The sequence below is a fragment of the Acidocella aminolytica 101 = DSM 11237 genome, from assembly GCF_900129125.1.
In the GTDB taxonomy this organism is placed as follows: Bacteria; Pseudomonadota; Alphaproteobacteria; order Acetobacterales; family Acetobacteraceae; genus Acidocella; species Acidocella aminolytica.
In genome coordinates, this window is sequence record NZ_FQVJ01000016.1 from 1 (window position 1) to 55148 (window position 55148).

A 55148-nucleotide genomic window follows, 5' to 3' on the forward strand; every position below is an offset into this window, starting at 1 on the left:
TCTGATGTTCGTTGTCCAGGGTTTTCGGCATGATGGCGCGCGCCCCAAAGCTTCTGGAGTTGTCCGAAATATGAATGTTGTGCAGCGCAGGAGGCAGAGCTGCTGAGACGACGGTTTGCAGACTCTGATGCGCGGGTTGGATACCGCATTTCCGTGTGTTCGTCCGGGGCTGCCTCGATCTGCCAGCGGGCATCGACAATGTCGGCCACACAATTCGTACGAGAGTTCCCCACCGGAGCCCTGCCTCCAGCGTTGCACAACAATGATGCTGGTTGGTCCTAACGGTTCTCCTGTACCGAGGTGGAATGAGGCGTTGGCGGATATAGTGGGCGATCAGGTTGCATGGGGTTCGACTTCTCGCCCGATTGCCCAAAGGAAGGCGGCCATTTCCCGGGCGATTGCCACCGTGACGACCGACTGTCGTTTACCGTGCGCCATGAGCTTGCGGTAGCGGCTGCACAGCCGGACCTGGGCTTTCCAGGCGATGTCGGTGACCGTTTTCGTCAAGCCGGTCTGCCGCTCCTGCAACAGGCGGCTCATACGGGCTGGGAAGCGATAGGTCCAGGCGCCCTCGATGAGCACGCGGCGGGCTCGGCTGTTGCCGGCTTTGGTGATGCTCCCGCGGCGAGTACGTTCGCCCGTGGAGTTTTCAGAGGGGACCAAGCCGAGATAGGCCATCAGCTGACGCGGATTGTCGAACCGGCGCACATCGCCGATTTCCGCGACAAAGGTGACTGCGGTCAGGAAAGCGACACCGCGCAACGCCTGGTAGGCAGCGATCACCGGCGCCATGGACCATGAGGCCGCTACTTCGGTGACCTGTTCGGTCAAGCGCTTGAGCCGAATCTCGGCATTCTCGATCGCCTGGCGATACTCCGCCAGCACGAGGTACTGGGCGGGATGCTCGAAGCTCTGCTCGCACAGCCATCTTGTATGCGCCCTGGTCCATACATCACGACCGGTGAAGACCCGGCCATGGCGGAGCAAAAAGGATTGCAAGTGCTGACGGGTGCGCCGCAGATCCTCCATTGCAGCCTCTCGGACGCGCACGAGTTCCCGGACGGCCTCGTGTCCCGGATCCGGCACCCAAACGGCGGTCAGCTCTCCCGCACGGTATAGTTTGGCCAGGGTCAGCGCATCGCGGCGGTTGGTCTTGACCCGTTCGCCGGGACGCTTCGGGATCAGTGAGGGCGCGACCACGATGCATTCGTGGCCGAGCCGCGTGATCTGCCGATGCAGACCGTAGCCGGTTGGTCCCGCCTCATAACAAAAAGCCAGTTCCCCATGCCGCTTGGCAAGCTTCGTCACAAGCCGCTCAACCACCTCAGGGGCGCTGTCGATATCGCCGATGAAGCGCACCTCGCCATCACGTCCCTCCTCGGCCACTGCCACCGAGATCTTCAGCTTCGATGTATCCAGTCCCACGTAGACTTTGCTATCCTGTCGCACGGCTCGTCCCCTATGCGAGAGGCTCGGCGTCGGCCCATCCGGCGCAACCCTCGCTCATCGCATATTGCGGGTGAGCCACCTCTCAGACAACGAACATACGGTCTTCTAGGGCCCAGCGTGGCGCTGAGTGCCGGGCTGCAGAGCCAAAGCCTATCCGTAGCGCAGAAGCAGAATTTTACTGGCTTGTCTGCCTCTCTCGCATGACCGTCAAGCCGCACCCCATGCCGGGCTGAGAGCCACAACCCTTACACCATTCTAAGAATGCCAATCCACAAACCATAACCACCCCATAAACAAACCCCGCCGAAAATTCGACGAGGTTTGTCTGCAGTCTGAGGGCTCCGCAAAGGGGCCTTTTTCTTTGGCGGTGATTGCTGCGTCTTACTTCTTGCGCAAACCGATGCCAGCGAACTTCTTGTTGAACTTGGCAACCTGACCACCCGTGTCCATCACGCGCTGCACCCCGGTCCAGGCCGGATGGGACTTCGGATCGATGTCCAGGCGCAAGGTCTCGCCTGCAGAGCCCATACAGGATTTGGTCTTGAATTCAGTCCCATCGGTCATGATGATGGTGACCTCGTGATAGTCCGGATGAATGTTGGCTTTCACCGTGTAAACTCCATGCAGAAAAAGCCGCCGATCCCGACCGGCAGCGAGGAAGGCCCGGATTTACGCCGCCGGGGCCATAGATGCAAGGGTTGCCTTGGCAAAATCCGCCGCTTCGGCCAGGGCTTGACGGGCTTCCGGTAGAAAAGACTGATTGATCTGCCAGACATGCGGAAGGTTGCGCCAGATGGATAGCTCCGCCTGGCCGTTTGCGGCTTGGATCTTTGCCGCGAGGCGGGTTGAGTCGTCTAGCAGAACCTCTCGATCGGAGACCTGTACCAGCACAGGGGGCAGGCCGGACAAATCACCGTAAAGGGGGGAGGCTTGTGGCGTGTCGGCCGGGACGCCGTTGAGATATAACGCCGCGACCTCGGGGATACGGCTGGCGATGAGGGTGCTGTCTCGTTTATCGTTGGTTTGGATGGACGCACCAGTGACTGCCAGATCTGTCCAGGGGGAAAACAGTACCAGTCCTGCGGGCATGGGAAGCTCCGCCTCGCGGGCCGCCAGAAGTAGCCCCAGCGCCAAGCCGCCCCCGGCGGAATCCCCCGCCACCACAAGTTTATGCGGGTCGTGGGACATGATGAGAGCGCGGTAGGCGGCCAAAGCGTCCTCAATTGCGGCTGGAAAAGGGTGTTCGGGCGCCAGGCGATAGTCCGGCGCGAAGACCTTCAGGCCGTGCCCAGCAAACCCGCCGGTAATGGGGCGGTGCGTGACCGGGGAGCAGGCGAAATAGCCGCCGCCATGCAGATACAGCATTAATCCGGCGGAAGCCCTACCGCTTTCCGCCCATTCGCCGGTGACGCCGCCCTCTTGCCCTGGGGAAAATGTGACTCCCGAGACGTTCACGGGCGGCTGCTGGTCAAAGGCCGCCCGTGCTTGGTCCGGTGTAAGAGACTTGGCCAGCTTGCGCTTGATGAAAAAGCGCAAAAACGGATGCACAACGTAGGACTGCCAGCTTGGCATAGGTTTGCGACCCTGAACGGTTTACGAGAACAGCTCCATTATGATCTGACATGGCGCCTTTATCGTGCTGTGCAAGAGTGTCGCGGGAGATTTGGCGTGGTCAGAGCGCTGACAATATTGGTTTTATACCAGCTTATCGGTACTGTTTTGCAACAAGGGACGGGGCTGCCCGTGCCGGGGGCGGTAATCGGGCTGGTCCTGGCGCTGGGTTGGTTTTTGAAATTCGGCCCGCCGGGGGATGATCTGCGGCTGACCGCCCAGGGGCTGCTGAAATATCTTGGGCTGTTGTTTGTACCCGCCGGGGTAGGGGTGGTGAATCAGCTGGGGATGTTGAGGCAGAACGCGGTTGCGATTCTGATTGCCATTGGGGTGTCCACCGCGCTTGGTTTGCTGGTGACGGGCGTGACAATGCAATGGTTCCTCTCCAAGCGGGAGGCGAAGGGTCATGCATAGTCTGTTGCCGCTGCCGTTTTTCCATATCTGGGTTTATTTGCGGACGCAGCCGCTGCTCGGGTTGGCCGCAACGCTCTGCGCCTGGGAAGTGGCTTGCATGATCGATCGGCGGGCGGGCCATAAGGCGTTGACCAACCCCACCGTGCTCGCGGTGCTGATGCTGGTAACAGCGCTGCTGGTCACAGGCACCAGCTATCAGACCTATTTCACCGGCGCGGTTTACATTCACTTCCTGCTAGGCCCGGCCACGGTGGCGCTGGCGGTACCGATGTATGCCAACTGGCCCGCGATTAAGCGTAATTTCGTGCCAATTCTGGTATCTTTGGGCGCTGGTTCCGTGGTGGCGGCAGTCTCGGCCATGGTGATTGCGCGGGCGCTGGGGGCGCCGCACGAGGTTGTGATGTCGCTGGGGCCCAAATCCGTTACTACGCCGATTGCGATGGGGGTGGCGCAGGAGTTGGGTGGGATTCCTGCCCTGACGGCGGTGTTTGTGATCATCACGGGCATGTTCGGTACTTTGATCTGCGTGCCCCTGTTTAAAGCAGCGCGGGTGAAGGACTGGCAGGCCCAAGGGTTGGCGGCGGGAACGGCGGCGCATGGAATTGCCACCAGCCATATGATCCGGCTGAATGAGACAGCGGGCGCGTTTGGCGGCTTGGCGATCGGGCTGAACGGCGTGGTCACGGCATTGATTTTGCCGGTTTTGGTGGCGATCTTCGGGCTGTAGCCGGCTCTGGCGGGAAAGTTAAATGCCGTTTCGGTTGTTGCTATGAAACGGTTGTAACGGCTGGATGATGTGTGCGGGAGGCTGGCTGCTTACGCCTTGCTCCGCCATGGCTTGCCACTCGCTCATGTGCCGGGTTCGGTTGAGGCGCTGTTCTCGCACGGCTAGGCGGTGGTGGAGTTGTTGTCTGCGCTCAGCGGGTTGGTGATTACGGGCTCGCGGCGCGGTAGATTGTCTCGCCGGGCTTACGACCGATACGTTCTACCGATCGTTTGGCAGCATCGGCTGGCGCATCTCACGCTGCTGTATGGGCTGATTCGGCAAAACCTGCCCCCTTATGGCTGGGTGATGCGACTAGGGCCGGTTCTGGCGCATCGGCTCGTTCGGTTCAGCCTTTGGTTTGTGCCGTTGTCGCCGCGTTTGTCTCTGGCCGCCGCCATGCTGCGGCCTCATGTGAGAGAGCGGTCCTTGGTGCAAAATAATAAGAAATTTTTATTTTCAGTTATTGCTCCCCCTGGCCGGCAATGAGAACATTCGGGCATGGATTTTATCTTCATGCTCACACGCCAGGACCGTACGGTGCCTGATTGTCTGGCGGTTCTTGAGGAAATCGTGCCGCTGGGGCTGCGCCATATCGGGTTCAAGGATGTAGGGGTAGATGCGCAGACGCTGCATCTGCTCAACCAGCGGATTAAGGCGCTGGGGGCTGTGAGCTATCTGGAAGTGGTGGCCACCTCGCCGGACACCGCGCTGCACTCCGCGCGCATCGGCAGGGAAATCGGGGTGGACAGGTTGCTGGGGGGGACCCAGGTGGCCGAGACGCTGGAGATTTTGGCGGGCAGCAAGGTCGATTATTACCCGTTTCCCGGTACGCCGACGGGGCACCCGACACAGCTTGGTGGGGATGAGTTGCAGGTGGAGGCGCATTGTGCGGCATTTATTGCCCAGGGCTGCGCGGGCGTGGATTTGCTGGCCTATCGTGCGTTTGAGGCTGATCCGCTGGCACTGGTGCGCGCTGCGCGGCGGGGGGTGCAAGGCAAGACGCTGATCTGTGCCGGCGGGGTGGACAGTCCCGCGCGTATCGCCGCTTTGCGAGAGGCGGGAGCGGATGGGTTTACCGTGGGCTCCGCAGCCTTTGACGGCACGTTCGCGCCGGGTGAAACTCTGACCGGGCAGTTGAAGGCGATTCTCTCATGCGTCTGACAGGCAAAAGGGTTTTCATCACCGGGGCCGGCAGCGGTATTGGTCAGGCCGCGGCACAGAAATGCGCTGCCGAGGGGGCGCGCGTGATCTGTGGGGATCTGAACGAGGCGTCGGCGGCGGCGAGCGTGGAGGCCATCCGCTCGGCTGGTGGCGAGGCGGTGGCCGTGATCGGGGATCTGACCGATGAGGCCGCTTGTGCCGCGATGTTCGCCAAGGGGGCCGAGGCTTTTGGTGGGCTGGATGCGTTGTTCAATAATGCCGGCATTTGCCGGGGAGATGATGCAGGTCCGGTGGAAACGTCTCTGGCAAGCTGGAATGCCACCATCGCTGCCAATCTCACCTCAGTGTTTTTGTGCTGCAAGGCGGGGATTCCGTATCTGCTGGAATCCGGTAAGGGCGTGATTATCAATAACGCCTCCATCGTAGCGATGGTTGGCTCGGCTTTTCCGCAAATCGCCTATACCGCTGCCAAAGGCGGGGTGCTGGCGATGACGCGGGAAATTGCCATTATGTATGCGCGCCGCAAGCTGCGGGCCGTGGCCATTTGCCCCGGCCCCACCGCCACGCCGCTGGTGAAGGCGTTTCTGGCGGATGAGGAAGCCTGGAAGCTGCGGCGGCGCTATCTGCCGATGGGACGGCTGGCGGACCCGGCGGAGATTGCCAATCTGGTCGCGTTTCTGGCGTCCGATGAGGCCAGCTTTATCACCGGTTCAGCCTATACGATCGATGGCGGTCTGACGGCCGCTTATGTGATCGATGATTCCGTGACTTAAGCTATGCCCGGCCTCTGCCGCGATTGTGATGCGCGGGTGGAGGGGCAAAGCTGCCCCCAATGCGGAGGGGTGCGGGTGGTGCGCCACCCTGAATTGTTCAGCCTGGCCATCGCGCATATCGATTGTGACGCGTTTTATGCGGCGGTGGAAAAGCGCGACCGCCCGGAATTGCGGGACAAGCCGGTGATTATCGGCGGTGGGGTGCGCGGGGTGGTTTCCACCTGCTGTTATATTGCCCGGATTTACGGCGTGCGCTCCGCTATGCCGATGTTCAAGGCCCGGAAGTTGTGTCCGCAGGCGGTGGTGATCAAGCCGGATATGACGAAATATGCTGCGGTTTCCCGCCAGATGCGGGAGATGATGGAGGCGCTGACCCCGCTGGTGCAGCCGCTTTCGATTGATGAGGCGGCGCTCGATCTCTCTGGTACCGCCACGCTGCATGGCGCGCCGCCCGCCATTGTTCTCACGCGCCTGGCGCGGCGGGTGGAGGCGGCGTTGGGCATTACCATCTCCATCGGACTGTCGCGGAACCGGATGCTGGCCAAGCTGGCCGCTGAGCGTGGCAAGCCGCGCGGATTTTTCGTTCTGGGCCGGGAGGCAGAGGACGTACTGGCGAATGAGCGGCTGGGGCTGCTGCCAGGCTTTGGCCCGGCGTTGGTGAAAAAGCTGGAAGCCAGGGGGATTGTGACCATCGCCCAGCTAGCGGCGCTGGACCGCCATGAGGCCGCGAAGCTGGGCCATGACGGGGCGGCCCTGGTGGCTCGGGCGCGCTTGCAGGATGACCGACCTATCCGCCCGGAGCGAGAGAGCAAATCCATCAGCGCGGAAACCACATTCGAGACCGATATCGCGGACCGTGCCGCGCTGGAAGCCGAGCTGTGGCCGCTTTGCGAGAAGCTGGGCCGCCGCCTGCACCGGGAAGATCAAGCCGCCGCTGGGCTGGTGCTGAAGCTGAAAAGTGCTGATTTTCAACAGCGTACGCGCAGCCAGCGTTTGCCTGCCCCCACCCGGCTGGCGGAAACTATATTTGAAGCTGCACAGCCCTTATTGGCGCGGGAGGCGGACGGCACCAAATTCAGGCTTATAGGTATTGGCGCTGCCCCTTTGGCGCCCGCCGCGCTGGCGGATCTTGGGGATTTGGCCGACACATCCACCCCGCGCCGCCGCGCCCGGCAAGAGGCGATCGACCAGTTAAGGGCGCGTTTTGGTGAAGGGGCCGTGCAGCGTGGCCGTGCCTTGCGGCCTGTTAAGGGGAAGGGTTAGGAGAGACCCACCGTTTGAGGGAGAGTGACAGATGACCGCCGTCATTGACCGTGCATTGTTTCGGGAAGCCATGGCGCGTATGGGGGCTGCGGTGAATGTCATCACCACCAAGGGGCCAGAAGGCGATGTGGGGATGACGGTGTCCGCCGCCTGCTCAGTGACCGACGACCCGGCGACCATGCTGGTCTGTATCAACCGGTCCAGCCATCATCATGAGATTTTCAAGCAGGCGGGGGTGATCTGCGTGAACGTGCTGACGCATGAGCATGAGAAACTCTCCCCCATTTTCGCGGGTCAGGGCCATTTGCCGATGGCGGAACGCTTTGCCCATGGACGCTGGATAAGGCTGGCAACTGGCGCGCCAGTGCTGGAAAGTGCCGCCGCCGGGTTGGATTGCAAAGTGAGCCAGAGCGTGGATGTGGGCACCCATACGGTATTTTTCTGCGAGGTGCAGGCGATTCACCTGGGCTCGTCCAGTTCCGGCCTTGTTTACCACGGACGGGCCTATCACCAGATTCTGCACAAGCTGGGCTGAGACGCCGGGGATTACCCGGCGCGGATGGCCTCGATTTTCTCCATAATGGCGGCGGCGAGGTTCAGATTATCGAACCGTGAAATCTGCTGCAGGCCGGTGGGGGAGGTCACGTTGATTTCGGTGAGGTAGTCGCCGATCACGTCGATGCCGGTGAACAGCAGCCCCTGCTCTTTCAAGGTTGGGCCGATGGCGGCGCAGATTTCCTGCTCGCGGGCGGTGAGTTTCGTTGGTTCCGCTTGACCGCCCGCATGCATGTTGGAGCGCGAGTCACCCTCGGCAGGGACGCGGTTGATGGCGCCCAGCGGCTCACCGTCGATCAGGATGATCCGTTTATCGCCCTTTCGCACGGCGGGCTCGTAACGCTGCACCATTAAGGGCTCGCGCGAGGCGGCGAAGAACATATCCAGCAGCGAGCCGAGATTTTCATCGTCGGGTTTGATGCGGAACACGCCGATTCCGCCATTGCCAAAGAGCGGTTTGACGATGATGTCTTTATGACGCGCGCGGAAATCCCGAATCGCCTGCCGGTCCCAGGAGACCAGGGTGGGGGGCATTAAATGCGGGAAGTGCATGACCAGCAGCTTTTCCGGTGCATTGCGTACGGAGACCGGGTTGTTAACCACCAGCGTTTTCGGATGGATATGCTCCAGCAGGTGCGTTGCGGTTATATAGGCCATGTCGAAGGGCGGGTCCTGGCGCATCAGCACCACATCCATGCTGCCGAGGTCGATCACGTCTTCCGGCCCGAAGGTAAAATGGTCCCCGGCGATATCCCGCACGGTGACAGGCTTCACGCGGGCTTTCAGCACCGCGCCATCCAGCCACATATGCGAGACCTCATAATGCCAGAGCTTGTGGCCGCGTGCCTGGGCTTCCAGCATCAGCGCGAAGGTCGAATCGCCGGTGATGTCGATGTTGTGCAGCGGGTCCATCTGCACGGCAATGTTCAGAGACGCCATTTTATCCTCATATCAAGCCGCTATAGGCTATCAGGAGGACGCGCTGCGCTCCAGTGCCGCCGCGGTGGTGGGGCGGGCCAGACTTTGCATGCAGCTCTGCGGATTAGCCCCATTGTCCGGTACCACCGCCGCGACACGAGGCACGCCATGTGAGTCCGGGTATAGAAACACGTTCAAACCACAGACCGGCGAATGGTAAAGCCAGACCTGGGCCGGGCCATCCACACGCCGGAGCATGGGCGGGCCAAAATCGGCCGCTAAAACTTGCGGGGTGGAGCCTTTAAGCGCCTGTTCAGACACGGGCAGGGAAGCAATTGAGTCCTGAGAGCCGGGGGCGGCACAGGCGCTGAGCAGAGCCATCCCTGCCAGACAAGATGAAATTCGAAAATACGCCCGCTTTGCCATACAGCCTCGGGAATTGGAGAAGCGGATGTCTCTTAACAAAGCAGCATTGGTTGGGACACTGGGTGATGCGGGGTTATCAACATTTTTTTTGCTGCGTCGCATAAAATAATTGCTGCATTGCGCCAAAAAATTTGTCACAATTTTTTCAATGCGATGCCTTATTCGCGCCTTTGTTACAAAGCATTGTTTCGGTTATGGACGTGTCGTCCGCATTAAAGAGGTCGAGAAGTCAAATCATGTCTGCGAATATGCTCAAAATTGAAGCCGAACTCCGTCAGGCCGTTATCGACCGTTTGATCGCGGCTTCGCTGAATGACGGTAAGCCTGCCCGTGAAGCGACGCTGGAGCGTTGGCGGGCATTGGGCACGCAATCGTCCAATATGGAGCAGAAATCCGCCTGAACAGAGACGGCTGGATTTTGGGCCATTCAGCGCCATGAAGTGGCGGGATGTCTGCCCAGGATTATGAATTCACTCGGACTGATGCCGGGCTGACAGGGCATCTTCTGGCAAGATGTGAACAAGATGTGAAATAGAGCGGACGCACCCCATGGGCCAAGATAGCCTGTGGGGTGAATTAGTTTGGCCATAGTCAGTAATTCGCGCGAACATTGATGGGTTGGTCTCGGGAAAACTAGGTCTATATTAACTCCGGACCTAGTACCGGAGAGGAGACTCCTATGAGTGCCGTTGATGAAAAACGGTTTCCGTTCACATTGAGCGAGGCCGAGTGGCGCAAACGTCTGACACCGGAACAATATGCCATATTACGTGAGCACGCTACGGAGCGTCCTGGCTCCTGCGCACTAAATTATGAAAAGCGCGCTGGCAGTTTCAGTTGTGCCGGGTGCGACCAGCTTTTGTTCGTGTCAAACACAAAATTTGAAAGCGGTACGGGGTGGCCGAGCTTTAATGACCCTGTCGATGGGGCGATCGATACAAGCATAGATCGCAGCCATGGCATGATTCGGATCGAGGCCCATTGTAGCAATTGCGGGGGGCATTTGGGGCATGTGTTTGAAGATGGCCCGCCGCCGACGGGCTTGCGCTATTGTATTAATGGTGAGGTCTTGAACTTCAAGCCTGCGGTCGACTGAGAATGGCGGCGTAGGGTAGCGAAACCAGCTATTTCAGAATGTGCCAATAAAAAACCTGCCTTGCGATGCAAGGCAGGTTTTTCGATGGGTAAGGTGTTGCTGGTTTAGATGTAGGTAATGGTCCCAGCAGAAGCGTTGACGCTAACCTGGCTGGTGGAGACACCATTCAGAGTAATGACCGTACCATCCGTCAGCAGAATCTGGGTAGCGCCACCGCCAATGGCCGAGCCGACAGTTTCCACAGAGAGGCCGGAGGCGCCAGGGCTGAGCAGGTTGATGGTGGAGTTGCCGCCGAAATCAGTGATAGTGAAGGAACCACCGCTCACTGTCTCGCCCTGGCCACCAAGAGTGGTGAAGGTGCCAAGCACGTCATAGGCGTTTTGCGCACCGGTGACCGTGGAGCCGGTCAGAGTGGTGGACACAACATTGCCCAGGAGGAAGGTCTGTGCACCAGAGCCGCCAGCGGAAGCGAGGCCGCCTGTCGCTGTCACAGCGCCAATACCCGGTTCTTGGAAGCCAATCGCGAAGCTATTATTTGTGCCGCCACCGAGGAGGGTTTCCGTGCCGGCGCCACCGAACAGGTAGTTTTGGGCGCCGCCTGACACCAGCGTGTCGCCATCTCCGGCACCAACCAGGGTGGAGCTGCCCGACCCGCCATTGAGGGAGTTGAAGCCCCCACGCCCGCCAACTGCAAAGATACCGGCGGAACCACCAAACGCGGTCACAGCACCTTGCGCGTAGCTCAGCGTGCCACCGCCAGTTGTGTAAACGCCCGAGAAAATGGTCGCGGCCTGAGAGGAGTTGTTGATGAAGTCGAGGCTGCCACCAGCATTGTTGAGGAAGTGAACCTCAACCTGGGAGTTGCCTTTGGCGCTAACGGTCGCATTATCGGAACCGCCAACATAGACATTGGTCGTGGCCTGGCCAACAGCAGTGACAGACTCGAGACCGTTCGTGCCATTGAAGGTAACGGTGTCGTTGCCGCTCGAGGTAACCGCCTGATTGACGGAGTCCCCGCCGACATAAATGGAGTCGTTGCCGCCAGCCGCGAAGATGCTGCCCGAACCGCCGGAAACGGAGTAGTTCACGTTGCTTTGAGCGCCCAACAGAGCGAATGTCGTGGAGTCTGCCGCGGTAACGGTCAGGTCACCAGGTGCCTGCACTACAAGATCGGTTACGCCAGCGTTGACGGTTGCGGCATAGGAACCAGAGCCGCTGGTAGAAGCACCCGTGCTGTCGGTGTTGGAAATGGCTTCGTAAGAGCCAGTGGTGCCGCTGGCGCTGACAGATGTCCCAGCGGCGATGTTGTAATTCAGGAACGCTTCGGTGCCTGATGTAATGGCACTACCAACGCCGTTCAGATAAGTCTGAAGAAGGTTGTTAATCGTGCTGGGGAACGCCGAAGGGACGCTCAGAACCCCTGGTTGGCCATTATAGCCGCCATTAATCGTTAAATTACCACTCATAAGCCACCCTCACTTTCCACCTTTGACCAGACTATTAATCTATGCCGCACTGCAGAATCAAGAATAACAACGGGCTGATTTTTTTAAGATTATGTTGCCAAGCTCTTTAGGGTTGGATGTATTTTTGGATATTGTTATTTTTTGAGATAATTTGGTCCGAGGAGCTATAAATTCCGACATAAGAATGATCGAATTGTTATTTAAAAGTTAGTAACGAGAGGTTTTCTATGTCATAAATTGTTTATAAATATGACTTTGTATCAAAAAACAACTAAAAATTATATTATGATTATTTTTTGCTATCGATTTCGATAAATGAAATGAATAAAAAGTGATGAAGGAGATTTGTTAAACTACCGGTACCTTTCTGATTATTAACAATCCCCTTACCTCAATCACTCGCCTGAAACTTCCCGGCGTTTGCGGTCAAGCTCTTCATTGTAGCGGCGCAACGCATATTGCTCGGTCAGCAGGCCGAGCACATGCCGGGTTTCGGGGCCATCCAGTACCGCAAGCGCGTCTGCTTCGGCTTTTTCGAATCGGTCCAGCGCCTCTTTCACATTCATGCCGGGCAGCAGGAAATAGCCCTGATGATGCAGAATGTCCTTAACCAGCCGGCCTTCGCCAGTAACCACAGCGGCTTCAGCCGGGTAAACGATTCCGGCATATTGCCCTTCCGAATCGGTAACGATAGCGCGCTGTGTCGCACCAAGTGGCACTTCCTGCCGGAACACCGCCAATGTCGTCTCAGGACGGGTGGTGGCTTGCACGGGGCGCATCATCCGGCCGACGGTGAGGGCATGAATCCAGCCGACATCCACGGCGGAGCGAATCTGTTCGCCGCGTAGATGGAAGCGCCATGTCGCGAAGGAGTAGCCAAACAGCCGGCGCACGGTAATTGTGGCGGCGATGGCGGCGGCCAGAACGGCCATGGTAACGGCAAAATTGGCCGTGGTTTCCAAGGCCAGGAAGGTCATGGTCATGGGGCCGCCCACAATGGCAGCCGCCAGACCGCTCATGCCTACGATCGCATAGAGCCCGGCCGGCATGTGGGTGACGAAGGGTATGACCCAGACGATTCCAGCGAAAACCTTACCGAACAAGGCGCCCAGGAACAAAGAGGCGAAAAACAGGCCGCCGCGAAACCCGGTGCCGATCGAAAAGGCCGAAGCAATGGCCTTGGCCAGAAAAATTCCGGCGACGGCCAGAAACGGGAAGGATACATTTATATAGCTGTGCAGGGCGGAGTGACCGGAGGACATGGCCTTGGGTGTCAGACAGCCCAGCAGCCCCACCACCGCGCCACCCAGCAGAGGCCGCAGCCAGATCGGGATGCCGCTGCGGCGGATGGCTTCTTCAATCAACGTGACGCCGCGCATGATGACGATGCCGGCGATGCCGCAGGCCACGCCTTCAATGAGGATGATGCCGTATGCTTCCTTTGGCACTGATGGCGGCAGATTGACGATGAGCGGCGGCGCACCAAAACCGAGCACCTGTACGATCAATGTTCCCACTAGAGCGGCAATGACCACGAAGGGCAGGGTGGCTACCGAATAAACGCCGATGATCAGTTCAATTCCATAAAAAGCCCCGCAGAGTGGCGCGTTGAAGGCCCCGGCAATGGCCGCGGCCGCGCCGCACCCGACCAATGTGCGCAGGTCGTTCCGCCTCACCCGGAAATTCTTGCCGAGCCAGGAGGCAATACCTGCGCCGAGCTGGGCGTAACCGGCCTCCATGCCCACTGAGGCGCCAACCCCGTTGGACCAGGCGGTTTGCATCGCCACGATCAGAGAATCCAGCAGCGACATGCGTCCGCCATACATGGCGTTGGCCTCAATTGGGTCCACCATTTTGCGCGGCCAGATTTTTGCCAGAAACCACAGGGACACGCCCAGAATCACACCGCCCAGCATTGGCACGGCAATGGCGCGCAGCGGGTCCAGGACAGGAGACTGAGACAATTCCTGCCCAGCGGGCAGGTCGAACAGTTTTTGATGCATCAGCCGGGTGGCGGAGTTGATGATAACCACGCCAAGACCCGCCAGCAGCCCCACAACCGCCGCCAGCATGGCGAGCCATACCTCATCCGCCCGCACCAAGGCGCGTAGCAGCCGGGGAACCTGCACAAAGCGCGGCCGGTCAGACGGTGTATCCACACCTCTCTGTTGCCATGGCACGGCATAGGCTAACAAGCGGGCATGGCTGAAATTTCATTGCCTTCTTTGGCTGAGACCATTCGCATTTTCGATTTGCGTGCCGATAAATCGCTCGGCCAGCATTTTTTGCTGGATCCATCCCTGCTCGCGCGCATTGCCGCGGCCGCGGGAAATTTGGCCGGGTTGAATGTTATTGAGATTGGGCCCGGCCCAGGCGGGCTGACGCGCGCCTTGCTGGAAACCAAGGCAGTCTCTGTCACCGCTATTGAGTTTGACAAGCGTGCCGTGGCCGCCATCACGGCTCTGGCCGCAACTACGGATCGGCTCCACATTATTGAAGCGGATGCGATGAAGGCCGATTTGCCCGCCTTGGTGCCCGCGCCGCGCGTTGTTGTTGCAAATCTACCTTATAATATAGGTACGCTGCTGTTGGTGAACTGGCTGCAGCAGGCGGCGGAATTCCAGTCTTTGACTTTGATGTTCCAACTTGAGGTGGCCGATCGCGTTTGCGCCATGCCCAATAGCCGGACCTATGGCCGGGTGTCGGTGCTCGCGCAATGGCTGTGTGATGTGTCGATGTTGATGCGGATTCCTGCTGGAGCTTTTGCGCCGCCGCCCAAGGTGGAATCAGCGCTGATCCGGCTAGTGCCGCGCCCGCACCAGCCCACGCGCGAGGAATTGAAGGCCATGGAGCGCCTGACCGCCGCCGCATTTGGGCAGCGGCGTAAGATGCTGCGTGGTGCCTTGAAGCCGCTGGGCGGCGAGGCGCTGTGCGCTGAAGCGGGGATTGATGCTTCCCGCCGGGCTGAGACGCTCAGTGTTGAAGAGTTCGTGGCGCTGATGCGGGCTTTGATGGCCCGCGATAGCTGATTAATCCAGCCGCACCACCACGCCAGTCGCGGTGACCTGGGCAGAAAAACGCCGCCCGCTGCTATGGTTGGTCAGGAGAATGGTGTCGCCTACATGGCCAGGCTGATCCGCTACCGCATCCAGCGACAGCTCAACCCCGCCGCTGTAAACATGCACAGTCACGAGTTGCCCGGCTTTTACCACCAGGGGGGATTGTACGTCGTTTTGGGTGATGATCATGCCGGTGCCGAGCGACATTAGCGCGCTGGCGCCTTCAATTTGTGTTGGGTTGCTGAAAACCTGCCGCCCGGCGAAGGACTGGACCGGTAGCTGTTTAACCATGAGGTCCGCGGCGGTGATGGTTTGTCCAGCATTAACGGGCTTGGCCGCCACCACTACTGCTTCGCTTTGTGCCAAGGTGACGGTGACATAAAGAGTCCATTGCGGTGAGGTGCATTGCGCAGCGGCTTGTTCATAAGGCGCTGTGCCGCTGAGTGTGACGGTGAGTGGCACCGTGCAAGCGGGCATGTATGCCGCCCCCTTCACGGGCCCGAGACTCACGCTGGCTCCAGGCGGCGCTAGATTTTGCGCCGCCTGTTGCACCGCCTTGGCCACAGCCTGCGGGTCTTGCTTGGTTTGGGCCTGGGCGGCCAAAGGCCAGCAGACCAGCATGATGAAGGCCAGGAAGCGCATGGTGTTATTCCGCCGCGCTGGCCAGCGTGAGGCTGGTGGACTGGTCGACATTAGCCCACGCGGGCGGTTCATCTTCAAGGCTGGGCAGAGCCAAGGCCGCGGCGCGGGTCTGAGCGCCTTGCCGCAAGGTTTCCTTTAGATTTTGCACGGCGTTTTGTACGGCTTTGCTCCAATTTTGCTTGATGTTTGGCAGGCGCAGTGCTCCCAGGCTTTCCGGTATGTCCAGCCTTTTGTCCACAATAAGGCGGCATCCGGCGGCGGCTGCGAGCAAGGCGTGGTAATGGTCTATATGTGTGTCGGCGCCCATTGGACGTAGCATGATCTGCGGGCCAACCTGTGACAGCACATGCAACCAGGATTGTTCGGTTTCCGGCGGGGTAATGCGTCCCACAGCTTCGGGATATTGTACGCCAGGCCGTTCCACAATCATCCAAGCTGCGATGTCCAGTGTCTCTTTCATCAGTTCAGGGAACCAAGGTGGTGAGATGCCTTCATCGATCCAGAGAATACGGGGTTTGGTGTTGAGCCCCTTACCGGATTCGAAATCCTGCCAATAGCGGTTAGACAATGCGGGTCGCCAGAGCGATACGGAAGCTTTTGTTAGATTACTCAGATTGCTCACAAGGCCGGGGGAGGTCGCGAATATGCGCTCAGCAGCGGCCAGGGCCGGTAAGGCGTCGGGTTCTGGGATTGCGGTATATAGGGCGGTATAAGGCAGGCTGTGGTTATGGGACGGGAGTAGAGGATTGACCCTCACCCAGCTTTCCGGAGCGCGGCGGCCCAACTCGGCAGCTCCCGGCAGCCCTTGCACCCAGTCTGCCTCCAGCAAACCAGCGTGGCGTAGCGCCCGCACTGCGTTAAGGGGCGCGCCTGATTGGGCAGGATCACCGCTTAAAAGCAAGCTGGACGGATCAGTCGGGATGGCGCGGACAAGGCCGGTGCGGCGTTCGGGGGCCAGTAGGTCACCATGCAGGGACAAAGCAGGGTGATGGTACGGATCTGCCCACGACAAAGCCTGTGCCGCAGGAGAGCCGTTACGGAAACTGCTCTCGGTATCCGCCATCGGTACCGTATTGGGCGGCATGACGAGGCTGACATCTGGAGTCCAGACCAATCTAGACCCTTGGGCACGAAGCTGAGCGCTTAAATCAATCCAGAGGGCATCGCCGTTCAAATCGGGGTCGAAGTTACAGGCTGAAAGTGCTGCGCGGCGGGCGATTAGGCCGGGAGGGCTGATAGCGCTGGCTTCTTGGTCCACCATCAACCAGCCGCCGGGGCCAGGGTCCAGGGGGCCGTGGCCAGCGCCCAATCGTGTATCTGCGCCGATTATGAGAGGGCCCATCACCTGTCCCTGCTGCCCATCTGCGCTCGTCTGGACGATTGTTCGTGCGGCTACGGCTGCGACGCGGGAGTCTGCGAGCCGGGCACGCAGTATTTCCTGCCAATGGGGCGAAATCTCTTGCATGCGCGCATCCAGGATAACGACAAGCTGTGTTTCCGAGAGGGCGACGGCCTTTGCAAGGGCAGAGCTCGTGGTGAGGGCTGAGACGGCCAGAACCTTCCCTTCCAACGCCTCGCGCTGATCTGAAACTGCATCGAAATAATTCTGCATGGGGCCGCAAAGGTCTGCGCCAGCGAGAATGACGGGACCAGAGAGCGGCTTGCCGGTGAACAAGGCAGTCATCCACTTATCCAGCAGAGGAATGTCCGCGCCATCGCATAGCATGATAAGCGTGGTGCCCGGGTCTTCCGTCAGTCGGACATGATGGAACAGGCCAGGATATTGGCGGTTCTGTACTTCGGCCTTCATGCCACAATTGGCCAGGTGCTGCTTCAGTGCCTCAGCCGCACGCGCACAGAAGAGCTGCTGAGAGATATCGTCACGTTTGCTTCCAGCGCTGCGCGTAAAGATAGCCTCTGGCAGCCTCTCGACCTTTGCGCCCTGTGCGGCAAAGCGGAGTTGCATATCATATTCTTCTGCGCCGGCCATTGCGGCGTTAAAGCCGCCTGCTACCCGAATAGCCCGAGTGCTGTACCAGACCCAGTCTCCGATATAGGCGGATTGGCGCAATCGGGTGATATCCCAGCCGGGCTTGTGTCGGATCCATGCTCCATTTGTTCCCGGCACGATTTCGTCTGAATAGAGCATATCCGCGTTGGTCTGCGCGGCCAGCATTGCGAGGCGCAGGCAGCCATCCGGGGCGATGGTGTCGCCAGCGTTTATGATCGCGACATAATCAGCTTCCTCAGTACATAGATTGGCTTCTTCGCAGAGGTGGCGGGTCATCGCCTCTGGTTCAGCCGGAACAGTAATGGTCTCGAATCCTTCAACGGCCAGCGGATCGGCGGAGAGAATTTTGACGATGTTGGGTGCATTCCATTGACCACGCAGGCTCTCCAGAGTGTCATTCACTGCCGGGGCGCGACCGCTGGGAGCGGCGATTAGTACAGCAAGGCGCGGTAGGGCACCTGTTGTTTCGCGCAATTTCATCAGCCTGGTTTTGGCGCTATCATCAGTACGTTCCACTGGACGTATTGAGGCCGTGGATTGATTGGGCAACGCCGCAGTCTGCAAGGCTTCGCCGTTGAATCCAGGCAGAGCACGCCCGCGACTGGCGCTGATTTCGCTGAGAAAACCAACCAGATCTTCTGTCTCTGCGGCTAGGCCGTCCCATAAATCTGGTTGGAAGTCACGGGCGAGGATAGCCTCCCACGTACGGGTAACAAGATCGTGTAGCGGGCGAGTGAGGCCCTCGCGAGGAAAAGGTTCAGCACGGTTCAGTTGACCGGTGAGATAGCTGCTTGCTTGTGCGAGCCCATCACCATTCTTCTTTTGAAAGGTCAAGCCTAGCGATGACTCGATTAGACGCAGCTCTTGTGTAGGTTGGGCGAGTAGGTCGTGGTAAGTCAGCCAGCAACGCGGCAAATGTCGGGCAAGGCGTTCCGCATCTGTGGTGTAGCTCATCCACAAAAGCAGCGCATGTGCACGGGTGAGACCGTTTTTACGACCTTGGCTGGCAGCTGAAACCCATGGCTCACGAAAAATGTGTACTACGTGTGGCTTGTGACCAGCTTGGCGTGCGGCGCGTTCATAAAGCGGTAACGTACGGCAGAGATGGGGATGCTTTAAGCCCCAGAGCCTGTCTTGGGGTGTGAAACGCTGACGCAGAATTTCTTCAAGTCGGGATAGAAAGGGTGCCGTATCGGGACGTTCTGACCAGCCTTTCGGAAGGCCACGTACATCTGTCCAGTCTACTGAAAGATGGTTGAAGAGATTCACATCTAGTTCGATTAGTTCAGGAATCTCGTAGAACCCCAGGGGATTATGCTCATTGGGGTCGGCTTCGTTGTAAAATTTTACGCCTGCGCGCTGTAGCGCGCCAGATAGCGCTGAGGTACCGCTGCGGTAATAACCGACAATGAAGATAGCGTCCGTCATAGCAAGTCTTTCTTAAAGATATTGAAAAAGGCTTAGACCTTGCGCGGTACTGAAAGCCTTCATCGCCGCTTGGACGGCGGTCATCGTTTGGTCGAGAGCCGTAATCGCGGTAGGCATGTCTACGGCAATGGCTTGGTTTACCGTTGTTTGTACGGCGGTCTTTTGCGACGTGTTACCTGTGGTAGCAGTTGAAAGTGCCTGCAGAGTCACGCCATTCTGCGCCTGAGCGGTCGTCACAGCTTGCTGATACTGCGCAAGACCGGCGAGGCTCTGGTTCAGAACTTGATTGGTCTTCGCGGTTTGTGCCGGCGTTGCATTGGTGTCGCCCAATGCGGTGGAGATTTGTTTGAGTAAGGAAAAGACTGATTGTGGGCGGGACGGAGCAATGGTGAAACTGTCCCCATTAGCCGGGGAACCGGTGATGTCATAATTGACACCCGCCAGTTGCACACTTGTCTGGTTTGTACCGTTACTGTTCAACGTGCCAGTTGAGATGGTGCTCCCGCCTTGTGATGCTGTATAGGTGGTGGTCGTGCCAGATACGGCGAAGCTCACAGTGATTGGCGAATTTCCATGCTGGAAAGCATTGGCAGTATTGGCGTTGACTAGCCCTTGCTGAATGATTTCTCCGGAGCCGGTATTGCTGCTATTGGCGGTTACGGAAGTTGTGCCGTCTCCGGATAAGGCTGAGGTAAATACCTCTCCCGTGACCAACGTATTGGCGGTTTCGCCAGGGCTAATACTGGCCTGTCCCTGCCCCGCATCGCCGAAATAAGCGATGTTGCCGTTGGAATCGATCTGAAACGGTGCCAGCGTACCGCGCGAGCCGCCAAATAGATAGCTCCCATTCGGTGCAACCGTGTTGCCTATGGATAGCAGCTGCTGCGAGGCGCTTTGCACTTGTGTCGCCAGCGCGTTACGGTTTTGCGAACTGGTGGTGCCGTTGAGCGCCTGTACTACAATGGACTGAACATTATCCAGCAGCGAAGTCACGGAGCTGTAGGCATCATTAGCAGCGCCAAGTTGGGTTTGAATTGCGGCCTGGGTGGTGGTGTCGTTGGTCAGCTGGCTAATCTGGTCATTTCCAAGGGCAGCGGTTTCGTAAGCGGCTGGGTTTTGACTAGCGTTTTGCACTTTCATCCCAGTGGAGATCTGTTGCTGAAGCGTGTTTATCTGCGCTTCCTGCGCGGCCAAGCTGGTGCTGAAGTTGTTGTAGAATGACAGGTCCATTTTTGGGAATCCTTTGGCCTTCAGGAAAGAGTTTCGGTAATTTTTATATGTTGACGATTGCGCTCCGCACGGCTTTGCGCCTCGATAGCTTCTTGCCGTAGGGACGCCTTGAGGCGCTCTTGTAAAGCCTGGCGGTGGGCGCGTAGCTCCGCTAAGGCGGCAGCACAGGCATTACGTTTGGCTTCCTCTACAGCAATGGTCTCCGCGAGCTGGCCGCTGGCATTTTGTGCCTGTGTGGTGAAGCGCCCAGCGCGCTGGGCCTCGGCTGCTTGTACGATGTCCCCTGTTTGCCAGCCCGCTGCCAGCCTAGTCTGATATCCGGCCAGAACGTCGCGCTGTGCTGCGTAACGTTGCAAGTTGAAGGTGTGTTGGCTCAAAGCGTCCAGCAAGGAAGCTTCCTTGGCTGCAGCGAGAAGTTCCAGCTTGGCTAGTGCTTGCGGCTTCATGGTTCATCCCCAAAAACAGAGCGCAGTCTGATTAGAGCTTCATCCAGCCCTATCCGCACTTCGGCATCTTGGCGCAGCAGCGCTTCCATTGCGGATTGACGATGCAATGCTTCGTCCAGAATGGGATCGCGCCCAGGTGCGTAGGCGCCAAGATCAATGATGTCGCGCTTCTCCTGTTTGCGTGCCCAGAGAGAGCGGAATCGCTGGGAGAGGTGCAAATGCTCTTTTGCCACCAGGTTCGGCATGGGACGTGAGAGCGAAGCGCAAATATCAATGGGAGGGTAGATTGTAGCCTCTGCCATGGCGCGGGAGAGGACGATATGTCCATCCAGGATTGCACGAGCGGTATCCGCTACCGGGTCGCTTACATGGTCGTCGCCTTCGACCAACACGGTATGGATGGCCGTGATGGAACCTTGTCCTGGCCCGCCATTGCCGGCACGTTCCGCGTAAGCCGAAAGCGCGCCGAACACAGAAGGGGGATAGCCCTTGCTGGCGGGGGGCTCCCCAGCCGCTAACCCAATTTCGCGCAGCGCCATAGCGAGCCTGGTAAGGCTGTCCACCAGCAGAAGCACATGCTTACCTTGGGCGCGGAAGGACTCTGCAATAGCGGCGGCACGGTAGGCGCCATGAACCCGTGCCAGGGGCGTATCATCCGCGGGAGAGGCCACCACCACCACACGTGACAGGGTTTCACCCAGATGATCCTCGATAAATTCCCGAATTTCCCGTCCACGTTCACCGATCATCGCCAGTACCACTACGTCTGCGCGGGAATGGCGGGCGAGCATGCCAAGTAGCGTGGTCTTACCCACGCCCGAACCGGCGAACAGTCCTACCCGCATTCCGCGTCCGAATGTGGTGAGGGCGTTAATGGCGGTCACTCCGACGTCAAAAGGCGTGTCGATTCGGGCGCGTTCCATGGGATTAATGGGATTGCCTAGCATCGGCCAGGGTATTGTGGCTTCGGGCACGGGACCGCCGTCCAGTGCTTTGCCCCGAGCATCCAGTACTCGTCCAAGCAGAGACGGGCCGGTCAGCACTGCCATTTCTGTTGTTTCCACCCGTACCCGCGCGCCACGCATGATCCCGCGCGTCCCTTGCTCAGGCATTAGAAGCAGGCTTTCGGCCTCGAACCCGATAATCTCTGCGGCGGCTTCGCCACCTTCCTGTTCTACCAAGCAGCGTGCGCCTATGGGTGCGTGCAGACCACTGACCCTCAGCTTCTCTCCATTTGCCCATAGCACGCGCCCGTACCGGTGCACTGGTGCTTCTGCCAGAGCTGCGCGCAGATGTGTCTCGGCTTTGGATTTGATGTTGTCTAGAGAGATCATTCCGCCTCCTTCTTAGGCAAGCTCAAAGCCGCGCGTATTGCCTCAAGGCGGCTTTCTAACCGGGCGTCCCATTCGGCTTTCTCCAGTGGATCGCCGCCATGAGCTTGCAGTTCCACCAATGCACCTCCTGGGGTAATGCTGTCATCAGCCACCAGCTTTGCGCTTGTTGTAGGAAGCTTCTCCTGTACAATCTGTAAATCAGTTGGATGTAGACGGATCTGTAATGTTTGTCGGTTGGATTGGTCTGCTGCCGCGTCCCGTAGCAGCTTGGTAACCAAGCCCGCCAATTCGGTACGTGCTTGCCCGCTTTCTCCACCTGCGATATGGCAGGCAAGCTGAAAAGCCATGTCCAGCACCAGTTCCGCCAGCGCTTGCTCTTTTTCCGCTAGAGGAGCGGATAGCTGATTGATTGCTTGGCTTAGCGCGGCAATGGCCTGCGTTAATTTCTCCTCCTTCGGCACCATGACGGCACGGGCTGCTGCTTCACCTGCTTCTTTAGCTTCAGCAATGGTATTTTCTTTTAACTTAGCAACCTCTTGTTTCACCCGCCGTTGAATTTCGGCTTCCTGCGCAGCGATCTCGGCGGCTTCCTTCGCCAGGACCGTCTGTACAAATTCTTTATTACGCTGGCGTGAAACAGTTACAAAGCTCATGGCTCAGCATCGCCATGGCTATGCAGGCGGCTTTTTCCAGTAATAATCTGGAACATCTCGCCACACAATTTAACGACGGGAGAAAGCACGGCTAATGTGGCACGCACCAATAGCCCCACTGCCAATGCCTCCAATAGCCAGGCTCCCGCTATGGCAGGGTTTGTGAAGTTGGCAGGCTCATGCACGGCGGCCCAACCGGTTAAGGCCGCAAGACTAACTAGAAAGGGGCTGAAGATTTTCTTTTGTTTGCCGGATTTTGCCTTGGCCATGGTTATTAGTCCTTGGAATTATTCTGTTCTTTGTTTGAGGGTGGTGCTTGAACCACCACCACTACCCGCCGATTTTGGGCGCGCCCAGTGTCGGTGCTGTTGTCGGCGATCGGTGCGTATTCGCCAAACCCTTCGGCAGCGAGATTCTCACCAGGGACGCCTGTCTGCATAAAAAGTTGTACAACAGCAACGGCCCGTTCTGCAGAAAGAGACCAGTTAGATGGGAATTCTGGTGTCGAAATAGGCTGATTGTCTGTGTAGCCCCGGACTACGACATGGAAGCCAGGTGGCAATTGCGTTAGTCCCTTTCCAACTTGCGTAAGTAGCTTTGCCGCATCAGGCTTTAGAGTTGCTTCGCCTGAGGCGAACAATACTGAAGCATCAAGTTGAATGCTGAGGGTCAGTGGTGCGTTGTTGATTGTGACTTGATGCTTGTCGATCATTGGCTGGAACATGGATTTCAGCTTCAAGGAAAGAGCTTGGAGATTTTTCATCTCTTGATGTAGCTGTTTCTCCATCTTCGCTGGAATTTTTGCAGGAGCCGGTGGCTTGGGGATCGGTGAGCTGTGGTGCTGCAGTACGCCGTGCGAGCCGGATGGCGTAGGAACGAGAATTGCAGGAGGGGCGCCATGAAACGCCTCGATGAAGGCTTTGGCAATTTCCTCCTGCTTGTATTTGTTGCGGGTTGAGGACGCATAAAGCACAACGAACGTCGCAAGCAGCAAGGTCAGAAGGTCAGCGTAGGAAATAACCCAGCGCTCGTGATTTAGATGGGCCTGATGCTTTTTCTTTTTGCCATGATGCGGAAACTTAGCCATGGTTTATGCTGCCTGCGAGGCGCCGTTGGGTACTGTATCGTCTTCATCTTCAGGATTTTTTGCCTTGGGCTCGTCGTGTAGATAGTTCTTCAGCGTCTGGCGGATTATGATGCCAGGCTTGCCTTCAGCCAATAATATGAAGCCCTGAATTACGACCATCCTTTCGCGCTCCAGGTCCTTGGCGATGGATTTCAGACGTGCGCCAAGGGGAAGAGCTATGAGATTGGCAAAGCCAACGCCATAAATCGTCGCGATAAAGGCCGTAGCGATGCCTTCCCCCAACTCACTAGGATGATCAAGACGCATCATCACATGGATCAGTCCGAGCACTGCACCCATCACCCCGATGGTAGGAGAATAGCCGCCGACAGCTTCCCAGACATGGGCAGGCTGTTCCTGCTCGTTGTCGATCTGCTCGGCGGCGATGTTCAGCATGGCCGCGAAATCGTCTGGAGGAGTGTTATCCACGATCATCTGTAGACCCTGGCGTTGAAAGGCATCTTCCACGTCTGGAATTTCCTGTTCCAACACCAGCGTACCGGCACTACGCGCCTTGGCGGACCAATCAGCCACTTGGTCGATGAACGCGGCAAGATCCAGCTTCGGCGGCTTTGCCAGCCACATTACGGCCTTGAGAGCTTTGACGATCTTACGAAATCCGAATTGCAGCAGGCACGCAGAAAATGACCCGCACATCACAATGATGAAGGCGGTGAGATTAAGCAGAGAGGAGAGCGGCACATGATCCGTTACCGCCCCGCCTACAATGACAAGAATCCCGAGGAACAGCGTAGCCAGGTTAATCAAGACACAAACTCTCCTCGTTGCGAAGCGGTAATATGGATGGCAAGTGCCTCCAGGGCACGCTTACGCAGCCGTGAGGCATAACCTTCGCTGATATCCAACACGTTCGCGATTTCCCGATTATTAAGTTCGTCATAAAAATGCAGAGCCAGAACCCGGTATTCGAGCGGAGGCAACGTTCGCAGTGCGTCTGCCAGGAGGCTGCGGTCATCAAGCCGCGACAGGAGTGATAGCGGGTCCGCCGGACCGGTGCCGTCGCTTTGGGTGGCATTTTCCACCGCCTCTGTGTCAAATAAGATTTCGCCACGTCGGCGAGAGCCTTCCCGTCTCAGGCCGTCAATCATTGCGCCGCGTATGCGCCTTGTGGCGAATGCCTGGAAGGTCACGCCCTGGCTGGGGTCGAAGCGCTGCGTTGCTTCCATCATACCCACGGCCCCCCATTGCAGCAGCTCATCAAACTCTGCCCATGGCATGCGCACTTTCAGAAGCAGGGCCATGCGTTTGATCCAGTTTCCATAAAGCGCGGTCAGGGCCGCGTTGTCGGGGGGCACGGCGTCAGCCATTGGCGGGAACCGGGTCAGACGCCTGCACCACTTGCAGCGGCGTGGTTTCCGGGATTTCCTCAAGTGCGATTACCTGGATCACCCCTTGCACGCATTTTGCTACGGCACGGCGCATCGCGGCTTGTACGACGAGCACGGGCTTCATACCGCGGGCGCGCATCGTTTTAGCAGCGTGATCCGCAGCCTGGCGTAGGTGCGTGGCGGCTTCGGCTTCGATTTCAGCGGGTGCACCTTCGCGATTGGAACGTAGGGATTTGCCGACTAGCTCCTCTAGCTTCGGTGGAAGGACCGCCACGCGTAGCCCAGGCTCAGATCCTGTGAACTGACTGACGATGAAGCGCCCCAGCCTAAGCCTTACGGCAACCAACAGTTTTTCTGGGTCTTTCAGACCGCCGTCAGCAGCTTCGACCAACGCCTCGGCAATACGTTCAAAATCACGCACCGGAACTTCTTCGGCCAGCAGGCCCTGGCATACCTGTCGGATCACGCCGGCGGACAGGCTTGCGCGCAAATCCTCCGCGAGGCGAGGCGTGGTTTCCGCCAGCCGGGTCAAGAGCCCTTCTACCTGTGGACGTCCAAGCAGCTCGGCGCCGTGGCGTTTAAGAACCTCAGCAAAATGGGTGGCAATCGCGGTAGCAGCGTCCACAACGGTATAGCCAAGCTCTTCCGCGGCCGGGATAGTTCCCTGAGGAATCCAGACAGCGTTCTGTCCAAAGGCGGGGTCTTTGACCGGGCGGCCGATGGTAAGCTTATCCACTACCATCGGCCCTTCAATGGCGAGCCATTGTCCAGGCCAAGCTTCGCCGCCTTCAATAGCAGCGCCGCGTAGCATGAACCGGTAACCGTGGGCCGGGAGGTCTGAGGAATCACGAATGTGCACTGCGGGCACCAGAAATCCCATCGCGCGTCCGTAACGTTGACGCACCGCGGTCATGCGCCCCAGCAGCCGTCCTTCGCCGGGGCCGACCATCGGCGCCAGGGCAAATCCGATATTCATACCTAGCGGGTCTACGCCGCTTACATCAGTGAGGGTGTCGGCTTTTACCTCTGGTTTTACGCCCTCAGCCTCGCCTTGTTGCTGCGCCTTGGCCTGTTCTTGCTCCGGATTCGCACGGGAGAGCCGCCATGCCGCCACGCCGAGCGCACCACCCAACATTAGGAAGGGGATATGCGCCATCTCCGGTACTAGCCCGATGGCTACGGTGATTGCTGCCGCAATGGCCAGCGCCTGAGGGTATTTGGAAAGCTGAGATTTAATTTGCGCGCCGATATCTTCACCGGTGGCAACACGCGTCACCACCAAGCCAGCTGCCACTGAAATGGTAAGTGAGGGAATTTGTGCTGCTAGCCCATCGCCTACGGTCAGTAGCGTGTAGGTGCGCGCGGCATCACTAAGCGGCAGCCCATATTGAAGTGTTCCGATAATCAAGCCGCCAAGCATGTTGACGACCAGAATGACCATCGCTGCCACCACGTCGCCGCGCACGAATTTTGAGGCGCCGTCCATTGCGCCGAAGAAATCCGCTTCGCGTCGTAGCCCGTCACGCCGCCGCTCTGCTGCTTGGGGAGAGAGGATGCCCGCATTGATCTCGGCATCAATCGCCATTTGCCGCCCAGGTAGGCTATCCAGCATGAAGCGCGCGGAGACTTCGGCCACGCGCGAGGCGCCTTTAGTAACGACAACGAAATTTATGACGATAAGAATGATGAAGATGATGCCGCCGACAACATAATTGCCGCCAACCGCGAATTGGCCGAACGCTTCAATCACATGCCCGGCTGCCCCCGGCCCGGAATAGCCGTTCAGCAGAATGGCCCGCGCGGTAGCCACGTTCAGCGCCAGACGCATCAGCGTGGTGGCCAGCAGTACAGATGGGAACGAGGAGAATTCCGCCGGGGAGGGTATATAGAGTGATGCGCCCAGAATCACGAGTCCAGCGGAGATGTTCAGCGCGAACAGAAAAGAGATCGCAGGTGGCGGTAGCGGCACGGCCAACATCACCAGCACCAGCAGAATCACCACCGGGCCGGAAAGTTGGGTCAGGCTGAAACCGCGGGGGCGGGTGAGGGCGAGTGCGTCAGCCATGCAATAATCCCGGAATGGCGTTGAATAGCCTGGTGGCGTAATGTTCCACCCCGCCCATCATCAGTGAGCCTGCTGCGGTGGTAAGCACAGCCAGCCCGCCTAGCTTGAGCACGAAGGGAATCGAAGATTCCCGCACCTGTGTGGCGGTTTGCAAAATGCCCGCCGCAAGGCCGATCACCAGCATGGCCAGCAGCGCCGGTCCCGCGAGTTCCGCGAAAGCTAACCAGGCGCCGCTATTCACGCCATTCGGCGTCATGGCGTTTCGTCTTCCGATTGCCGGGCCGCGTCCTCGGTGAGGGCGGTGACGCGCACGCCGTAACGGTCATTGGCCACGGCCACCACTTCGCCATAAGCCAGCTTCTGACCGTTGGCGAAGATGGCTAGCGGCTCACCGATCATCTGGTCGAGTTGCAGGATCTGCCCGTGCCGCAGGGCGCGCAGTTCCTTCACGGTGATTTGTGTGCGCCCCAGTTCCACCGCCACGGCCACTTGTACCCGGTCCAGCACGGCCTTGGCGGTGATCGCGGTGGCGCCGCGCGGCTGGTTTTGCAGGCGTTCAAGTTCCACGCGTTCGGGTTCGATGAGCTTTTCCGCCCCTGTGATGCGGTCTTTCTGCTCGGGCATGTTGTCGTCTCCTTCTTCTGTCGTTGGGGCGCTGACTTGGCAGCACACATGGCCGTCGCGCTGGCCGTAATCGGCCAGGAACAAATCCACTCCGCCCGCGACCGCCACGGCGTGAGGCCAGAGATGGAAGGGCAGCACATCGCCAGGCCGCAGCGCCTGGAACACGGCCAGCGGCAAATCCGCCCGGGCTAGTTCAAAGCTCAGCTCCACCTTAGTGCTGTCGGTCAGCATTTCGACGCCACTGGTCCAGTTCTCATCCGGTCCGCGCCCACCCAGCAGACCGGACTGGTTAGCGATTTTCGCTTCCAGCGTCTCAAAGGCGGAGTAGGGGACGATAACGCGGATAGTGCCCGAGCCCAGCTCCGTCTCGAAAATACCAGTGACGGCGATCATCCAGTCCTGGCCATCGGCGATAGCGAGCATCCCGGTGGCGTTTTCGTAAGCGATGGCTTGTAATTCCAGCGGCACGATGGGCGTGAAGGTTTCGCTTACCGTGGCGAAGGCGAGATCCACTATCTGTTTGCCCACGCGTGTTTCCAGCGCGGACAACTCATAGCGTTCGAACGGGTGCGCGCTGGTGGCGCCGCACATCGCGTCGACCATCGCTCCGATGAGATCGCCGTCGATGGCCAGCAACATACGCCCACGCAGCGGGGTGAGTTCGGAAATGCCCGCCAGCATGACCTCCGGCAAAGCGGACATAGCGGATTCATGGGTAATGACGTTCTGGATGCAGGAGAGCAACTGCACGGAATGACGCATACGCTGAAAGAGAACGAAGGCGATCTGCCTCATGAACCGGTCAGCCAGAGTCTCCATGAGGATCGAGCGCAGCAAAGGCGCGCGCATCGGGTCCAGAAGGTCGAGCAGTTCCACATCTTGGGAGTCGTCAAGCATAGGCGCTTAGCCCCGTGATTGTGGTGCTTGCAGGGGATGCGGTCGGGGCAGAGACCGTCTGGGCTGGCGGTGTGTAGCCGCCGTTTTGCCCGTAGCTCTGCTGCTGCCCGCCCGATTGAGAGAATTGTCCGCCAACCTGTGCCTGGCCCAGGGTCAGGCCGGATTGAGCCATCGCGTTGCCAAGCTGCGGCAGGGCGGCGTGCAGAGCCTGCGCGGCATCCGCCGTGCTAGGCACAAACAGTACATTCACCTGTCCTTGGGTATTCAGCCCCACCTGTACGGAAAGATGCCCAAGACCAGGTGGGTCCAACCGTAACACCGCGCCGTTCTGACCGGATTGGTGCAAGGCTGTCACCGTGGCCGCCAGGGCGGAGGGGCTGTTGGCGCTTATGCTATTGGCGCTGGTCGTGTTGTTGCTGGGAGCCGTGGCGCTCACCGCATTGGCGCCCGTGGCCGATGTTACAGCACTGGCGAGGCTGGTCGAGCCGAGAGACTGGATGGTCTGAGACTTGTCCTTGGCTTTAACATCCGTTCCGGTTGTGACGGCTGGTGTTGTCTCTTGCGCGCTGCGTGCGGCCAGCACTGCGGCAGTGCTGGTTGCGGTGTTAGCGCTGGCCTGCGCGGTGGTGTTTGCGGTTGCGTGTGGGGTGTTGTTGCTGGCTTGGATGGCACCGCGACGTGCACTTTGCGCGGCCGGTGCGCTGGCCGTGCTGGTGCTGGTGCTCGCCGGGGGGGCAGCGGCGCTGGTGTTCGTAAGGCTTGCGCTGGCCGTGCTGGCGGCCGGTTGCGGCGTCACTGGGGAGGATTGGCTGGTGTTGGGCGTGGCTTTCGCCTGTAAGCCTGTGCCTGTGCCTGTGCCTGTGCCTGTGCCTGCGGTTGGGGTTGCGGGCGTGGCGGGTTGAGCAGTGGGCGCCGGGGTGGCGGCGTCTTTGTGGGACGTGTTGCCGGCCGCTTCTGTTGTTGCCGTAAGGGCTGGTGCGGCGGCGCTGGCTGGCGCGCTGGCGGATGCCGTCTCGCTGGTGCCAGGAGCTGCCTTGGGGGCGGGTTTGGCGGGCAAGGTCATGTCCGTTGGGGCGGACATAGCGGCTGTCAGTGCCGTATTATTATGTGTATCCTGTTTCTTGCTGTCTTTCCCGGCCTTGGCCGTGATGGCGCCCTTGCTGTCGCTCGACGCTTTGGCGGTGGACGTGGCGGCGGGTTTAGAGGGCACTGCCGGTGTGCCGGGCAGCTTGGTTTGCTCGGATGTATGCGACTTCTGCGCCGTGTTAGACTGTTTGTCCGTTGTGGTGGCGCTGTTGGTAGCGGTGCTGATGGTCTGCGCCGCCTGCTGTGCGTTCGTGAGTGTGGCCTGAAATGCCTGCCCGTCTGCAGGCTTTTGTGCTGAGGCGGTGGGGGCCGTGCTTTGCGTGACGGAAATTGTTGGAGACACGGGCATCAAACCATCTCCTCGGTAGCGTTGATGGTAATGCGGCCTTCGGCGGCCAAGCGCAGCGCCGCGTCCACAATTTCGCCTTGTGCGCCGAGGGCGTCGGAGCGCCGGATTGGCGGTCCGCTGGTCAGCTCCTCCTTCAGCACTTCCACCTGGCGGGCGGAGAGATTCTGGAAGAAACGATCGCGCAGTTCGGTGTCCACCAGGCGTAGGGCCGGGGCCAGCTTGTCTTGCGGCACCTCGCGCAGCAGAAGTTGTAGCGAGCGGTCGGGCAGCCTGCCGAGGTCGATAAAGGTGAACAGGTTTTCGCGGATTTTCTCGGCGGTCTTGGAGTCTCGTTCCTCGATGGCGCCCAGCACATTGTCAGACATCGCGGAGGGGAAATGGTTGAGAATATCCGCCGTCTGCTTGGCGCCCCCCAGATTGGTGACGCGCCGTCCGCCAGTGCCGGTTTGCATCGCCAGCTCATCCAGCATGTCGCGCAGCTCCTTCACCACGCTGGGGGACACAACGTCCAGGTTCGAGAAGCGGTAAAGCGCTTCCGCCGCCAGCGGCTCTGGTAGATAGGTCAGCAGATTGGCGCCCATCTCATGCGGAATATGCGCCAGCAGCAGCGCAATGGTTTGCGGCCGCTCATGGGCCATCTGCATTGCCAGAGTACGAGCGTCGGTATTGGGCGGCAGTTGGAAAATTGAGCGCCTCTCATTCCGCCGCAACCGGTCGAGAATCTCTTTGGCCTGCGTTTCGCCCAGTGCGTTCATCAGCACCCGGCTGAGAAATTTCATGCTATCTCCGCCAATGGCGGTGATGCCGAGATCCGCCGCGAAGGAGACCATGATATCTTCGCGCTGCTGCGCATTCACGCCTTTGAGGTTCGACATCGCCACGGAGATGCGGCTGACTGAGAGATCATCCATCTCCCGCAGCACGGCGGCGGCGGTTTCCTCGCCTAGCTCGCGCAGAACCATGGCCGCACGCTCAGGTCCAGAGAGTGGGGCAGGGGCGGGTAATTGCTTGGTATCTTCACTCATTTTCTTCAGCCCAGCTTTGCAGGAGTCTTGCGACACCAGGGATGTTCTCGGCCGCTTGGTCACGAAGTTCTGTGAAATCACGGGGCGGAATCACCACCGGCAGCGGCCGTTGCGGTGGTGGTGGTGGTGGCAGCATGTTCCTAAGGCTCAGATTAGCCAGCCGTCGCCCGGCTGGCAGTGCCAACCCGAACAGCAGCGCGATTGCCGCCAACACTTCCAGCAGCGCATGTGCCAGCGGGTTTGCCGCCGCGATAATCGGTGCCGCAGCCATGACTGTTGCCGGTTTCTGGAACGGCGTGGAGAGCACATTCACCTTCACGTCTGGATAAGCAAAGGCCGCGCCGATGGCGGTTTTAATCTGGTCGATCTGCACGCCCTTGGGCAGGGCGGCCTGGTTCAGGACAACTGAGATCGCAAGGGATTTTACAGACCAGTCAGGTTTGGTGATGTCGCTTTGTGTTTCATCGGTCACAAAATTCTGGTCGAGATTATCTGTTTTGCGGGTGGGACCTTGCTGGCTGTCCGTTGCCTTGGCTGGCGTCTGGGGTTGGCCGCCTTTGGCTGGCGCCTGGGTCTGGCCGGTTTTGGATGCCGTTTTGGCGGCCGGAGCAGTTGTGGTGTTTCCAGGTGGCTCGTTGGAGAGCGCACCGGGAATCCCCAAGGCCGCCCCATTACTGCCAATCTGCGTCGTTTGGTCATGGCTCGAATGTTGAACCATCTGGTTCGGGCCGTAGGTTGTCTCTTGAATATGGGTCTGGGTAAAATCCAGATTAGCAGAGACATCGGTTCGGAAATTCCCAGCGCCGATCATCGGAATCAGTAGTCCGGCCACGCGCGCCGCGGCACCGGCCTCAATCTGTGCTACGGTGGCGAATTGCGTGCCGGTATTCATCGTCCCGGGGGAGGGGTAAACGGTTTGGCCTGCCGTGGTGACCACGGTGACGTTCTGCGCCGAGAGGCCCGGCACTGCACCCGCAACTAGTTTGGCAATGCCTTCAGCCTGCGCGGCGGCCTGCATTTGGTCGGCATCCAGCACCACTGAGGCGGCGGGTTTGGGCTGGTCCGCTAAAAATGGAGTTTCCGGTGGCAGGGCTAGAAATACTTGCGCGCTGCGGATGCCCGCCATGGCCTGAATCGAGTGCTGCAAGGAGAGTTCCAGCGCCTGCGTGGCCATAGTGGACTGGGCTAGATCCGAGGCGGTCATCGGCGCGTTTTCAAGCTGATTCCATGCGTTTTGCGTGGAGGAGCCTGGTACCTGCGCGGCCCCAAGCTGCAACCGTGCCTGGGCGAGTTGCGGGGCGGGCACCAGAATCACATTGCCCGCTGCCTGTAACTGGTACGGAATGCCGAGCTTTTGGAGTTGGGCGATCACCTTACCGCCATCGGCCGGTGTAAGCCCTTCATCCAGCACGGCATAAGGTGGACCGGACATCTCCAGCCACAGCACAGCACCCAGGGAGACAGCGACTACCCCCCCGGCCACCCAGAGCAGCTTGGGAACTTTTCCCGCCCATCCGCGCAGCTTTGTTAGAATGTCCTGCCAGTTAGGCATGGCTTAGAACTGCATGTTCATGACCGCCTGATAGGCGGACACAACTTCGTTACGCACGGCAACGGTGGCGTTCCAGGCAACCTCGGCCCGATCGTTTGCCACCAGCGCCTTGCCCAGCGTGGCCCCCGGCACGCCCGCAGCATACCCGGCCTCGGCTGAGGTCGCAGCAGATTGCTGTGCGCTGACCCCTTGTAAAGCATCCGCCACCAAAGAGAGAAACTGCCCTGGCTTGGGGGCGCTAGCCCCGCTACTGCCGCCGACCAGGCTGCTTGCCGCGGTTAATGCGCCCTGCGCCGCGATATTCGACACCATTCGATCTTACCCTTATTTTTGAGGATGGCCGCGTCAGGAAATCCGCCCGGGGCGGTTGCGGTCAGCTTTTCGCCGCGCGCGGGCCTCCTGTGAGGAGTGTACCGCAAGCTGAAAATTTTTTTCGGCCGGGAGGAAAACTTTGCTCATGCCGTACGATTAGAGCTGCAGTCCTAATCAATTCTTAAAATCGTCGCCATTCACGATAAAACCATACGGCCGCGTTTTAACCTTGCCTCAACACTTATCCGGCATACCAGCAAAACCTTGCGCATATTATCTATGAATGGAGCGCCTTTCCGATGCCGACCATCCTCGTCCTTGATGACTCCGCCACAATGGTGATGAGTCTTTCGCACATTCTCAAAGGTGCCGGCTATGAAGTCGAAACCGGCATGAACGGGCGGGAAGGGATCACCAAGTTGTCGGAAGGGATTAAGCCCTCGGTGATCCTGACGGATTTGAACATGCCGGAGCTGGATGGAATCGGCTTCATTAAGGAGGCGCGAAAAATTGCCTCCGCACGCTATACGCCGATTATTGTGCTCACGACTGAGTCCGGTGGTCGCAAGCGTGACGAAGCGCGTGCCGCCGGCGCCTCCGGCTGGCTGACGAAGCCGGCCGAGCCAAACCAGCTTCTATCCGTGGTTAAGCAGCTTTGCCCTGTTAAATGATAGGATGTAGAGATGAGCGCCACTGTTGAAGCGAATGAGAAACTGGTTTGCGCTATTCTGGCCGAACAGGTAGCGCATTTGCGGGACAGGATGGATGCCAGTGCCGCGTTCGATTTGTTGTGGCGCACCACGGCGTTGCTGTCCTGGCTCTCGGGCCTGCTAACGGACATCAATCGGCAGGCTGTTCAGCCGAGCCCGGTGCTGGAGCGCGAGCGGGCAGAAGCGATCACAGAAATTGGTGAGATCCGTCGCCAGTTGGACCATTTGGCGTTCGTGGAGGCGCAACGACAGGATTTCGCTCGGCAGATCGCTGATTGCGTGATTGTTGCGCTGGAACGTATGTCCGAGGCGAAAATGCCAGAAGGCGCGCATTTCTCGTCTTCTGACCTCGCTAAGCTCTATGTGAGCGATGACCAGCGTCAGCTGCATGAAGAGGTTTTGAAGCGTCTGCAAGGGTAACATGAAGGGTCCAGAAAAAGCCGGCTGTATCCCGTAACAGGGGGCCGGCTTTTGGGCGTTTGAACGGGTATTGGTAAAAAAAATTCCGCAAGCTGGAAATAACTCGGTCTTGCTTTCGAATATAAGTAAGCTATGATTTTGCGATGACAGCCCGTAATAGGGCCGTTTTTTTACCACTTCTTAAATTCCTCCCCCTACACCTTTAACAGGCGCCGCGTGGCGGCATAACCGGTCCGGTATTCGACGGGCCAGGAAGGCGAGGGATATGCAGGTCGGATTTCTTGATTTTTATGGTGGTGTTTTGAATGTCCGGCAGGAGCGCGCGGATCTCATCGCCAATAATATCGCGAATGCTGACACGCCGAATTACAAGGCTGTTGATGTTTCATTCAATAACGCCTTGGCTAGCGCGCTTGGCACGCAAACCGGCGCTGATGCCGGACCACAATATCGTCAGGATGGTGTAGTCGGCCTGAACGGCAACGATGTCTCGCTGGATAGTGAGCGTGTGGAGGCCGCGCAGAACGGCCAGCAGATGCAGGCCACGGCGGTGTTTCTTCATCAGGCGACCCAGGATCTCGTCACCGCATTGCGTCCTAACCCGGGCGGCATCTAGCCGGGCCTCGTGAATCAGGAGTTCGTGCATGAGCAATAGTCTTTTTTCAATCATCGGCAGCGCCCTGAATGCTCAGGACCAGCGGATGAGCGCCATTTCCTCGAATTTGGCCAATGCCTCATCCGTGGCTGCCCCTGGGCAGCAGCCTTACCGCGCGCATGAGTTGGTTTTCCAGGCGCAACCGGTTGTAGGCGATGCGTCAGGTGGTGGGAGCGATGGCACCGCGGACGACGCATCCCTTGGCGTGCAGGTCGTGGGTACCGTGCAAAGCAACGCCCCGCCGACGCGTAAATATGATCCCGGCAGCCCTTATGCTGATTCGTCCGGCTATGTGACCAGCAGCAATGTCTCTCCGGTAGAGGAGATGGTGAACATGATCGACAGTTCCAATTCCTACTCGGCGTCCGTCGCCATGCTTCAGCAGGCGGGCCGGATAGATCAGCAAATGATCAGCAGCTTTCAGGTGGCATAATGATCAACTCTGCAACCAACAGTACCAGCACCAGCGCGGTTTCATCGGCCTCCGTCGCGGCTTCCACGACGGCCGCTTCATCCAGCGGCGCCGGCAGTGCCGCCAACCTCACGCAGTCTGATTTTCTGCAGCTTCTAACCGCGCAGTTGAAATATCAATCTCCCACATCGCCAGCCAACCCGACGCAGATGGCCCAGGAGTTCGCGGCGATCTCGACGGTCGATGGTATTAACCAGATCAATACCCAGCTCAGCTCCATCTCCACGGCCAATGGCGCGGCGCAGATGGCCCAGGCTTCGTCCTTGGTCGGCAAGCAGGTTGCGGTCAGCGGCAATACCCTGATTGCGAATTCAAGTGGCGCCGCCACCGGCGCCTTCAGCCTGCCGAGTGCCACCGGCAGTACGGATGTCACCATCCTCAACCCTGATGGTAGTGTCGCCACCACGCTTAACCTCGGAGCGCTGTCTGCGGGGCAGCAAAGTTTCAGCTGGAGCGGCGGTAAGGCGGGTACGGATTATACCTACCAAATCACGGCTGCTGATGCCAGCGGTAACCCCGTCAGTGCAACGCCGTACACCGTTTACAATGTGCAGGGCGTTAACCTCACTAGTTCGTCACCGACTCTGAATGTCGCGGGCTCCGCTACGGCGCTGCCTGTTTCCTCTGTTCAAACTGTTCTCGGAGCTGCCTGATGTCTTTGCAAACTGCTTTGTCCGGCCTGCTAAGTGCGCAAACTGGCCTGAACACCACGTCCAACGACCTCGCCAATGCCAGCACCACGGCGTACAAAAGCCAAACGGCGCTGTTCGAGGACGTATATCCCGCCAATGCTACCAACACTCCCGGCATCGGCACTGCGACGGAAGGTATTTCCACGGATTTGACGCAGGGTAACCTGACCTCCACCGGCAACTCTCTGGACGCAGCGATCCAGGGCAATGGCTATTTCGTCGTCTCCAATAAGGGTTCAAACCAATATACGCGCGATGGTGCCTTTCAGCTTAGCACCTCAGGGCAATTGGAAACGCTGAATGGCGCAAGTGTGCTGGGTTATTCCAGCACCAATGGTGTGTTGGGCAGCACGCTTGGGGCCATTACTATCAACACAGGCGCTGTGCCCGCCAATGCGAGCAAGAATCTTGGTGTGACGCTGAATCTCAATTCAGGCGATACGCAAATTCCCTCGACAACAGCTTTTAATGCATCAGATCCGTCGACCTATAGCGAAAGCACCTCGGTGGTTACCTATGATTCGTTGGGCAATGCCAATCGCGTGCAGCTTTATCTGGTGCAAAACCAGCCCGCCACAACGGGGGCCACGCCGAACTGGACGGTGTATGCGCAGCCACAACTGGCGAATGGTACGACGGTCGGCTCTCCGCAAACGCTGACCACTTTGGGGTTTTCGTCAACGGGGGCTTTAACGTCGGGTAATCCAGCCACGTTGAATGTGAACTGGGGCAATGGCGCAGCCGCGTCCAATGTCGCTTTTAATTTCTCCGGTACCACGCTCGCGGCGCAGAACTTTGCGGTGGCGGGTGTCACCAATGACGGTTACGCGCCCGGTAGCTATACAGGCAGTTCCATCTCCTCCGACGGTTCTATTGAGGCGACTTATTCCAACGGCCAAACGGTCAGCGCCGGAAAAATCGCGTTGGCGAATTTCATTAATCCCGAGGGGCTGACGCCTGTAACTGGCAATCTTTATTCTATCAGCAATACTTCCGGTCAGGCCGTAGTCAATACGCCAGGTAATGGTCTCGCTGGCACGCTGTCAGGCGGAAGCCTGGAATCTTCCAACGCCTCAACTTCATCTTTGCTGGTTTCGCTAATCCAGTACCAGCAGGCTTATCAGGCGAATACGTCTGTAATCCAGACCGAGCAGCAAGATAGTCAGCGTCTGGTGCAGATCTAACGGCGTAAGACCATGTATTCTGATTCACTCTATACCGGCATGGCCGGGCTGCAGGCGATCTCCGCGCAAATGGAGGCGGTGGCCAGCAACCTGTCTAATTCCCAGACGCCCGGCTATGAGTCGGTACAGGCGGTAACGCAGGCGCAGCTTTACCAAGGCACCAATGCCCCAGCCGGGGCAGACGCCATGGAGGAAACGCTAGGTCCAGATCTCAAACCAGGCCCACTCAAGCAAACGGGCGATCCGCTGAATGTTGGCGTTGGCGGCAATGCCTGGTTACAAGTGCAAACACCAGGCGGTGTAGCCCTAACGCGGGATGGCTCTTTAACGATCTCCTCTTCTGGTATTCTAACCGATTCAGCCGGCAATCCGATTCTCAGCACCAATGGCACACCTATCAGCTTGCCGGCATTGTCCAAGCTGCAAATCGGTACGGATGGTACAATTTCTGGGATTCCCGTTGGCAGCACAAGTGGAATTGCCAAGGTAATTGCTCAAATTGGCTTGGTATCAACGCCGTCTGGAAAATTGTCTTCACTGGGTGGCTCTCTTTACCAACCGTCTAGCGGTGCTTCTCTGGTTCCAGCAACGGATGGTTCGCTGCATCAAGGTTACCTGAACGACAGCAATGTCGATCCCACCACTGCCATGATGCAATTAATAGACGCAAGCCGTTCATACCAGATGCAGACAGAGATGATGAAAAATCAAAGCGTAGCATCGCAGAGTTTGAATAATCTGCTGTCACAAGGATAGCAGGCTTTTGTTGAAGAATGGAACGACATCATGAATCACGCCCTGGATACCATCGCCACCGGACTGGCGGCAAGCCAAACGATGATGGACACGATCGCTAATAATCTCTCGAACGTGAACACAACCGGCTTCAAATCAGAAACCCCAGAATTCCAAACGTTACTATATCAGGACGGAATTCAGCCCGGTGCAAATTCTACCGGACAGACGGTTTATCCCTCTGGCTTAGAAATTGGCACCGGCGTCAGAGTCGCCTCCATCAAGGACACGCTTACCCAAGGCACGCTCACCAGCACGGGCAATCCGCTTGACCTCGCGATTAACGGTTCTGGTTATTTCCAGGTGCAAATGCCAAACGGACAAACGACATATACGCGTGATGGTGCGTTTCAGCTGAATTCAACTGGCCAGCTAGTGACTTCCTCCGGATATTCCGTACTGCCGAACATTACTATTCCTAGTAATGCCACTTCAGTCACCATCGGTACGGATGGAACTGTTTCAGTAACGCTGCCCGGTTCTTCTACTGCCTCGCAAGTTGGGCAGATCCAACTTGCCAGCTTCGTTAATCCGCAAGGTTTGCAACCTCTAGGTGGGAATTTATTCGCCTCTACTACATCTTCCGGTACCGCTGTTACCGGGGCGCCCCAGAGCAACGGGCTAGGTTCCGTGAATCAATCCTATCTCGAATCCTCAAATGTCGACGTCGTACAGTCAATGGTCAACATGATCTCCGCCGAGCGTGCCTACCAACTTGGTACACAGGTCGCGAGCGCTGTTGATAACCAGCTCAACTATCTGGCCCAGGCTGCTGCTGGCGCATGAAACGGTTTCTACCCATCCTGCTGCTTGCCGGCTGTCAGACTGCGGCGGCCCCGCCTGCCGCACTGGTTCAGCCAGCGGCCTTTCCGGTTACGGTGGCAAAGCCCGCTATGTCGGTGGATGGGTCTGTTTTTCCGGCCTCATCCGCAGGCTCGCTCTATGCCCCGCGCCGGGACTGGCGGGTGGGCGATCTCGTCACAATTGATGTTGTCACAAGCAGTTCTGCTAACAATACGGACAATGCCGCGCTGACACGTAAAGGTACCATCGATGACTCCATGACTAGCTTCATGGGCGTGCCGATGAGCTTTGGCCATATTAATGGCGGCAGTCTGGCGCCTGAAATCGGTGCTACTTCGGATCAGCAATATACAGGTACCGGCTCTGCGTCGGCGGCCAATAACATTTCCGGTCAGGTTGAGGCGGTTGTCACCAATGTCGATGCCAACGGCATTTTGGCACTGGAAGGCCGGACTAATGTGAACATCAATGGCAATGTCATTTCCATCGTCGTCACAGGCTACGCCAGTCCTGACGACATTGCCGCTAACACCACCATCAGTTCCAATCAGGTGGCTGATATGAATGTGCAATATGTCGGTATCGGGCCCATCAGCGGCGCTCATCAGTTGCCCTGGTTGCAGCGCGTGCTTAATAAGCTGGCGCCATTCTGATGCAGCGTCGTAATCTATTAGGCTATGGCCTACTGCTCAGCCTTGGTTTTACCGGTACGGCGCGGGCCGACCGGACCACCATCGGCCAACTCGTCACCGTGGCGGGGGCGCCAAGCAACCAACTTTACGGTTACGGTCTTGTGGTGGGTCTGCCTGGCACCGGTGACCAGACCACCCAGGTGCCGTACACGCAACAATCCATTCTGAATATGCTGCGCAATATGGGCGTGGCCCTGCCAAACGTAACCAACATGCAGCCGAATGATGTGGCCTCTGTCATGGTCACGGCGGAAGTGCCGGCTTTTGCCCATGCCGGGCAGCATGTGGACGTCACGGTCTCCGCCGTCGGCAATGCGACCTCCCTGGCAGGCGGGGTGTTGCTTCCCACACCATTGCGGGGTGGTAATGGCGTGATCTATGGTCAGGCGCAAGGTCCGCTTCTGGTCAGCGGCTTTGCCGCTAGCGCAGGAGGTACATCTTCCCAAGTTAACGTGCCCACGGTTGGCTCTCTGCCGGGTGGTGCCATTTTGGCCAACACCATCCCGGCCTCTTACAACGTCAATGGCAGTTCCGCGCTGCTACTCAACCAACCGGATTATGAAACTGCCCAGCAGATTTCAGATGTTATCAACGCGGCCTATGGTGGTTCGGCGAACGCAATCTCACCGGGTGAGGTCGACGTGAACGCGCAAGGCATGGACCCGATGCGTTTCATGGCGAACGTTCTGGCCCTGCCGATCACGCCGAAGAACCAGGTGCCCACTATCGTGGTGGATGCTCAGAGCGGCACCATTGTAATGAATGCAGGTGTTACGCTTGGTCCTGCCGTGGTCAGTCATGGCGACCTGACAGTGAATATCCAAACACAAAATGCCGTTAGCCAGCCGGGTCCCTTCTCAAACGGTACCACGGTCGGTGTGCGAAATACAGTCGTCAATGCCAAGCAGGGCAAGGCGCAGGTGATCAACCTGCCGCGTGCCGCTACCTTGCAAGATGTCGCGGCGGCTCTCAATGCAGTTGGCGCCACGCCACAGGACCTTATTGCGATTATTCAGGCGTTGAAACAGGCGGGTGCCATCAACGGAAAAATCAAGGTGATTTGATGGCCGTATTCTTGCACACACAGGCTTCTGCGCAGCAGAATAACACCTCACGTCCAACTGCAAAGCAGGAGATGCAGCGCCTTGCTGGTGTTTTGTGGTACGAGATGCTCTCCACCCTCAACAAGACCGGCATGGATGCTAGTAGTCTTGGCATGGGAGGGGGGGATTTCCAGAGCATGTTTCTCTGGAATCTCGCGCAGAACGATTTTGGCAAATACGATAAAGGTCTGATTCAAACAGCCGTGAGCCAAGTGGGCGGAACGGCTAGTGAGGCGCCAGCCCCGGCGACTTCCACCGCCGTCATGCTGGCCGCTAAGGTAAACGAGGTGCCGGTCTCGGAAACTGCCTTGCCCGCAACGGATGCCACGCCCTCCGCAGATATTGTTTCGCAGGCCAGTAGCTTCGCCAAAGCTATCTGGCCACAAATCACCGCCGCCGCGCAGGCTTTGGGAGTGCCCGCCGTAGCGGTGCTGGCGCAGACCGCGCTAGAAACCGGGTGGGGGGCTTCGGCGCCAGGTGATAATCTGTTCGGCATCAAGGCAAAAGGCGATAGCGGTACAGTGCGCGCTACGCACGAGGATATCGGAGGCGAACTCACCCCGCAACTTGCCAGCTTTCGTGATTATAACAGTCTGTCCGGCAGTATTTCTGATTACGTTTCACTAATTAAATCATCTTATCAGAGCGCGACAGGGCAAAACAGTGTCGCTGGTTTTGCCCAAGCGCTGCAGGCAGGCGGTTATGCGACAGACGAAAACTATGCCTCGAAAATAGAACGAATTGCGCAATCGCCATTGATGTCCCAGGTGCTTCAGGCGGTCGGCGCAGCGCAACCTTCGCAAATTGGAGCTGAGCCATGAGCGGCATTACCAACGCCATGAACACCGCCCTTTCTGGGCTACAATTATTCGAGGCGGGAATCTCAACCGTTTCCAACAACCTCGCTAACGCCACTACCAGTGGCTACTCGTCGGAGAGTGTGAACGCACAAACTGCGGTGGGTGCGGCGGGCCAGCCCGGAGCTGGGGTTGAACCGGCTCAGATCAACCGCGCTGCTGCAGGCTTTGCTGCTGCGCAGTTACGCAGCGCAAACACCGCCAATGCCTCAGCTTCCGCGTTGTCCACCTCGCTCACCGCCATTTCCAACGCACTGACCAATAATGGTGATGTGCAAACCGCCATCAATCAGTTTTTCTCCGATTTCAGCACTCTCGCTTCCAACCCGTCCAGCACCGCTCTGCGCCAGACAGTGCTGTCTGACGCTCAGAACATCACGGGTAGTTTCCAAACCGCCTCCATCAGCCTCAACAACATTGTTGCGGGCGCGCAGGAGACTTTGTCTTCCGGTATAACTTCCGCCAACACGTTGCTCTCGCAGTTGGCTAAAATCAACGCCGGACTGGAGCAGACACCAAACGCGTCCGGCCTGCTGGACCAGCAGCAGGCTGCGCTGAATTCTCTGTCGCAATATCTGCCCGTGAACACCATCACGCAAAGCAATGGTAGCGTCATTATCGCCACCGGTGGCACGATGCTACTGGACCAGAGCGGCGTGCAGGCTTTAGCCGTGGCAAGTAGCACGAACGGCAAAACCAGCGTCACCGCAGGCAACGATAAAACCCCCGTTACGTTGGCGGAGGCGGACGGCTCCCTCGGCGGCGCGCTCGGTACCATCACGGCGGGTAATCAGGCTTTGCAATCTCTTGGCGGGCTGGCCGCTGTGTTTGCTGGGCAGGTCAACACTGCCCAGGCGCAGGGGCTGGATGCCAACGGCAATGCCGGCCAGGCGTTGTTCTCTGTCCCCACTCCTAGCGTGGGGGCCAACGCCAACAATACCGGCAGTGCCAGCCTCACAGCCAGCCTTACCAATCCCGCCGCTCTGCCGGGGGATGGTGGGCCCTTCACCCTGTCCTACAGCAGCACCAGCGGCTGGAGCGCGCTCGATCAGGCTAGCGGCCAGAGTTACAGCGTGAGCACCAGCGGCTCCACGCTCAGCTTTGCCGGGCTGTCGCTGGCTTTGTCCGGCACGGCGAATAATGGGGACAGTTTCACGGTTAATCCCGCGCCAAATGCTGCTGCAGGTCTTAGTGTCGTTGCCACCTCCACCAGCGCCATCGCTGCGGCGGACCCGTATGTTTCTACTCCTGGCATTTTGCAGTCTGACGGTTCAGTCCAGAATAACAACGCTGGTACCATTACAGCGGGAACGGATAGCGTAACCAGCACTCCGGCGAGCAATGCGGCCGTGATTCCCGCCAGCTATTACGGGCAGAATCTGCAAATTACCTTTACCTCCTCTACCGCCTATACGGTGAGCACGGTGGCAAGTCCTGGCACGACTATCGCCAGCGGTACGCTGGGCAGTAATGGCGGCAACCTCGCCATTGCCTACCCTTCTGGCGCGGCATCTGGCCAGTATTGGCAACTCCCCATCTCCGGCACCCCGGCATCTGGCGATGTACTGACTTTGACCCCTGGCAGTAGCTCCAGCGGCAGCAATGCCCAGCGTCTTGCTGCACTCTGGACTGTCAATGGTACCAGCTCAGCCGGTTCTTTGGAGCAAGGTTTTGTCGGCCTCGCGACCGGGCTTGGCGCCAATGCTGCGGCGGCCCAGCAGCTTGCCAGCTCTACCTCAGCGCAGGTTTCCACCGCCACTACAAACCTCACCACTGTTGCTGGGGTTAATACAGACCAGCAGGCTGTTATTCTTACTAATTACGAGCAAGCCTATCAGGCTGCTGCGAAAGCCATCAGCACCGCGAATACCATGTTTGAATCACTCCTGAACGCCGTTTGAGGTTTTGGACACATGAAGAAGATCATCGTCGCATCCGTCACCGGTCTGGTTCTGCTGTGCGGCGGCGTTGGCGGCACAATCGCCTATCTGAAAATGTCGCACCATGCGGGCCCGCATAAGCCGCCCCCGCCCAAGCCGATTTTATTTGCTCAGCTTGATAATCTCGTTGTCTCCATCCCTTCTGATTCTAATAGCGATGACGGGCAGGCTTATGTGCAATTCTCCATCCAGTTCGCCAGCACGGATGCCAAGGCGGTCGCCAGCTTCACCGCCCTGCAACCCATTATCAAAGCCAAGACCATCAATCTCTTGATGACGTTTACGGCAAAACATCTAATGGACCCGTCCACCCACGATGCCTTGGCCAAAAGCTGCCTTGCCATCGCTAATGAAGTGCTGGCCAAAAGTGCTGCGTTCTCGCCGCCCAATCCCTTCACAGCTGCCTATATCACCAACATTGTAGAACAGGACTAAAATTTCGTGGACTCGGAAACAATTTCCGCGGCCGCATCAACCATCGCCTCTCTGCTCGTTCTTCTTGGTCTTCTGGCTGGTCTCGCTTTTTTGGTGCGGCGGCTGCGGGGACGGATTCCGGGTAACCAGGCGGGCGGCAAAATGCCGGTCTCCATTCTCTCCTCGCGTCCGCTTGGCGGGCAGCAGAGCCTCGTTGTTGCCGAGGCTGACGGCCAGCGTTTTCTGCTTGGCGTCAGCCGTAATGGCATTGCCCTCATCTCCAGGCTCAACGCAAATGAGTAAGCTCCTCCGCATTACCTATTGCGCCCTGTTTTTGGTGTTGCTCTCTGGCGTGGCCCGCGCTGCCGAGCCGGCGGGGCTGACCATCGTCAACACACTCGCGGCCAATGGCGGCGAAGCCTATTCGCTGAACGTGCAAAGCCTGCTGGTCATCACGGCGCTCGCCTTTCTGCCGGGGCTGATCCTGTTGATGACGTCCTTCACCCGGATAATCATCGTGCTGTCCATTTTGCGTCAGGCGCTGGGTTTGCAAACCACCCCGCCGAACATGGTGCTGGCGGCCTTGGCCTTGGCTTTGTCGGTCTTTGTCATGCGCGGTGTCATTCAACAGGAGCAGCAGCAGGCGCTCCAGCCTTATCTAGCGGGGGACATCACCTTCTCCCAGGCTGTCGCCGCCGCAGAGCCGCCTGAGCGCGCCTTCATGCTGGCCCAGACCCGTAAGGAGCCGCTACATCTGTTTGTTGACCTATCTGGCAAAACCTACCAGGACCCACAGCATATACCATTCACCGTGCTGGTCCCTGCCTTCGCCACATCCGAGCTTGAAACCGCCTTTCAGATCGGCTTCCTTATGTACATCCCATTTGTGCTGATCGACCTCGCGGTGGCGTCCATTCTGATGTCACTGGGCATGATCATGGTCTCGCCCACACTTATCTCCTTGCCGCTGAAATTGCTGATGTTCGTTTCCATCCACGGCTGGGTACTGGTGCTCGGTACTTTGGCGAACAGCTTCAAATGATGCCGCTTTATCTCCGGCTGTTCCAGCACGCATTCAGCGTGGCGTTCTCCGCCATCTGGCCGCCTGTGCTGATGATGCTGTTGGTCGGGTTGGTCACCGCCATTCTGCAGGCGGTGTTGCAGATTGAGGATGCCACCTTCGCACTTTTGCCCAAAACACTGGTGATGATTGGCATTGCCTTCACCGGCGGTTTTGGTGCGCTTCATCTGTTTGAGGCTCTGGCGCGGGACTTCATTCTGCACGCGCCCGCTCTGGTGCATCAGTCGTGGTATTAGACCAGCACACCGTCATGCTCTGGTTCGGCCAGTTTTTATGGCCGTTCCTGCGTATCACCGGGCTGTTTCTCACCGCACCTTTTTACGGCTCCTCCCTGGTGCCCAATATGGTGAAGGCCATGCTGGCCGCCGCATTGGCACTGTCCTTGGCCATGTGGCTGCCGGATCTGCCAGCCTATCCGGCTGATCCCATCAGCGCCATCTTCACCGGCTTCATTCAAATCGCCTATGGCGCGTTTCTGGGAGCCGCGATGCAAATTGTGGTGGCGGCTTTTTCCAGCGCGGGCGAGATAATGGGCCAAACCATGAGCCTCTCCTTCGCTGAACTGCAATTCGCCGGCGCCACGGGGGGCAGTTCCGTGTTGTCAGACATTATGCTTTGGGCCGGGGTCCTGGGCTTCATGGCGGTGGGCGGGCCGGTCTGGCTGTTCAGTGCGCTGGCCCATTCCTTCGCGCATGGGGCCGGAGTGGCGCCCATCAGCTCCTGGGCCAGTCTGGCCAGTCTGGGGGGCAATCTGTTCACGACCGCTTTGGGGCTGGCGCTGCCGGTGCTGGCGGTGACGCTGTGCGTGAATCTTACCGTGGGCCTTACCACCGTTTTCGCGCCCAGCATGAACCTGCTCTCAATCGGTTTTCCGCTGCTTATCCTCGCGGGGCTGTGGGTTCTGGTGGCTGAAATCCCCTTTCTCGGTCTCGCGGCGCATCACATCATGATGGTCTGTACAGAGGCGTTGGGCCGGATGCTGCCGCATGGCTGAGGGTGACTCCGGCGAAAAGAAACACGCCCCAACCGAACGACGCCTTCGCCAAGCGGCGGAGCGCGGTGACGTCCGCCGCTCCCAAGAGCTTCCTAAGGCCGCTGCCATCGCCGTGTTCACGGTGCTGGTGCTGGCGGGTGCCGCAGGGCTGGGGATTAAATTGCAAGGGGTGTTTGCCGCTTGCCTTGCCAATGCCGGCACCGCCCCGCTTAGTTCCGCCAAAGGCTGGGCGGGCGCGGTGGGGTGGGGGCTGTTTCCTCTGCTGGCCTTTATTGCCGCTGTTGGGTTCGCGGGCAGTATTGTCTCGGGTGGCTGGGTATTCGCCGTGAACCTGCTGATGCCGGATTTCTCGAAGCTGATGCCCCAACAAGGGCTGGGACAAATCTTCTCTTCCCACGGCCTAACGGAGCACGGCAAATCCATTCTTAAACTCCTGGCTATTGGTGGCGCTGGGGGGCTCGCCATTCTGGCTCGGCGCACGGATTTCGCGTCACTGTCCGGGCTGCGCGCCCCGCTTCCCGGCGCGCTGCTCGGCATCGCCTTCCAGGTAATTATAACCATCTGCCTCGTGCTGGTGGTGTTGGCGGCGGGAGATTTTGCTTTGCAGGTCTGGCTGCATCGGCAGAAGCTCCGCATGACCGATGCTGAAATCCGCGAGGAAATGAAAGATTCAGCGGGCAATCCGCACGTTAAATCCCGCCAGCGTGCAATTGCCCGCAAGCTGGCCCGCGCTCGGCAGATGCAGCGCTTGCCTGAAGCATCCGTGGTCGTCACCAACCCCACCCATTATGCCTGCGCCATCCGTTACCGTCGTGGGTCGGACAGAGCTCCCGTGCTGTTGGCCAAGGGCGTTGGTCTGTTGGCCGAGGAGATCATCGCCCGCGCGCGTGGCCATGGTATTCCGGTGGTGCAGTCCCCGCCGCTGGCCCGCGCTATCTATCGCCATGTGGAACCAGATGATAATGTCCCCGTGGCCCTCTACCGCGCCTGTGCTGAGGTACTGGCCTATGTCTGGCGCCTGCAGCATTGGCGCACGCAAGGCGGTGAGAAGCCTATGCCGCCCAAACCACATGAGGGCGAGATCGAGGTCCCGCGCTTTGCGCCCTGGGGTAGCTGAAGCCTGTCACCCCAACGCTTAAAATAGACAAACTGTCTATTATTTAGATCGCTCAGCATAAATTTATTGACGCAATGCTGATTTTGCCACAAGGAAACAGGGCCAGTTTCTGGCGGAAGAAGACAGAAACCTAACAGGGATCATAAAATAATGAGCACAATCACGCGCAGCGGGGAACGTCTCAAGCGCGATAGTCTGGGCTTATCGCAGATCATCGCCTCCACCCTCGCCAATATCGCCCCGGCGATGAGCTTTTTCTTCGGTTTTGGGCTTATCGCCTCAGGCGCCGGTGTTGGTGCGCCCCTGACCATTCTGGTCGCGATGGTGGTGATTTTGTTCCTCACCAATACTTTGGCGCAGTTTTCCAAATACCGCCCGAGCGCTGGTTCCTTCGTCACCTTCATCGGCATGGCCTTTGGCCCCTGGGCCGGTGCGGCGGCCTCCATCTTCGTGGTGGTGGGCTATTGTATCGCTGCGTCCTCGGTCGTGGTGATCTCCGGCGGCTGGGCAGCGCAGACGCTGCAAACCTTCCTCGGCATCCATATTCCCTGGCAGGTGCTCAGCGTGCTGGCTACCGCGATTGTCGGTATCCTGGTTTCCCGTGGCATTTCGCTCTCCACCACCTGGGCGGCGATCTTCTTCTATTTTGAGCTGGTGCTGCTGCTGCTCGGCGCGGTGATCATGCTCGTGGTCAATTACAAATATATCTCCTTGGCGCCGTTCTCGGTATCGTCTGTTACGGGCGGTTGGAAAGGCATCGGGCTTGGCTTCCCGCTGGCCATTTATCTGTTCATCGGCTGGGAAAACTCCGCCATGCTGGCTGAGGAAACCACAAATCCTCGCCGCAATGTGCCGCGCGCGCTCATCATTGGCACGCTTTCCATCGGGATCCTGTACATGTTCCTGTCCTTCGCGACGGAAACCGCCTTCCACAACAACCTTAAGGCCATCACCGGCTCAGACCTGCCGTTCGTGGATGCCTTCAAGGCATCCGCCGCCGGGCTACTGATCGTGGCTTATTTGGCTGGTGTAACCTCGATCTTCTCCTCCCTGATCGGCCTTACCAACGCCCAGGCTCGTATCCTGTTCAGCTCTGCGCGTGAGGGTCTGCTGCCGCAATTCTTTGGCAAGATCCACCCGCAGCACCGTACTCCCCACGCCGCGATGTGGACTTATATCGTCGTGGCGCTGGCGATCGTGCTGGGCTTCGGCACGGTGTTTGAGATCGACCCCGTGACCCTGTTCGGTGACACCGGCACCCTCGGCACCATTCCAGTGGTGGTAACCTACCTGCTCACCAACCTGGCGTTGCCTGTTTACATGCTGCGTTACCATCGTGAGGATTTCAACGCGGTCACCCACCTCATCATCCCCGTCCTCGGCACGGCCTTCATGCTCATGCCGCTCTGGGGCCTGGTGGAGCCGGGTCAGCCGTTCCCCTTCAACCTGTATCCGAAGCTGGCTCTGGGGCTGCTCGTTCTATCGGTGATCTATGGCGTGCTGCTGTCCAAATCCAAACCGGATCTGGTGCACCGCATCGGCTCTTACGTCGCCGACGAGGAATATTAAAAATCAGGGCGGTCCTTCGGGACCGCCCTTTTTCGTTCAAGGCAGCATCAAATGTTGCGCGCGGCCATGCTGGATGAGGTGTTTCTCGATCACCTCATCCACCGCCGCGAAACTGTCCAGCCGGTACCAGATGCCCTCCGGGTAGAACACCGCGCAGGGCCCAAGCTCACACCTGTCCAGGCAGCCAGCTTGATTGACCCGGATATTCTGGAGGCCGAGTTCCTTCACTCTTACTCTCATATAATCCCTAATCTTCGCGCTGCCCTTGCTGGCACAATCGCCGCGCGGATGTCCTTCGGGCCTGCGATTGTCACAGAAAAAGACATGTGTCTCAAAATAGGGCGCCGGATCATCGGCCAAACGTTCGCCCAAACTGGTTCTCCTGTCGGTTCCTTCCTATCTAAGCCCGGAACCAGGAGCCGGCAAAATGCAGAACCGATTGAGGGATGCGTCCTCCCCTTATCTTCTTCAGCACAAGGACAACCCCGTGCATTGGCATATGTGGGGGGAAGCGGCCTTCGCGGAGGCTAAATCGAGGAATGTGCCGGTGCTTCTCTCCATCGGATATGCGGCCTGCCATTGGTGCCATGTAATGGCGCATGAGAGCTTCGAGAATGAAGCCGTGGCCGCGCTGATGAATGAGCGATTCGTTTCCATCAAGGTGGACCGGGAAGAGCGGCCGGATATCGACCAAACCTACATGACCGCGCTGCACGCCATGGGAGAGCAAGGCGGTTGGCCGTTGACCATGGTGCTGACGCCAGATGGCGCGCCCTTCTGGGGCGGCACTTATTTTCCTCCCACCCCGCGTTTTGGGCGACCGAGCTTTTCTCAGGTTCTGGTGGCTCTCTCCGAAGCCTGGAACAGCGACCAGGACCGTATCGGCCGCTCCGTGGAGAGCATCAAAAAAGCCTTGTCCCAGGCCGCTGCTGCACGCCCAGGCGACCCTCCAGGGCCGGAACTGCTGGAGGCTGCGCGCGCAGCGTTCTTGCGGAGCGTGGACTGGGATCTGGGCGGGCTCTCCGGCTCGCCGAAATTCCCTAACATCCCAGTTTTCACCTTCCTCTGGCACGAATATTTCCGGGGCCAGGACGCAAGCTGTGCTGAGGCTGTGCATCTGCTGCTGGAGCGTATGAGCCAGGGCGGAATTTATGACCATCTGGGCGGCGGCTATGCGCGCTATGCCACGGACGATGCTTGGCTGGTCCCGCATTTCGAGAAGATGCTCTATGATAACGCGTTGATCCTGGAGCTTCTTGCCCTCGCTCAAGCGGACAAGCCTTCGCCCTTGTATGCCGCCCGGGCGCGGGAGACGGTGGATTGGCTGGTGCGCGACATGAGCGCTGAAGCGGCTTTCGCGGCTTCGGAAGATGCGGATTCCGAAGGGGAGGAAGGCAAGTTCTATGTTTGGTCCCGAGCTGAAATCTTGGAGGTTCTGGGCGCTGATGGGCCGTTTTTCGAGCGGTTCTACCCCTTGCCGGAACATGGGAACTGGGAAGGTAAGATTATTCTGGAACGTCGCGCTGCATTTGGCGCGGATGAAATGCGGCTGGCGGCCTGCCGGGCCAAGCTTCTGGCTGCGCGTGGGCAGAGGGTGCGGCCGGGCCGGGATGATAAAATTCTGGCTGATTGGAACGCGCTGACCATTTATGCCCTGGCGAAGGCAGGTTGCGTGTTTGGCGAGCCAGGTTGGGTGGCGCTGGCGGGGCGTGTGTTCGCGGCGCTGGTGGCGGCCATGGGGCAGACGGACGGGCGTGTGGCCCATGCGATGCGGGATGGCACAATCTCCGCCGCAGGGTTGCTGGAAGATCAAGCGGGGATGATCCGCGCCGCGCTAGCGCTGTATCAGGCAACGGGGGCGGGCAATTATCTGCGCCGGGCGGAGATAATTCTGGCCGCCACGGAAGCGCATTTTGGTGATGGTGGCGGGGCGTTTTATATGTCCGCCGATGATGCCGGGGATGTGTACGCCCCGCGTGGGCGAAGCGTGCAGGATGGTCCGGCGCCGTCTGGCATCGGCATGATGGCGGAGATCTACGCAACGCTGTTTCATTTAACTGGACAGGATAGCTACCGTGCCAAGGCAGAGGCCGTGCTGGCGGCTTTTGGCGGTCGCGCTCGGGCACTCACGGGCTCGCCGGCATTGCTTGCTGCGTCTGATCTTTTGGCGAATGCCGCCTGTGTGGTCGTGACCGGCGGCGCGGAAGATTTGCTGCACACGGCGCTGGCTTCAGCCGACCCGGCGGTGCTGGTGCTGCGAGGCAACGCGGCCGTGACGGCGGCGCATCCAGCGCATGGCAAGCCGGATGATGTGAAGGCAGCTTATGTGTGCCGAGGCAATGTTTGCGGATTGCCGGTGAATAATTCAGAAAGTCTGAGACAAATTCTAAAACGTTCCACGTGAAACATTTCGGGGATTTTCGATAATAACGTGGTGTTAGTTGTTGCGCCTGCGGGATTATGTTTTGTCCTGATGATATTTGAAAGCGGCGTTAATCATGTCCAGCAAATGCTGGCCCGCCGTGGTGGGCGGGTATTTCGGGGTTTCGCCCGGCTTCAGGCAGGTGGGCAGGCACTCGACCGGCGCGTAGAAATCCGGGTCGAAGAAAAAGGGCAGGGAATAACGTTCATGCCCTGACACATTGATGACGCGGTGTGGGGTGGAGCGAAAGACGCCGTTCGTCCAACGCTCCATCATATCGCCAATATTCACGACGAATGTGCCGGGGATGGGCGGGGCGTCGATCCAGCGTTGATCCAGCCCTTTGACCTGCAACCCGCCCGAGGAATCCTGATGTAGCAGGGTCAGGCAGCCATAATCGGTATGCGCCCCGGCGCCGAGCTGCGCTTCCGTGATGCGCCCGCTTTGGGGCGGGTAGTGCAACGGCCCCAAAGTCGTCATCGGGATGCCAAGCCAGGGTTCAAAATAGTTTTTCTTCAGCCCGAGTGAGACCGCGAAGGCGCTGAGCAGCAGCTTGCCCAGTGCAACCATGCGGTCATAATAATCCTGCATCACGTCACGCCACCCGGGCAGGTCCGGCCACATATTCGGCCCGTGCAGAGGCAGCTTGGCCTTTACGCGCTCATGGTCCAGGGGTAAATCGCGGCCGATTTTGAATCCCTCTTTCAGATCGCCCGTTTGGGTTTGCTTCGCAGGGTCGAGATTCTCACCGCCAATCCGGAACCAACCGCGATGGCAGGCGGATTGTTCGATGGCACTTTTTTCTTTTTCTGCCAGGGGGAGGTCGAAGAAGCGCTTGGCCTCCGCATAGACGCGGTCAATGAGCGTCTGCGAAATGCCATGATTTTTGATGTAAAAAAATCCGATCTCCCTGCAGGCTTCGCCGATGGACGCTGCAGGGGTCATGTCTCCGGCCAGGAGCGGGCCGACATCAATGACCGGGATCACATCCAGATGGGCGGGGGATAGGCCAGGGGCGAGCTCTATAGTATCGGGCATGAAGAGGATGTTAGACTTGTCCTGTTTCGGATTCCAGGAGCATTTTCTTTGCCGGAAATATATTTGCTCGGTATCGATCTAGGCGCGAGCAGCCTGAAGGCGACACTCATAACACCGGAGGGCAAGGTGCAGGCGGAAGCCGCCGTCCCGGTGACCACGCATGTGCGGCATTTTGGCTGGGCGGAGCAGGACCCTGCGGAATGGTTCGCGGCGTTATGCAAGGCCGTGCCTGCGGCCCTGGCGGAGGGGGGCGTGAAGCCGGAGGCGATCGCGGGCATTGGTATTTCTGCGGGCGCGCATATTCCGGTGCTGACGGACGGGCATAACACCGTGCTGCGCCCGGCGATTATGTGGAGTGACCAGCGCGCCGCCGCTGAAGCCGTCGCGCTCCATCAGGCGGCAGGCGAAAAGATTATCGCCACTTCGCTGAATAAGGTAAATCCAACCTGGACGCTGGCCATGCTGGCTTGGTTGAAAGCCTATGAGCCTGGGGTGCTGGCGCGGGCCAAGCGGCTGTACCTGGCCAAGGATTTTCTGCGCCATTGCCTCACCGGCACCTGGGAGACTGATTATTCAGACGCCGTTGGCGCGTTGATGGCAGATGATGCCAGCAAAGGCTGGTCCGCTGAGCTGGCGGGGCTGATCGGGCTGGACCTTGCGATGCTGCCGCCGATTGTGGCGCCGGAGCATGTGGTGGGCGGTGTCACTGCCGATGCTGCCGCGCGTACGGGGTTAAAGGCGGGCACGCCGGTTGTGTGCGGCTCCAACGACACCACGGTGGAGTTTTTTGGCGTCGGCGGCAGTAAGCCCGGCATAGGCGGGGTGAAGCTGGCCACTGCGGGGGTGCTGTTTTTGGCCACGCAAGGGCCGGTGGTACAGCCGCCGGTCTCTTGTTACCCGCATATCATGCCCGGTCTGTATTACACCGCCACGGGGACCAATAGCTGTGCTTCGGCGCATCGCTGGGTACGGGACCTGATGTTTGCTCAAGGCGGGTTTGAGGCCATGGATGCGTTGGCATGCGCTGCGCCGCGCGGAGCCGGGGGCTTGCTGTTTCACCCTTATCTGCAAGGCGAGCGCGCACCGTACTGGGACCCGCTGCTGCGGGCGGATTTTGTCGGCATAACCATCTCCCATGGCAAGATGCATTTTGCCCGAGCTGTGTATGAGGGGATTGCCTTTTCTATCCGTGACCTGCTGGGCGCGGCGCGCGCGCTGGGGCTGGAATTCAGCACTATCCGGCTGATGGGCGGCGGCGCCAAGAGCGAATGCTGGCGGCAGATTATCGCGGATGTGACGGGGCTGGTGATTGAGCGCACGGAATCCGGCGATGCCTCTTTCGGTGCCGCCTTGGTGGCGGGCATGGGGGTGGGGCTGTTCAATGGGCCGGAGGACGCGCTGGCGCGCTGCGTGCGGCTGCTGGATGTAACCCAGCCGCAGGCCCAGAATGCGGCGTTTTATGATGAGCTGTTCGGGATTTACAAAGAATCGCAGGCGGCGCTGGCGGGGGTGAACCATAAGCTGCATGCGCTAGCGGCGGGCTAAGAGCCGCCCTACTGAGGCCATAATCCCCGGCTTTTCCAGCGCCAGGATACCACGTTGCAGGAGGCGCGCATGACCACCATCAAATACCGGCTTTACGACCCCCGTTTGGCACCGCGCCGCACGCGGGTGGAGGTGCCGGGCTGGGGGGGCACTAAGGAGCCGCGCCGGGATGGGGCGCATGAACAAGGCTGGCATTGCCTGCCCTTTGTAGAGGGCGCGCAATATGGCATTGAGCTGTTTTACCCGCATGAGCATGAGTTGCGCGTGTCGCATGAGAACGGGCAGTTTGTGTTTGACGGTGAGTTTGGGCCATCCCCCAGCCCCGGGCTGCAATGGCCGCCCTTCCGGGCTTTTGGCGAGGGGTTTTATACCTATCAGCTTCTGCTGGACTTGAAAGTGCCCGAGGGCATGGCGGTGCGTACGGAGCCGCATCCGCGTTATTATCTCAGTGCTGCGGATGATGTGCCGCTGGCGGTGCCGGCGCTGCTGCGCACCTCCTGGTGGCCAATGATCAATTTCGTGGTGTTCAAGGCCCCGCCCCGGGGCGGGGTGCATGTGTTCCGCCCGGGTGAGCCGTTCATGCAGCTTTGTATTGTTCCGGCCGAGCCGGATTTGGTCCTGGAGCCGATGAATTTGGAGGAAGCCGCCGAACGGGAAATGCAGTCCCGCCGGATTCACGCTAGCCGCGAGACGCTGGGGCAGGATACGCGGTGGACATCCTCCACCAACACAGTGTTCGACGGTACTTATCGCCGGATTTTGGGGGCTGCCCGGGCCAGGGACCGGGCAGCGGAAGATTAGTTGATCTGTACGCCGATGCCGGGGAGCATAATCACCGCCCCGGCATGATGGTGGTGATGGTGATGATACCAAACCGGCGGCGGTGGTGGCGGTGGCGCATAGTAAACCCGTGGCGGGGGCGGCGGGGCGTATTGGTAATATTCGTGATGGTGGTGGTGATGGTGATGATCGCCGCCACCCCAATCCGTCTGCTGCAGTTTGGCCGGGGCGTTGCGGGCGTTGTCCCGCAACGCCGCGTCGCTGGCCTTAAGGGCCTCAACGGCATTCGGGATGGGTTGCAGCAGGTCGGCATAGGATGTGATGGCCAAGGGCTCATGCGGTGTGGCGGGCGCATTTGTGGCGGCCTGCGCGCTGGTGGTCCCTAGGGCAGCGACACCGGCCAGCGCGGTCATCAGTCCGGTTGTTTTCCGCTCCATCTGAAACTCCTCTGGAATTTGTAGCAGAGGGTAGAGTCACGCACCGGGCTGGCCATTTTGTGCTGCAATGAGGGTGGGAATGTGGCAGCCCCCTGTTAGGGGGTTAAAATTTATTCAGGTTTTTGTTCGATTTTTTAATTTCGAGTCCGTGATTTTTTGTTAGGCGAACGCATAGGCATCCATGCGCATGAAGCCATATTCCACCGAGCTGTGCAGCCGTTCCGGTTGAATCGTGGGGCCGGCGGCGCCAAGGGCAACATGCAAGGGCAGCAGATGTTCCTCGGTCGGGTGTTCCTCAGCCGCATAGGGGGCGAGGCGGCGGTAATCCGCCAGGGCGGCGA

At 58.9% G+C, this 55148-nt stretch carries 61 protein-coding genes (1 of these 61 running past the window's edge); 32 read left to right on the forward strand and 29 right to left on the reverse strand.

Features of this window, described 5'->3' with window-relative positions:
- The 4 genes from BUB54_RS21145 to BUB54_RS09975 all read right to left on the reverse strand — a co-directional run.
- Nucleotides 1–209: hypothetical protein (locus BUB54_RS21145; protein WP_217652478.1), on the reverse strand; the 209-nt coding region annotated here is incomplete at its 3' end.
- 124 nt (nucleotides 210–333) lie between these two features.
- The gene (locus tag BUB54_RS09965; RefSeq protein WP_073211529.1) at nucleotides 334–1449 is read right to left on the reverse strand and encodes an IS110 family RNA-guided transposase; all 1116 of its coding nucleotides are present in this window, start codon (nucleotides 1447–1449) and stop codon (nucleotides 334–336) included.
- 381 nt (nucleotides 1450–1830) lie between these two features.
- A complete protein-coding gene (gene rpmE / locus BUB54_RS09970; protein WP_048878498.1) occupies nucleotides 1831–2058 on the reverse strand; it encodes a 50S ribosomal protein L31 in 228 nt (75 codons plus the stop codon).
- Nucleotides 2059–2118: 60 nt separating this feature from the next.
- Complete coding sequence (locus BUB54_RS09975) at nucleotides 2119–3021, reverse strand: alpha/beta hydrolase (protein ID WP_048878497.1); 903 nt, start codon at nucleotides 3019–3021, stop codon at nucleotides 2119–2121.
- Between the two features lie 96 nt (nucleotides 3022–3117).
- On the opposite strand from BUB54_RS09975, the gene BUB54_RS09980 reads away from it, so the two are divergent.
- From BUB54_RS09980 to BUB54_RS10010, 7 genes are all read left to right on the forward strand, one after another.
- A complete protein-coding gene (locus BUB54_RS09980; RefSeq protein WP_073211532.1) occupies nucleotides 3118–3474 on the forward strand; it encodes a CidA/LrgA family protein in 357 nt (118 codons plus the stop codon).
- On the forward strand, nucleotides 3467–4201 hold the full coding sequence (locus BUB54_RS09985) for an LrgB family protein (RefSeq protein ID WP_048878495.1): 735 nt from the start codon (nucleotides 3467–3469) through the stop codon (nucleotides 4199–4201). Before BUB54_RS09980 ends, BUB54_RS09985 begins: the two co-directional genes overlap by 8 nt.
- A gap of 180 nt (nucleotides 4202–4381) precedes the next feature.
- On the forward strand, nucleotides 4382–4726 hold the full coding sequence (locus BUB54_RS09990; protein WP_139284866.1) for a hypothetical protein: 345 nt from the start codon (nucleotides 4382–4384) through the stop codon (nucleotides 4724–4726).
- Nucleotides 4727–4738: 12 nt separating this feature from the next.
- A complete protein-coding gene (locus BUB54_RS09995) occupies nucleotides 4739–5401 on the forward strand; it encodes a beta/alpha barrel domain-containing protein (protein ID WP_048878493.1) in 663 nt (220 codons plus the stop codon).
- The gene (locus BUB54_RS10000) at nucleotides 5392–6174 is read left to right on the forward strand and encodes an SDR family oxidoreductase (RefSeq protein ID WP_048878492.1); all 783 of its coding nucleotides are present in this window, start codon (nucleotides 5392–5394) and stop codon (nucleotides 6172–6174) included. The genes BUB54_RS09995 and BUB54_RS10000 overlap by 10 nt, the downstream gene beginning before the upstream one ends.
- A gap of 3 nt (nucleotides 6175–6177) precedes the next feature.
- Nucleotides 6178–7437, forward strand: a complete 1260-nt coding sequence (locus tag BUB54_RS10005) for a DNA polymerase IV (protein WP_048878491.1) — start codon at nucleotides 6178–6180, stop codon at nucleotides 7435–7437.
- Nucleotides 7438–7468: 31 nt separating this feature from the next.
- Nucleotides 7469–7972, forward strand: coding sequence for a flavin reductase (locus tag BUB54_RS10010; RefSeq protein ID WP_048878490.1), 504 nt, complete (start codon nucleotides 7469–7471; stop codon nucleotides 7970–7972).
- An 11-nt stretch (nucleotides 7973–7983) separates the two neighbouring features.
- Here the strand turns inward: BUB54_RS10010 and gshB are convergent, their stop codons facing one another.
- Together gshB and BUB54_RS10020 are read right to left on the reverse strand one after the other, a co-directional pair.
- Nucleotides 7984–8931 carry a glutathione synthase gene (gene gshB / locus BUB54_RS10015; RefSeq protein ID WP_048878489.1) on the reverse strand — a complete coding sequence of 316 codons (948 nt, stop codon included), beginning with the start codon at nucleotides 8929–8931 and terminating at the stop codon, nucleotides 7984–7986.
- A gap of 30 nt (nucleotides 8932–8961) precedes the next feature.
- Nucleotides 8962–9291: a hypothetical protein gene (locus BUB54_RS10020; RefSeq protein ID WP_048878488.1), complete on the reverse strand. Its 330-nt coding sequence runs from the start codon at nucleotides 9289–9291 to the stop codon at nucleotides 8962–8964.
- A gap of 281 nt (nucleotides 9292–9572) precedes the next feature.
- Here BUB54_RS10020 and BUB54_RS20765 point away from each other — a divergent pair, with 281 nt between their 5' ends.
- Both BUB54_RS20765 and msrB read left to right on the forward strand, forming a co-directional pair.
- Nucleotides 9573–9737 (forward strand): hypothetical protein, encoded by a 165-nt coding sequence (locus BUB54_RS20765; RefSeq protein ID WP_158320094.1) that lies wholly within the window; start codon nucleotides 9573–9575, stop codon nucleotides 9735–9737.
- A gap of 278 nt (nucleotides 9738–10015) precedes the next feature.
- Nucleotides 10016–10432, forward strand: a complete 417-nt coding sequence (msrB, locus tag BUB54_RS10025) for a peptide-methionine (R)-S-oxide reductase MsrB (RefSeq protein WP_048878487.1) — start codon at nucleotides 10016–10018, stop codon at nucleotides 10430–10432.
- A 104-nt stretch (nucleotides 10433–10536) separates the two neighbouring features.
- On the opposite strand, the gene BUB54_RS10030 is transcribed toward msrB, so the two are convergent.
- Together BUB54_RS10030 and BUB54_RS10035 are read right to left on the reverse strand one after the other, a co-directional pair.
- On the reverse strand, nucleotides 10537–11898 hold the full coding sequence (locus BUB54_RS10030) for a beta strand repeat-containing protein (RefSeq protein WP_048878486.1): 1362 nt from the start codon (nucleotides 11896–11898) through the stop codon (nucleotides 10537–10539).
- 395 nt (nucleotides 11899–12293) lie between these two features.
- Nucleotides 12294–14057, reverse strand: a complete 1764-nt coding sequence (locus tag BUB54_RS10035) for a chloride channel protein (RefSeq protein ID WP_048878485.1) — start codon at nucleotides 14055–14057, stop codon at nucleotides 12294–12296.
- A 42-nt stretch (nucleotides 14058–14099) separates the two neighbouring features.
- Between BUB54_RS10035 and rsmA the strand changes: the two genes are divergently transcribed.
- Nucleotides 14100–14927 (forward strand): 16S rRNA (adenine(1518)-N(6)/adenine(1519)-N(6))-dimethyltransferase RsmA, encoded by an 828-nt coding sequence (gene rsmA / locus BUB54_RS10040; protein ID WP_048878484.1) that lies wholly within the window; start codon nucleotides 14100–14102, stop codon nucleotides 14925–14927.
- Here the strand turns inward: rsmA and flgA are convergent, their stop codons facing one another.
- The 17 genes from flgA to BUB54_RS10125 are packed head-to-tail and all read right to left on the reverse strand — an operon-like array spanning nucleotide 14928 to nucleotide 33086.
- A complete protein-coding gene (gene flgA / locus BUB54_RS10045; RefSeq protein ID WP_244890765.1) occupies nucleotides 14928–15650 on the reverse strand; it encodes a flagellar basal body P-ring formation chaperone FlgA in 723 nt (240 codons plus the stop codon).
- A complete protein-coding gene (locus tag BUB54_RS10050; protein ID WP_048878482.1) occupies nucleotides 15604–19038 on the reverse strand; it encodes a hypothetical protein in 3435 nt (1144 codons plus the stop codon). Before BUB54_RS10050 ends, flgA begins: the two co-directional genes overlap by 47 nt.
- Before the next feature lie 12 nt (nucleotides 19039–19050).
- A complete protein-coding gene (gene flgL, locus BUB54_RS10055; protein WP_048878481.1) occupies nucleotides 19051–20268 on the reverse strand; it encodes a flagellar hook-associated protein FlgL in 1218 nt (405 codons plus the stop codon).
- A gap of 20 nt (nucleotides 20269–20288) precedes the next feature.
- Nucleotides 20289–20714 (reverse strand): hypothetical protein, encoded by a 426-nt coding sequence (locus BUB54_RS10060; RefSeq protein WP_048878480.1) that lies wholly within the window; start codon nucleotides 20712–20714, stop codon nucleotides 20289–20291.
- Entirely contained in the window at nucleotides 20711–22048 is a 1338-nt protein-coding gene (locus BUB54_RS10065) for a FliI/YscN family ATPase (RefSeq protein ID WP_048878479.1), read from the reverse strand. Before BUB54_RS10065 ends, BUB54_RS10060 begins: the two co-directional genes overlap by 4 nt.
- Complete coding sequence (locus tag BUB54_RS10070) at nucleotides 22045–22701, reverse strand: FliH/SctL family protein (RefSeq protein WP_048878478.1); 657 nt, start codon at nucleotides 22699–22701, stop codon at nucleotides 22045–22047. The genes BUB54_RS10065 and BUB54_RS10070 overlap by 4 nt, the downstream gene beginning before the upstream one ends.
- Nucleotides 22698–22970, reverse strand: coding sequence for a hypothetical protein (locus tag BUB54_RS10075; protein WP_048878477.1), 273 nt, complete (start codon nucleotides 22968–22970; stop codon nucleotides 22698–22700). The genes BUB54_RS10070 and BUB54_RS10075 overlap by 4 nt, the downstream gene beginning before the upstream one ends.
- A 5-nt stretch (nucleotides 22971–22975) precedes the next feature.
- On the reverse strand, nucleotides 22976–23788 hold the full coding sequence (locus tag BUB54_RS10080; protein WP_048878476.1) for an OmpA family protein: 813 nt from the start codon (nucleotides 23786–23788) through the stop codon (nucleotides 22976–22978).
- A 3-nt stretch (nucleotides 23789–23791) separates the two neighbouring features.
- Nucleotides 23792–24595 carry a flagellar motor protein gene (locus tag BUB54_RS10085; RefSeq protein ID WP_048878475.1) on the reverse strand — a complete coding sequence of 268 codons (804 nt, stop codon included), beginning with the start codon at nucleotides 24593–24595 and terminating at the stop codon, nucleotides 23792–23794.
- Nucleotides 24592–25155: a sigma-70 family RNA polymerase sigma factor gene (locus BUB54_RS10090; RefSeq protein ID WP_048878474.1), complete on the reverse strand. Its 564-nt coding sequence runs from the start codon at nucleotides 25153–25155 to the stop codon at nucleotides 24592–24594. The genes BUB54_RS10085 and BUB54_RS10090 overlap by 4 nt, the downstream gene beginning before the upstream one ends.
- Nucleotides 25148–27241, reverse strand: coding sequence for a flagellar biosynthesis protein FlhA (locus BUB54_RS10095; RefSeq protein WP_048878473.1), 2094 nt, complete (start codon nucleotides 27239–27241; stop codon nucleotides 25148–25150). The genes BUB54_RS10090 and BUB54_RS10095 overlap by 8 nt, the downstream gene beginning before the upstream one ends.
- Nucleotides 27234–27497: a flagellar biosynthetic protein FliQ gene (locus BUB54_RS10100; protein ID WP_048878472.1), complete on the reverse strand. Its 264-nt coding sequence runs from the start codon at nucleotides 27495–27497 to the stop codon at nucleotides 27234–27236. The genes BUB54_RS10095 and BUB54_RS10100 overlap by 8 nt, the downstream gene beginning before the upstream one ends.
- Nucleotides 27494–28762, reverse strand: coding sequence for a FliM/FliN family flagellar motor switch protein (locus BUB54_RS10105; RefSeq protein ID WP_048878471.1), 1269 nt, complete (start codon nucleotides 28760–28762; stop codon nucleotides 27494–27496). Before BUB54_RS10105 ends, BUB54_RS10100 begins: the two co-directional genes overlap by 4 nt.
- Nucleotides 28755–30197 (reverse strand): flagellar hook-length control protein FliK, encoded by a 1443-nt coding sequence (locus BUB54_RS10110; RefSeq protein WP_048878470.1) that lies wholly within the window; start codon nucleotides 30195–30197, stop codon nucleotides 28755–28757. Before BUB54_RS10110 ends, BUB54_RS10105 begins: the two co-directional genes overlap by 8 nt.
- A complete protein-coding gene (locus tag BUB54_RS10115) occupies nucleotides 30197–31222 on the reverse strand; it encodes a flagellar motor switch protein FliG (RefSeq protein ID WP_073211538.1) in 1026 nt (341 codons plus the stop codon). Before BUB54_RS10115 ends, BUB54_RS10110 begins: the two co-directional genes overlap by 1 nt.
- Complete coding sequence (gene fliF, locus BUB54_RS10120) at nucleotides 31215–32774, reverse strand: flagellar basal-body MS-ring/collar protein FliF (RefSeq protein ID WP_048878468.1); 1560 nt, start codon at nucleotides 32772–32774, stop codon at nucleotides 31215–31217. Before fliF ends, BUB54_RS10115 begins: the two co-directional genes overlap by 8 nt.
- Nucleotides 32775–32777: 3 nt before the next feature.
- Entirely contained in the window at nucleotides 32778–33086 is a 309-nt protein-coding gene (locus BUB54_RS10125; protein ID WP_048878467.1) for a flagellar hook-basal body complex protein FliE, read from the reverse strand.
- Nucleotides 33087–33385: 299 nt separating this feature from the next.
- Between BUB54_RS10125 and BUB54_RS10130 the strand changes: the two genes are divergently transcribed.
- From BUB54_RS10130 to BUB54_RS10220, 19 genes are all read left to right on the forward strand, one after another.
- A complete protein-coding gene (locus tag BUB54_RS10130) occupies nucleotides 33386–33757 on the forward strand; it encodes a response regulator (protein WP_048878466.1) in 372 nt (123 codons plus the stop codon).
- Between the two features lie 12 nt (nucleotides 33758–33769).
- A complete protein-coding gene (locus BUB54_RS10135) occupies nucleotides 33770–34216 on the forward strand; it encodes a hypothetical protein (protein WP_048878465.1) in 447 nt (148 codons plus the stop codon).
- 265 nt (nucleotides 34217–34481) lie between these two features.
- Nucleotides 34482–34832 (forward strand): flagellar basal body rod protein FlgB, encoded by a 351-nt coding sequence (locus tag BUB54_RS10140; protein WP_052948343.1) that lies wholly within the window; start codon nucleotides 34482–34484, stop codon nucleotides 34830–34832.
- 28 nt (nucleotides 34833–34860) lie between these two features.
- Nucleotides 34861–35304 carry a flagellar basal body rod protein FlgC gene (gene flgC, locus BUB54_RS10145; RefSeq protein WP_048878464.1) on the forward strand — a complete coding sequence of 148 codons (444 nt, stop codon included), beginning with the start codon at nucleotides 34861–34863 and terminating at the stop codon, nucleotides 35302–35304.
- Nucleotides 35304–35996 carry a flagellar hook assembly protein FlgD gene (locus BUB54_RS10150; RefSeq protein WP_048878463.1) on the forward strand — a complete coding sequence of 231 codons (693 nt, stop codon included), beginning with the start codon at nucleotides 35304–35306 and terminating at the stop codon, nucleotides 35994–35996. Before flgC ends, BUB54_RS10150 begins: the two co-directional genes overlap by 1 nt.
- The gene (locus tag BUB54_RS10155) at nucleotides 35996–37219 is read left to right on the forward strand and encodes a flagellar hook protein FlgE (protein WP_048878462.1); all 1224 of its coding nucleotides are present in this window, start codon (nucleotides 35996–35998) and stop codon (nucleotides 37217–37219) included. The genes BUB54_RS10150 and BUB54_RS10155 overlap by 1 nt, the downstream gene beginning before the upstream one ends.
- Before the next feature lie 12 nt (nucleotides 37220–37231).
- Nucleotides 37232–37975 carry a flagellar hook-basal body complex protein gene (locus tag BUB54_RS10160; RefSeq protein WP_048878461.1) on the forward strand — a complete coding sequence of 248 codons (744 nt, stop codon included), beginning with the start codon at nucleotides 37232–37234 and terminating at the stop codon, nucleotides 37973–37975.
- 30 nt (nucleotides 37976–38005) lie between these two features.
- The gene (flgG, locus tag BUB54_RS10165; RefSeq protein ID WP_048878460.1) at nucleotides 38006–38800 is read left to right on the forward strand and encodes a flagellar basal-body rod protein FlgG; all 795 of its coding nucleotides are present in this window, start codon (nucleotides 38006–38008) and stop codon (nucleotides 38798–38800) included.
- Nucleotides 38797–39471: a flagellar basal body L-ring protein FlgH gene (locus tag BUB54_RS10170; RefSeq protein ID WP_048878459.1), complete on the forward strand. Its 675-nt coding sequence runs from the start codon at nucleotides 38797–38799 to the stop codon at nucleotides 39469–39471. The genes flgG and BUB54_RS10170 overlap by 4 nt, the downstream gene beginning before the upstream one ends.
- Nucleotides 39471–40574 carry a flagellar basal body P-ring protein FlgI gene (locus tag BUB54_RS10175; protein ID WP_052948342.1) on the forward strand — a complete coding sequence of 368 codons (1104 nt, stop codon included), beginning with the start codon at nucleotides 39471–39473 and terminating at the stop codon, nucleotides 40572–40574. Before BUB54_RS10170 ends, BUB54_RS10175 begins: the two co-directional genes overlap by 1 nt.
- Complete coding sequence (locus BUB54_RS10180) at nucleotides 40574–41434, forward strand: glycoside hydrolase family 73 protein (protein WP_048878458.1); 861 nt, start codon at nucleotides 40574–40576, stop codon at nucleotides 41432–41434. Before BUB54_RS10175 ends, BUB54_RS10180 begins: the two co-directional genes overlap by 1 nt.
- Nucleotides 41431–43371, forward strand: coding sequence for a FlgK family flagellar hook-associated protein (locus BUB54_RS10185; RefSeq protein ID WP_048878457.1), 1941 nt, complete (start codon nucleotides 41431–41433; stop codon nucleotides 43369–43371). Before BUB54_RS10180 ends, BUB54_RS10185 begins: the two co-directional genes overlap by 4 nt.
- Before the next feature lie 12 nt (nucleotides 43372–43383).
- Nucleotides 43384–43845, forward strand: a complete 462-nt coding sequence (locus BUB54_RS10190) for a flagellar basal body-associated FliL family protein (RefSeq protein ID WP_048878456.1) — start codon at nucleotides 43384–43386, stop codon at nucleotides 43843–43845.
- 6 nt (nucleotides 43846–43851) lie between these two features.
- Nucleotides 43852–44127, forward strand: coding sequence for a flagellar biosynthetic protein FliO (locus BUB54_RS10195; RefSeq protein WP_048878455.1), 276 nt, complete (start codon nucleotides 43852–43854; stop codon nucleotides 44125–44127).
- A complete protein-coding gene (fliP, locus tag BUB54_RS10200) occupies nucleotides 44120–44866 on the forward strand; it encodes a flagellar type III secretion system pore protein FliP (protein ID WP_048878454.1) in 747 nt (248 codons plus the stop codon). The genes BUB54_RS10195 and fliP overlap by 8 nt, the downstream gene beginning before the upstream one ends.
- The gene (locus BUB54_RS10205; RefSeq protein ID WP_048878453.1) at nucleotides 44863–45141 is read left to right on the forward strand and encodes a flagellar biosynthetic protein FliQ; all 279 of its coding nucleotides are present in this window, start codon (nucleotides 44863–44865) and stop codon (nucleotides 45139–45141) included. Before fliP ends, BUB54_RS10205 begins: the two co-directional genes overlap by 4 nt.
- Nucleotides 45132–45899: a flagellar biosynthetic protein FliR gene (locus BUB54_RS10210; protein ID WP_241869352.1), complete on the forward strand. Its 768-nt coding sequence runs from the start codon at nucleotides 45132–45134 to the stop codon at nucleotides 45897–45899. Before BUB54_RS10205 ends, BUB54_RS10210 begins: the two co-directional genes overlap by 10 nt.
- Nucleotides 45892–47016 carry an EscU/YscU/HrcU family type III secretion system export apparatus switch protein gene (locus BUB54_RS10215; protein ID WP_048878451.1) on the forward strand — a complete coding sequence of 375 codons (1125 nt, stop codon included), beginning with the start codon at nucleotides 45892–45894 and terminating at the stop codon, nucleotides 47014–47016. The genes BUB54_RS10210 and BUB54_RS10215 overlap by 8 nt, the downstream gene beginning before the upstream one ends.
- 150 nt (nucleotides 47017–47166) lie before the next feature.
- On the forward strand, nucleotides 47167–48585 hold the full coding sequence (locus BUB54_RS10220; protein ID WP_048878450.1) for an APC family permease: 1419 nt from the start codon (nucleotides 47167–47169) through the stop codon (nucleotides 48583–48585).
- Between the two features lie 36 nt (nucleotides 48586–48621).
- Here the strand turns inward: BUB54_RS10220 and BUB54_RS22055 are convergent, their stop codons facing one another.
- On the reverse strand, nucleotides 48622–48813 hold the full coding sequence (locus BUB54_RS22055) for a (2Fe-2S) ferredoxin domain-containing protein (protein ID WP_306309117.1): 192 nt from the start codon (nucleotides 48811–48813) through the stop codon (nucleotides 48622–48624).
- 199 nt (nucleotides 48814–49012) lie between these two features.
- On the opposite strand from BUB54_RS22055, the gene BUB54_RS10230 reads away from it, so the two are divergent.
- The gene (locus tag BUB54_RS10230) at nucleotides 49013–50989 is read left to right on the forward strand and encodes a thioredoxin domain-containing protein (RefSeq protein ID WP_048878448.1); all 1977 of its coding nucleotides are present in this window, start codon (nucleotides 49013–49015) and stop codon (nucleotides 50987–50989) included.
- A 54-nt stretch (nucleotides 50990–51043) separates the two neighbouring features.
- On the opposite strand, the gene BUB54_RS10235 is transcribed toward BUB54_RS10230, so the two are convergent.
- Nucleotides 51044–52045: an isopenicillin N synthase family dioxygenase gene (locus BUB54_RS10235; protein WP_139284867.1), complete on the reverse strand. Its 1002-nt coding sequence runs from the start codon at nucleotides 52043–52045 to the stop codon at nucleotides 51044–51046.
- 48 nt (nucleotides 52046–52093) lie between these two features.
- Here BUB54_RS10235 and BUB54_RS10240 point away from each other — a divergent pair, with 48 nt between their 5' ends.
- On the forward strand, nucleotides 52094–53590 hold the full coding sequence (locus tag BUB54_RS10240) for a xylulokinase (protein WP_048878447.1): 1497 nt from the start codon (nucleotides 52094–52096) through the stop codon (nucleotides 53588–53590).
- A gap of 69 nt (nucleotides 53591–53659) precedes the next feature.
- Nucleotides 53660–54391 carry a hypothetical protein gene (locus BUB54_RS10245; RefSeq protein ID WP_048878446.1) on the forward strand — a complete coding sequence of 244 codons (732 nt, stop codon included), beginning with the start codon at nucleotides 53660–53662 and terminating at the stop codon, nucleotides 54389–54391.
- On the opposite strand, the gene BUB54_RS10250 is transcribed toward BUB54_RS10245, so the two are convergent.
- Both BUB54_RS10250 and BUB54_RS10255 read right to left on the reverse strand, forming a co-directional pair.
- On the reverse strand, nucleotides 54388–54807 hold the full coding sequence (locus BUB54_RS10250) for a hypothetical protein (protein WP_048878445.1): 420 nt from the start codon (nucleotides 54805–54807) through the stop codon (nucleotides 54388–54390). The genes BUB54_RS10245 and BUB54_RS10250 overlap by 4 nt on opposite strands.
- 159 nt (nucleotides 54808–54966) lie before the next feature.
- Nucleotides 54967–55148 carry the 3' portion of a DODA-type extradiol aromatic ring-opening family dioxygenase gene (locus BUB54_RS10255; RefSeq protein ID WP_048878503.1) on the reverse strand. Its footprint extends 601 nt past the window's final position, so the window shows 182 of its 783 coding nt (coding positions 602–783); its start codon lies off the right edge, out of view; its stop codon occupies nucleotides 54967–54969.

Coding starts and splice junctions, on each gene's coding strand:
- BUB54_RS10100 (WP_048878472.1), bottom strand. CDS start 27,497: ATGACGCCGAATGGCGTGAATAGCGGCGCCTGGTTAGCTTTCGCGGAA.
- msrB (WP_048878487.1), top strand. CDS start 10,016: ATGAGTGCCGTTGATGAAAAACGGTTTCCGTTCACATTGAGCGAGGCC.
- BUB54_RS10220 (WP_048878450.1), top strand. CDS start 47,167: ATGAGCACAATCACGCGCAGCGGGGAACGTCTCAAGCGCGATAGTCTG.
- gshB (WP_048878489.1), bottom strand. CDS start 8,931: ATGGCGTCTCTGAACATTGCCGTGCAGATGGACCCGCTGCACAACATC.
- BUB54_RS10090 (WP_048878474.1), bottom strand. CDS start 25,155: ATGGCTGACGCCGTGCCCCCCGACAACGCGGCCCTGACCGCGCTTTAT.
- BUB54_RS10125 (WP_048878467.1), bottom strand. CDS start 33,086: ATGGTGTCGAATATCGCGGCGCAGGGCGCATTAACCGCGGCAAGCAGC.
- BUB54_RS10150 (WP_048878463.1), top strand. CDS start 35,304: ATGATCAACTCTGCAACCAACAGTACCAGCACCAGCGCGGTTTCATCG.
- BUB54_RS20765 (WP_158320094.1), top strand. CDS start 9,573: ATGTCTGCGAATATGCTCAAAATTGAAGCCGAACTCCGTCAGGCCGTT.
- BUB54_RS10245 (WP_048878446.1), top strand. CDS start 53,660: ATGACCACCATCAAATACCGGCTTTACGACCCCCGTTTGGCACCGCGC.
- BUB54_RS10075 (WP_048878477.1), bottom strand. CDS start 22,970: ATGGCCAAGGCAAAATCCGGCAAACAAAAGAAAATCTTCAGCCCCTTT.
- fliP (WP_048878454.1), top strand. CDS start 44,120: ATGAGTAAGCTCCTCCGCATTACCTATTGCGCCCTGTTTTTGGTGTTG.
- BUB54_RS10095 (WP_048878473.1), bottom strand. CDS start 27,241: ATGGCTGACGCACTCGCCCTCACCCGCCCCCGCGGTTTCAGCCTGACC.
- BUB54_RS10000 (WP_048878492.1), top strand. CDS start 5,392: ATGCGTCTGACAGGCAAAAGGGTTTTCATCACCGGGGCCGGCAGCGGT.
- BUB54_RS10065 (WP_048878479.1), bottom strand. CDS start 22,048: ATGATCTCTCTAGACAACATCAAATCCAAAGCCGAGACACATCTGCGC.
- flgL (WP_048878481.1), bottom strand. CDS start 20,268: ATGGACCTGTCATTCTACAACAACTTCAGCACCAGCTTGGCCGCGCAG.
- BUB54_RS10105 (WP_048878471.1), bottom strand. CDS start 28,762: ATGCTTGACGACTCCCAAGATGTGGAACTGCTCGACCTTCTGGACCCG.
- BUB54_RS10215 (WP_048878451.1), top strand. CDS start 45,892: ATGGCTGAGGGTGACTCCGGCGAAAAGAAACACGCCCCAACCGAACGA.
- BUB54_RS10080 (WP_048878476.1), bottom strand. CDS start 23,788: ATGGCTAAGTTTCCGCATCATGGCAAAAAGAAAAAGCATCAGGCCCAT.
- flgG (WP_048878460.1), top strand. CDS start 38,006: ATGAATCACGCCCTGGATACCATCGCCACCGGACTGGCGGCAAGCCAA.
- BUB54_RS10010 (WP_048878490.1), top strand. CDS start 7,469: ATGACCGCCGTCATTGACCGTGCATTGTTTCGGGAAGCCATGGCGCGT.
- BUB54_RS10205 (WP_048878453.1), top strand. CDS start 44,863: ATGATGCCGCTTTATCTCCGGCTGTTCCAGCACGCATTCAGCGTGGCG.
- BUB54_RS10160 (WP_048878461.1), top strand. CDS start 37,232: ATGTATTCTGATTCACTCTATACCGGCATGGCCGGGCTGCAGGCGATC.
- BUB54_RS10110 (WP_048878470.1), bottom strand. CDS start 30,197: ATGCCCGTGTCTCCAACAATTTCCGTCACGCAAAGCACGGCCCCCACC.
- BUB54_RS10030 (WP_048878486.1), bottom strand. CDS start 11,898: ATGAGTGGTAATTTAACGATTAATGGCGGCTATAATGGCCAACCAGGG.
- BUB54_RS09985 (WP_048878495.1), top strand. CDS start 3,467: ATGCATAGTCTGTTGCCGCTGCCGTTTTTCCATATCTGGGTTTATTTG.
- flgC (WP_048878464.1), top strand. CDS start 34,861: ATGAGCAATAGTCTTTTTTCAATCATCGGCAGCGCCCTGAATGCTCAG.
- BUB54_RS10130 (WP_048878466.1), top strand. CDS start 33,386: ATGCCGACCATCCTCGTCCTTGATGACTCCGCCACAATGGTGATGAGT.
- BUB54_RS09975 (WP_048878497.1), bottom strand. CDS start 3,021: ATGCCAAGCTGGCAGTCCTACGTTGTGCATCCGTTTTTGCGCTTTTTC.
- BUB54_RS10050 (WP_048878482.1), bottom strand. CDS start 19,038: ATGACGGACGCTATCTTCATTGTCGGTTATTACCGCAGCGGTACCTCA.
- BUB54_RS10135 (WP_048878465.1), top strand. CDS start 33,770: ATGAGCGCCACTGTTGAAGCGAATGAGAAACTGGTTTGCGCTATTCTG.
- BUB54_RS10250 (WP_048878445.1), bottom strand. CDS start 54,807: ATGGAGCGGAAAACAACCGGACTGATGACCGCGCTGGCCGGTGTCGCT.
- BUB54_RS10115 (WP_073211538.1), bottom strand. CDS start 31,222: ATGAGTGAAGATACCAAGCAATTACCCGCCCCTGCCCCACTCTCTGGA.
- BUB54_RS10060 (WP_048878480.1), bottom strand. CDS start 20,714: ATGAAGCCGCAAGCACTAGCCAAGCTGGAACTTCTCGCTGCAGCCAAG.
- BUB54_RS10230 (WP_048878448.1), top strand. CDS start 49,013: ATGCAGAACCGATTGAGGGATGCGTCCTCCCCTTATCTTCTTCAGCAC.
- flgA (WP_244890765.1), bottom strand. CDS start 15,650: ATGTCGACCAGTCCACCAGCCTCACGCTGGCCAGCGCGGCGGAATAAC.
- BUB54_RS10155 (WP_048878462.1), top strand. CDS start 35,996: ATGTCTTTGCAAACTGCTTTGTCCGGCCTGCTAAGTGCGCAAACTGGC.
- BUB54_RS10180 (WP_048878458.1), top strand. CDS start 40,574: ATGGCCGTATTCTTGCACACACAGGCTTCTGCGCAGCAGAATAACACC.
- BUB54_RS10170 (WP_048878459.1), top strand. CDS start 38,797: ATGAAACGGTTTCTACCCATCCTGCTGCTTGCCGGCTGTCAGACTGCG.
- rsmA (WP_048878484.1), top strand. CDS start 14,100: ATGGCTGAAATTTCATTGCCTTCTTTGGCTGAGACCATTCGCATTTTC.
- BUB54_RS10235 (WP_139284867.1), bottom strand. CDS start 52,045: ATGCCCGATACTATAGAGCTCGCCCCTGGCCTATCCCCCGCCCATCTG.
- BUB54_RS10190 (WP_048878456.1), top strand. CDS start 43,384: ATGAAGAAGATCATCGTCGCATCCGTCACCGGTCTGGTTCTGCTGTGC.
- BUB54_RS10070 (WP_048878478.1), bottom strand. CDS start 22,701: ATGAGCTTTGTAACTGTTTCACGCCAGCGTAATAAAGAATTTGTACAG.
- BUB54_RS10175 (WP_052948342.1), top strand. CDS start 39,471: ATGCAGCGTCGTAATCTATTAGGCTATGGCCTACTGCTCAGCCTTGGT.
- BUB54_RS10005 (WP_048878491.1), top strand. CDS start 6,178: ATGCCCGGCCTCTGCCGCGATTGTGATGCGCGGGTGGAGGGGCAAAGC.
- BUB54_RS10020 (WP_048878488.1), bottom strand. CDS start 9,291: ATGGCTCTGCTCAGCGCCTGTGCCGCCCCCGGCTCTCAGGACTCAATT.
- BUB54_RS09995 (WP_048878493.1), top strand. CDS start 4,739: ATGGATTTTATCTTCATGCTCACACGCCAGGACCGTACGGTGCCTGAT.
- BUB54_RS10140 (WP_052948343.1), top strand. CDS start 34,482: ATGCAGGTCGGATTTCTTGATTTTTATGGTGGTGTTTTGAATGTCCGG.
- BUB54_RS10185 (WP_048878457.1), top strand. CDS start 41,431: ATGAGCGGCATTACCAACGCCATGAACACCGCCCTTTCTGGGCTACAA.
- fliF (WP_048878468.1), bottom strand. CDS start 32,774: ATGCCTAACTGGCAGGACATTCTAACAAAGCTGCGCGGATGGGCGGGA.